Below are 57,671 nucleotides of genomic sequence, written 5' to 3'. Positions count from 1 at the left end.
ACCAAGTACCGTGGCGATCAATAGGGGTATCAAAGTCAAACATTATTTTCTTCCTTTAAATTAATGCATCAAGCTCATCTTTTACCGACAGAGCTTGCGGCCCGATAACAATTTGTGAAGCATAATATCATCATGACTGACAGGGGAAGTATCCATCACCAATATAATGGCTTTAACGGGTATTGTTAAATATTATTTAATAAATAGCACCATGGATTATCTGGGGAAATCGCCTATCGTCGATATAAATTTCAGAATAAAGTCTAACATTTACCCTTATTAGTTTAACAAGTTCATCACAATAATTTAAGCTGTCATTAACAACACCGGAATCATACATATATTAAATAGAGAACAGGCAGAACCGTAATATTAAAATTCTGCCAAAGGATAAGTACATTTAGTTAAGGCTATTTTTATATTTTTAATCAATATCATTTCCATCTCGTCACGGAAAATCTTTCCAACTTCTATTTACAATAGGACCAATAAAGGTACAGAGGTAAGAATTATTTTCTGATAGAATTCTCCTATCAATTCATTTGAGTAACAATATTAATAATTACATTTGATTTATAAAGTAAAAAATATAAACATCTGATAGTTCCAAAGTGATATTAATTATATATAACCAAGTAATGCAGCTTTAGCTATTGCCTGAAATTTGTTTCTACAGCCAAGTTTCTTAACAATATTCATTAGGTGAAAATCAACTGTACCTTTAGTGACACAGATGGTTGCTGCAATTTCACTTGATATCATCCCATCTGCGGTATACCTTAATATTTCTAATTCTCTATTTGAAAATGAAGTTTCATCTATATAGAACGATTGCAAATATTTTGTGTTTGATGTCAAATATCTGATTATCCTAATATATACCCCTAAAATTTCCCCACTGCATTTATACATTGTCTCGGTATCAATATGCCCATCTTTCCCCGCAACAGAAAATATTCCGTAAACACCTGAAAATGCAGGTAATCCAAATGTGATCCCAGAACGAAACCCATGTTTCTGATTCACATACCAAAGTTCTTGTCCATTAGATTCTGAAAAAAAATCTAAATCCCATACTTTTGAAAAAGAAGGTGGAACAGGCCGGAAATTTAGAACGGGATCGATCATCCAATACTTTTTTTCTATATAAATTTTTCTCCAAGATTCATGATAATTATCAAAAAAATACACTTCACGGTTAGATATAGGAAAGCGGGCCTTTAAGACAAGAGAGAACAAGCTAAACCCCGATATTTTATTAATAATTTCACAAATTTCAGCCACAAAATGAGCATCTACACCTAATTCATGAAATTTATAGGGTGAGGTATATGTTCTATAAATATTCATTCAATGTCCTCTTGAAAATTAAGAATATTGATAGTAAATCCCAGTATTAATTATAGTAGCAAAACCTCCATTTAATAAAGTAAATAATCATTTACTGTTATACAAAAGAAGGGTGTCTGGTAAGTCACAATGTACTATTCATAAACAAGATAAATTATATCAATATGATTGAAATTTTAGTGATCAGGCAATACTATATATAAAAATATAATATACTCATATGAAGAATATTAAACCACTTACAAAACAATATAAGCAACAATTCAACACATTAATCTTAAATTTTTATATTTTATTTTTCACAACAATAAGTTAGCTTAAATATTTAATTATATAAATCAACTCCTGATAAATATATCAGTAATTTTTCCGTATAAACTATGATTTATACCAGTGGATATTTCAGTCTTAATAGTTAATTATTAAAAAAAAAGGAAATCATTATAATAATAACTAGTAATCGAAATAGCTTTGCAATTTCTAATAGATAATTTAAGTATATAAAGAGGTATTATAATGAGTGAAGTAATTCAAGACCAAAACAATATTGTCACTGCCAGGAATTCTGTTATAGCCGATGTTACCTTTGTTATTGATGTTGATTCAATTGTTGAATTTATTAATAATAACCAAATTAAGAATTCTCTGGACTCTAAAGATCCAATAACGATCAAGGAATATGTATATATAGTGAGTTATACTCCCGCAGATGGAATGAGACTTAGTAGTTCATCTGGTGCCCGTATAACTGTTCCCGTTAATGCAAATATTAGATGGAGAGCTACAACTGTATCTAATAATTTCGACTATTCTATTATATTGTATAAGTTCCAAAAACTTAGTCTAGGAGAAGATGTCATCTCTCCTCCATCACAAATATGGTCACAGAACCCAACAGGTAAAAAAACACCAATGATTCCTTCGGGAGTTAATGCGGGAGAGGATGAACCTAAACCAATTTTTGTTGAATCTCGAGATAGTTATTTCCAAGCAACGGCTCATAAGCCAGGTGTAGAACGATATACATGGTTTTTTGCCGCTTATGATGGTATAAAGCTCCTGGGTTATTATCGATACGATCCATATATTGAAGTAACTAATAGCTAAGTATTTGTATACTTTCATTTCCTACTGGAAAATTATTAAAATAATTTTCCAGTATTTTGTTGTCTACTTTATCAACTTATCCAAACATATATAACAAACACCTAATCATATAATAACAAAACTTAATAATATTATCATTTTATAAAATAAAACTTCCAACAACATAAGTAAACCTTATTTCCAACCACCAATTCAACAATCTCCAAATAATGATTGTTTTCTCAATCAAAACGTTGCTCTTTCTATTATTCATTGATCTAACGAAAATCACTTATAAAAACTATTACATCAGAAATCATCATTTTACAAGCAAAATGATACTGAACTAAAATTTAGCTTATCATTACTTATTTGGCTTAACACTTCCTTTCTTTAAAAATCTTCCTAATGGCGTCATTCTATTACCCATCAAAATTACCACCAGTCACTCATTCCACTTAAGTTAATTCATTAATAAGCAATAAAATAAGTACTCTTATTAACTCATTATTATCCTAATAACCAATTAATTGAAATTTCTAATAGAAAATCGAGATGTAACAGAAACGCCACTCGTTAATCAGAGCATGATATAACCAGGAGTATGCTTTAATAACGAATAAGTTAGCCAATACGCATGCAATTACCTATCAGGCTAAAACCCTATATTTATGTTTTATGGAATAAAATATCATCCTTATCGGTGAATGTATGATAAAAATAATATCTATTTTAATATTGTGTACTATTTCCTTTCCAATAACCGCTTCACCAGCAGAGTTAAATGATAATCTGCCGATGACTGAGGCCAGGAGAACGTTGCAAGATAGTTCCCGGGAAATTAACCAACTGATAGAACAACGCCGATATCAGCAATTAAAACAGCAGGCTAACACTGTCCCTGAATCAACGCCTGCGCCGGTATTGCCAGAATCCAAGCAATGTCTGCGGTTAACAGGTGTTTATCTGAAAGGGATCTCGCTTCTTTCTGTTCGGGAGTTAAATACTCTCAGCGCTTTATCCCTGGAGTGTATCAGTAGTCATGATATCAACCGACTCAGCCATGAGCTGACGAAGTTGTATATCAGTAAAGGCTATGTCACCGCCCGTATTCAGTTTATTGCTCCCGATGCCGACGGAGAGTTAGGGATAAATGTTATTGAAGGGTTTATTGAGAAAATCGAGGGGGGCGATCGTTGGGTTAACAGCAGTATGTTATTCCCCGGTCTGGAGAAACAGCCTCTTAATATCACGCAACTTGATCAAGGTTTAGATCAGGCTAACCGGTTACAGTCCAATAAAACCACGCTGGATATTTTACCGGGGACAGTTAATGGCGGCTCAGTCGTTAAACTGTATAATCAGCACAGTAAACCTTGGTTGCTGAATATCATCACCGATAATTATGGGCAGAAAAGTACCGGAAAGTGGCTAACTCGCACCAATGCCAGTTTTGATAGTCCATTCGGCTTATCCGATTTTATCAGCCTAAATGCCAGTAGTACGTTGGATAGCCCAGCCAATCGCTACAGCCGCGCGGCTACTCTTCTCTATTCCGTACCCTACGGCGCAGCAACATTCAGTGGATTTGGCAGTTATTCCCAATATGCCACTCATCCCCATTTGCAAACCAAAACCGTAAAAATTTATGGGAATACTCAGCAAATAGGGATGCGTTCTGATTTTGCCTTCTATCGCAATCAGTCTCAGATTAATACCGTCAGCGGGCAGCTTATTTATAAGAATTACAGCAATTACTTCAATGACGCCAAGATCGGCGTCAGCAGCCAGACGCTGAGTGTGTTTGAACTCGGAGTCAATCATTTACACATAATCCCCACCGGTTTAATCACCCTAAATCTGAGTGTTGAGCAGGGTTTGCCTTGGTTTGGCGCTCAAACCGCCACAACTTATCTTGATAGGCAATTCACCAAAGGTAAGTTGATGGTCAACCTGCATCAACGTTTTATGCTGTTCAATTCATCTTACCAACTCAATCACCTGCTTTATGGGCAATACAACCGGCACGGCCTGCCCGGCGTTGAATGGCTGAATATTACTGATCGCAACGCAGTCCGGGGGTTCAGCAAAAACACACTATCCGGGGATAACGGCTGGTATCTTCAAAATACGTTGTCCCGCATCTTCCCAATTGCTAACAGTACGTTATCTGTACGTATCGGCATTGATGCCGGTCAGGTTAAAGGTTATCGCAGCCCTCAAGGCTGGCAAAGCAGTGCGGGATTCAGTTCTGGCGCCACGCTGAGATACCAGCACATGGTATTCGATATCGAAGCCAGCCGTGGAAAATTGCTTTCCAACAGTAACGCATCCGATGAACCCGTGCAGGTTCTGACCCGTTTTTCTTACACCTTTTGATGGTTTTTAGCAGTGCCCAACGTTGTACACAGTAATATAACTAAATATATAGAGACTCATGTATGAAAAATAAAAAATTCAGGTTATCCCCTACCGGCAAGCTTGCCGCTTCTATGGCAATCATCCTTATTTCCTGCTCCACCAGCTTTGCTAATGAAATCGTCGGTGGCGGCGATCAGGCACATCGTCCCGATATTTTATCTATCGAAGGTAAAGCAACTGTGGTGAATATCGTGACGCCCTCCTCTTCCGGGTTGTCACATAACCAATATCTGGATTATAACGTCGGCCAGTTGGGCGCCGTCCTGAATAACGCTCTGGAGGATGGAAAATCACAATTAGCAGGCCAGCTCACCGCTAATCCCAATTTAAACGGTCAAGCCGCTAACCTGATTCTCAATGAGGTTATCAGCAGGAACCCTTCCCTGTTATTAGGTCAACAGGAGGTGTTTGGTATCGCAGCAGATTATGTGCTGGCAAACCCAAATGGTATTACCTGTAATGGATGTGGTTTTATTAATACTAACCGCGCTGCCCTGGTCGTTGGTAATCCATTGGTAGAACAGGGTAATTTGCAAGGTTTCAGCACTTTTGATAATCAGAATAGTCTGAGAATTAAATCAGATGGCTTAATCGCCAACGCGGTTCTTGATCTTATTGCCCCTAAAATTGACAACCGGGGAACTGTCACCGCTCAAAAAGAGATTAATGCCATCAGTGGTGAAAATAAAACCTCCGCCACGGGAGAAGTGCTCGATTCTCAGCAAAAATTAACCGGGGTGTTGGATAGTTATTATCTCGGCAGTATGCAAGCCGGGCGCATCCATTTGCTTAATACCGCCAAAGGCAGCGGGGTAAATCTGCAAGGCTCTCTTACCGGGAATGACAAAATTATTGTTGATTCTCACGGTAACCTTAATTTAGAAGCCGCACACCTGCAAGGTGGCGATGTTGAGCTTCTGGGCAACAATATTCAGGTAAAAGGTAAAGTCAGCGAATCAAAATATAGCCGTGACGGTAGTCATAATTACCAAAGCTATTTCCGCAGTTCTTATACCAATGACAGTAAAAGCGGCCAGTCACTGGCCCGAACTAAACTGGAAGGCAAAAACATCTCATTGGTTGCCAAGAACAATAACCAGATGACGGCCACAGATATCGTGGGCGACGATGTTAATCTGAGTGGCGTCAGTCTGACTTTAGATGGGCAGCGATTAATTCAATCCACTAAAAATGTTGATAACCAGCGGGGTTATTCCTGGCGGCATGAGGTTACTCAGGAGAGTGAAAAACAACATCAGTCAGGAAATACGATAAAAGCCCGGCAGAATGTCACTTTAAACGCCATTGACGGTGATGTTAAGGTCTTTGGCAGCCAAATAGATGCCAAAGATAAACTGGCTATTACAGCCAAAAAAGATGTGCAGATTGCTGGTCTGATTGAAACAGAGAAAACATCAGAAAAAGGTTACAAGAAAAATCATACAGCTAAGTTGCAAACGGGAAGTTGGGAAGAGAGTAAACAGACTCAGCGCCTGATCGCCAGTGAATTGCAAGCAGGTGGTGATCTTGATATTAAGGCCGGAGCTCAAGCCGAACTGCTTGGAACCAAGGTTCATTCAGGTCAGAAACTGACACTGGAAGCCGGTAAACAACTGAAAATCAATGTTCAGAAAATTGCTGACAGCCGTGCTGTACGCGATGATAGGCAATACTGGGGCGGTATCGGCGGCGGCGGTAATAAAGACAACCGTGAGTTGAGAGAAACCAGTCATGCGTCAGAACTGACCGCCAATGGGCGTTTATTGCTGTCAGGTCAGGAGGGGATATCCATTACCGGCAGCAAAGTAAAAGCGGTTCAAGGTGCTTTTGTGCATGCTAACAGCGGCGAGTTAACCATCGACAACGCCGTCAGTCATCTCAATCAGAAAATTGATGAGCGAACGGGTACGGTATTCAACATTACCAACAGCTCACAAAGAACCAACAGCAATCAACAGAAATCTCATGGCAGCGAGTTAGTTTCTGAGGCTGATCTCAAATTACTCGGCGATGAAGATCTGAATGTGGTTGGCAGTCTGGTACAAAGTACCGGGGCCCTTAGCCTGAATACCTCCGGTAATATCAAGGTACTCTCTTATGGAGAACAGAAACAGGTTGATAAGCAAAACACCTCTCTGGATCTGCAAAGTCAGTTCCAGCAAAAGGGAGATAAGCAGTATCGCGCCGGCGTAGGTATTGCACATACCAGCAACGGCCAGAAAAATCAGACGACAACACAGCAAGCTTCTACGTTGAGTGGGGGGAGTATCACTATTGATACAGATAAAGACGTCACCCTCCGTGGTTCCAATCTGGTGACGACCAAAGGTGATGCTAAGATCACCGGCGCAAATGTTCATCTGTTAGCCGCGAATAATAAAAAATCTGAAGAGAAATCTCAGAGTAAAGAACATGTTGGTGTCTATCTTACCGGAGGAGTCGATAAAGTGGGCTCCGGTATTCATGGTGGCTATGAAGGTAATAACAATAATCATACCCGCACCACTGCCGTTGTTTCCGGTTCGCAGATCGCAGGTGATTTGAATATTAAAGCCAGTGGGGAATTGGTTCAGGAAGGTGCAAGCCATAAAGTCAATGGCGCTTATACTGCTGAGGCAGGCAAAGTCAGCAATCTGGCGGTATCCAATACTGAATCAAATTCCAACAGTAAATTACAGGTTGGCACGGATATTGGCGTCAATATAGATTATAGTGCTGTCACCCGTCCGGTTGAGAAAACAGTGAAAGAGCCCGTAAAATCAGCTCTGGATGGCACACTCGCCAAGAAAGGCACACCCAATCTGGGAGCGGATATTGCAGCCAACGGCAGTAGCATCCAGACAGCAAGTAAAAAGTCCGACGCTGTTGTGACATCTGTTCAGGCCAGCAATGTGGTTATTAAAACCAATGGCGAACTGTATGATCAGGGCACTCAATATCACGCCAGCCAAGGTAATGTCACGCTGAAAGCCGACAGCCATACCAGTGAAGCAGCACAAAATCACCACGAAAACAGCCACAGTGAAACCAGCGGCAATGCTGACCTACGTGTCTATACCACCACCGGCAAAGATATCTCTGCTAACGGTAAAGGCAAAGGCGGCACACAAAGCAGCCATATTTCCACAACCGAAGCAGTCACCAGCCAAATTACCGCAACAGATGACATTAATATCCATGTCGAGCGGGATGCCGAATATCAGGGTACATCCCTGAATGCCGGCGCCGGTAAAGCCAGTGTAGATGCTAAAGGTAATATCCGTTTTGATAACGCCATCAACAGCACGACGAAAACAGCGACCGGTTATAACGGTGAAGCATCAGCTAAAGGGGGAACCACCCCAGAAGGCAAGAATATTCATATCGGTCTTGGCGGCGGTTACAACACGGATAGCAAAAACAGCACCACAGCTAAGGTAAGCGAGATTGGCGGTAAGCAAGGCGTCAATCTGGATGCGGGCAATAACCTGACGCTAAAAGGCGCTGAAGTGACAGGTAAGCAGATCGATCTGAATGCCAAACAAGGAAATATTGAACTGGTATCTGCTCAGGATCGGATTAATAACGATAGTTGGGAATTAAACCTGAAAGGCAGTGGCGGTAATGCAAGCTCGGTTAAAAAAGCTGAGGATGACAGTACAACCACTACCACAAAACATAACTTTGGCGGGGAAGTCAAAGTGGGTGTTGATCGCCTGCAAGTAACAACCCAACATAATAGTCATATCAAGGGTGAAAATGTCGTCATCAATAGTGGCGGTGACACGACAGTAGACGGAGCACGAATAGATGCGGATCAGGTAAAAGGCAATATTGGCGGTGACTTGCGTGTTGAAAGCCGGAAAGATACTGAGCATGGGTTAAATGTCGGTGTTGATGCCGGTATTAATTACACGAAAGAATCCAAAGTTAAAAGTGATGATATCCCCAAAGATGAAGCAACTAAGGATAATGTACCTCAAGATGAAACCTCTAAAGACGATGTGTCGAAAGATGATCCATCGAAAAACACAACAGAAGAACCACAGCAGAAAGGATTACAAGAAAGACTAGCCTCTGCATTTAATAGCCTTAATAATATTAAAGGGATTAATGGTGTTACAGGTAAATTCAAAAGTAATGTCGATATTAAAGATCGGGAAACTGTCAGTGAACAATCGGTAATTTCCGGTAATCAGAGCGTTAATCTGGATGTAAAAGGAAATACACATCTGATTGGTGGTCAGATTGGTAGTGCACAAGGTAATGTCACTCTTAACACCCAAAATGTGGAACAACAATCTGTCACTGGTTATGACAATGGCAAAGGCGGCAGTTTAGTATTGCCTGATTCTGTTGGCGGAATTATTAAGGAAGTCCAGGACGGTGTACTGTCCGGTAAAATACCTTTGGTGAAAACCTATAGTAATGAAACTGAAAACGGTACAATTAATGGCGAAATAACTAACCGTAAATCTCATTAATTTGTTATTGGTTAATTTATTCATAAAAGATCCTTCAAATGAAGGATCTTTTTGTTACTGTTTATATCTGAGAAATCCAATCAGGCCCTACTGTAATAGCAGATATTGACATTGAAGATATAACCATAGGCATTAATATTATTCGGATAGTTAAATCATTATCGCCACTGCGCTATATTTGTTTCCTGATGTATAAACGCTGATTTATTATTTCAATGGTTGATATTATACCCATACCATCAATTAAGCGAGGCAGAATAGACTTTATCTACATAAGTCACAAAATATATAGTTTTGTTCTCTTAATGCAGTAAACCTATTTACTTTTTATTTTTTTTATGATTGGATAAAATTTAGTAAGTATCGATGGAGTATCCCATGAAAACTGTTGTGATTGTTGACCCCTATTCCAGCGGGCAATATCTCGCTGGTGAACTCTATTCACTAGGATTTTCAACTATTTGCATTAAAATCGGTGTAAATATACCGGCAGTTTATGCGGCCTCCTACAATAAAGATAACTTTATCAAAGAATTGTCTATATCGTTTTATTTCAGTAAGGGGCTGACTATTGATCTTAATACACATATGACCGCGTTTATGACCATTGCCATACTCGGGAATGTGGTGCCGTTATTTATGTTACAGAAAGGTATTGCTTTAATTTCTCCTGTGAAAGTTTCTTATATCTTATTATTGACGCCACTTTTTGTATTTGCTTTCCAGATATTTGATAGTCGTCTGGCACTCTCCATCTACTCACTTATCGCAATTATCAGCGTGGTAGTCATTTCATTTATCGGTTTAAAGATAGAGAAAAAGCAGGAAGAGAAAATGAAACAACAATTACAACAAGAGGAATAATCTATGACACAACTATCTAATTTAAAAACACCGTGGGAAATAGTACCCGTGGATGAAAATAATTTTTCCAGTCTATTGAAAATGGTGGCAGATTATCAAAGGTTCTATGGTGTCAGTGAACCTGATGAGAAAAAGAATAGACTATTCTTTTCTCAATTTATCCATAATAACGAAAAAGGCCGGCAATATCTTTGTTTGAATGAACAGGATAATGCTATAGGATTTTCGACAATTTATTATATTTTCTCCAGTGTTAATGCGGTTGAAAATGCATTATTAAATGATTTATATGTTATTCCAGATTATCGTGGGAGAGGAGTAGGAAAGAGCCTTATTTTACATGCACTACAATGGGCAAAACAGCAAGGGAAATTCTTTTCCCTAGACTGGACAACTCAGAAAAATAATATTACCGCTCAACAGTTATATGACAGCCTCTCGGATAGTAGAACCAGTTGGTATCATTATCAAATTGAATGTCGTTAATATTCTGCTTTTTCCGGGCAACATTTATATAATAGAGGTTACTTATGAACCTTTCTGTTTTTGAAAACATAGAATCTGAGGTCAGAAGTTATTGCCGGAATTTTCCCTCTATTTTTTCGCGAGGTAAAAATGCCTTACTATTTGATAAACAGGGTAATGAATATTTAGACTTTCTTGCCGGAGCGGGATCTGTCAATTATGGACATAATGATCCCTCCATGATTGAAGCGGCAATACATTATTTAAGTGAAAATGGCATCCTTCAGGGGCTGGATATGCATACTGAAGCCAAGGAAACCTTTCTTACTACTTTACACGAATATATTCTGGCGCCACGCCATCTGCGATATAAAGTTCAGTTTACCGGACCGACAGGAACCAATGCTATTGAAGCCGCACTGAAACTGGCACGTAAGGTCACTGGACGACACACTATCGCCTGTTTTTCTGGCGGTTACCACGGCATGTCTTTAGGCTCGCTTTCCATCACAGCAAATCCTGCCAAGCGGCAATCTACTGGTCTGCAAATACCGGGGATATTACGACTGCCTTACGATCAATTTTCCGTCACAGATGTTGGTCAGCAATTAAGTTTCATTAGAGATATGTTGTGTAAGCCTGGCAATGGTATTGATCTGCCCGCCGCATTCATCCTGGAATGTGTTCAAGGTGAAGGAGGACTCAACTGCGCCTCCGTAGCCTGGCTACAAGGGCTTACCACATTGGCCCGGGAAATTGGATCTCTGCTTATCATTGATGATATCCAGGCTGGCTGTGGCCGGACAGGAAACTTTTTCAGCTTTGAAGAGGCTGGCATTACTCCGGATATCGTCTGCATTTCAAAATCGATCAGCGGTTCTGGATTACCCATGTCAATCAACCTTATCTCTCCAGATCTCGATAAATGGTACCCAGGTGAACACAACGGCACCTTCCGGGGCAATAATCTCGCCATGACCACTGCAACCGTAGCTCTGAAGAAATACTGGGGAGACGCGAGCTTTTCGCAGCAGATAAAGAGAAAAGAGCAGTTTCTGAAAACTATTTTCCAGTCCGAACTACAAGATCTGGACACACCATTCTCCATTGTAGGCAAGGGATTGATGGTAGGAATTAAATTTACCGCTTCAGTTCTGGCTAAAAAAATTAGTCGCTCTCTTTTCGAAAGAAAACTTCTGATTGAAACCTGTGGACCACAAAACGAGGTCGTTAAGTGTATGCCGCCTTTAACCATCGAAGATGAAAGGTTACAAGAAGGGGCAGAGCGAATCATTGCGGCTACACGAAATATTATTCAGTCATTAAGGCATGCTGAAACAACGTTACCCATCAAGAAGGTGAGCCTGTGAGTAATATTATTGAAGAATTCGATGTGATCGGCATAGGGTTTGGGCCGGGTAATATTTCCCTTGCCGTGTCATTAGAAGAAAAACAAACCACAGATTCGGTGTTATTTCTGGAAAGTAACACCGCACCGGACTGGCAACCTGAAATGCTACTGGCTGGCTCGGATATACAGCACAACCCGTTGCGCGACTTTGTCACGCCGCGTAACCCCATCAGTCCCTACGGCTTTCTTAGCTATCTGAAAAGTGAAAACCGCTTGTTTGAGTATCTCAATCTCGGGTTGGAGTTTGCTTTAAGGAAAGATTATGCGCGCTATGTACGCTGGGTAGCACGTCATTTTGATCGCTGGGTGAGCTATGGAGAGACAGCCATCACCATTACGCTGGACAGTACCTTTTCCGATCGATACCGGATTGAAACCAGCCTCGGAAGAAGCTTGCGTGCGAAAGTGGTTTCTTTCGGGCCAGGAAGGACACCCTATATTCCACCACAATTCGAGCAATGTCACTCATCGAGGATCGTTCATTTTACCCGCGTGACTTCAGCACTGTCGCAATGGCAAGTAGAAAGTCATTTAACATCTGTTGCAGTGATTGGTAATAGCCAAAGTGCCATAGAATTAATATTGGATCTTTCCTCCCGTTATCCACATCTGCGAATACATAATATTTTCCGAGGCTACTCTTATCAGCTCAAAGATGTCAGCCCTTTTACTGAACATATCTATTTTCCTGAGTTTGTTGATGAGTTTTATCAGCTCAATATTGAGCAGCAAAAAGCGCTCACTCGAGAATTGTGGCGCAGTAATTACAGCTCCGCAGATCACGATGTGATCAAAATGCTTTATGTAAAACTTTACGAACAGAAGCTGGACGGGCGAGAACATATTGCGCTGCACAATATGACCGATATTTCCCAGGTTACAGAGAATAAATCGGGCATAGAAATTTATTATAAAAATAAAATCTCTGGCAGAGTCAGGAAATTACAAGTTGATGGCGTCATTCTTGCCACCGGCTTCAAAAATATGGGCAGTGAGGAAAATCAGGAGCGTAATCATCCACTACTTTCCAATGTAGCTGACCATTTTAAGCGCCGGGAAGATGGATCCCTGCATGTGGCGCGGGATTATTGTTTAGAAAGCAATGATAAACCGTTATCGCCTTTTTTTCTTAACGGCTTATGTGAATCAACTCATGGTTTTGGTGACGCAGGTTCATTCAGTTTGCTTTCAATTCGCTCCTGGTTAATAGCAGAGAAAATCGAGCATTTTCTGACAACCAGGTACAGAAACCACAGCATGGGTGAATAATATGTCAGAAGTCACTAACCGCAAAATTGAAACCCTGATCCGCCGTAAAGCAGATATCCAGTATACCGATGAATATAACTGCAAACTCCGGCGGTTATTTCCCTGGAAAGGAAAAGTTAACACACAACGACCACTGACTGAATTTGGCTGTATCTGGGTAATGATTGAACCCGGTAAAGATGTTGATCGGCATTCACATGACGAAGAAGAGACATTTATTGTTATCAGTGGTGAAGCTGAGTTATTCATCGACGGGGAGACGGCCATCATATCCTATGGCGATGTGGTTTATTTGCCGCGTTTTTCAGAACATCAGTTACGCAACCATTCAGAAAAGATCCCATTTGTGATGTTAGATATTTACTGGGATATGGGCGGTAGCTCTGATTCCGTTTTTTAAATGGTGATCAAATTAAGGCAGCCAAAATGACGCCAACCGGTTTTATTATCACATTACCGCCTCCAACACCTAACGGCGGGCTACATGTTGGGCACATAAGTGGTCCGTTTCTGGCAGGTGATGTATTTGCCCGGGCAGCACGTTTGCAAGGCCAGCACAGCTTTGTGACCTGTTACAGCGATATTAATCAATCTTATGTACGCGTGACGGCGGAACGTCAGCAACGCGATCCGGAAGCGCTGTATCGTTACTGGACTGATGATATTATTAAAACACTTAAACTCTATCATATTGATGTAGCTGATTATTTTTTACCGGAAGAGGAAGCCGTAACTTGGGTGCGGAATCTTTTCCATCAGCTTTATCAGCGTGGTGTTTTAGTTAAAAAATACTTTCCATTCTTTTACAGTGAGAAAGAACAAATCTGGCACGATGAAGCGGGTATTTCAGGTTACTGTCCCGTCTGTTTAGCCGCCTGTAAATGTGGCATCTGTGAAGCCTGTGGTAATTTGACGAATGCTGAAACCATTATTAAGCCGCGTGTGACAAACAGCGGGGCAACCGAGGTGACGATTCGCCACTCAGAGGTATTAGTACTCGAACTGGAGCGTTTCCGCCAGCCGATTACGCAATTCTATCAGCAAAACAAGCGATTTCGTCAGCGTTACCAATGGCTTACAGAAGATGCTCTGTCTAAGATTCTGCCGGATTTTCCGGTCACTATGCCGGGAAATTGGGGTATCTCTATGACCCATGCTGATTTCCCTGGTCAGGTGATCAATGCCTGGCCGGAAGTTATGGCGGAGTTGTTGTACAGTTATCAACGGGCTATTGAGCGGGATCCACAGTTAAATGATGTTCCTGTACCCGTTAATTTCTTTGGTTTTGATAACTCCTATTTTTACGCAGTGGTACATGTCGCCATGCTGTCGCAAATCGATAACGGACGTTGGCTGCCTTGGGCAACGATGATTAATGAGTTCTATAATCTCGATCACGCCAAGTTCTCTACCAGCAACAATCATCTCGTGTGGGCATCTGACTTGGCGCAACGTTGTAGTGTGGATGCCATTCGCTTTTATGCAGCGTTTAATACCCCCGGTTTTGAAAAAGCTAACTTTAATGAAGCGGATATGATGAGAGTGCTTGAGAACTCGCTGGAAAAAAGTTGGCTAAGCATTACCGCAGCATGGAATCAAAAAGTGGCAACCTGCGTTACGCCATTACCGCCGCTGTCAGCAACATGGCGCCAAATTGGTGAATCTGCCCGTCAGCGGATTTTAGCCAGCTATACCCTAGAACGTTTTCATTTGCGACAAGCCGCGGAAGACTTATTACATCTGATGAAATTTATTGAGATGACATTATCTCAATATCATGATGCAGAGTCATTACGGGGGGTTGGCTGGTTACTGCAATGTTTCTCGCAAGCTGCCTGGCCTTTAATGCCACAGAGCAGTGAAAAATTATTCCATCGGTTAACGGCAATAGACCAGATGACGCTGAATACGACAGACTTCCTTCATCTGTGCGATTTACCTTCGTCATTTTTTTCTACCTGTATCAGTAGCAAAGAGGTTAAAAGTGTATGACTTCCAAAACTTGCCTGATGACCTTTTCCATACTTCGTTCTCCATATGGCGATATACAGGTTCAGGAGTTTGACGATCGCACCCCCGATGTTTTTCTTGAAGCAGAAAAGTCGAAAGGCTTTATCGACCGGGCCAAACCGGTGGAAGATATTGTCTGGATGACAAACTACCAGAAAGACTGGGGATTATGGCGTTACACCCTATGCATTTACCTTCAAGCAGCCGTTTGATGCTCAGAATGAGCCTTACGTATTATGCAGCGGAGTGAACCAGGAAAACAGAGATGTTACCAGAATGGATTAACCGTACCGACTGTCTTCATGGTGACCATCATTGCCACCAGCTTTCACTCAGTGAAAGTGATGGTCCCAATCAACAGGATTTATTGATGGCAGCCCGGCTAGCGGTCAGCGACGCCGGGATAACTGTCAGGCTGCGTTACTTCGATGATGGGCGTGAGGCCAAGCAAGCGGAAAAGGCGGCACGGGAAGCCATTTCGGCTGGCAGTCATGCGGTAGTGGGACATTTCAGCAGTATTACCGCATTAGCGGCCAGCCCTCTCTATGAAGCCAGCGAACTGCCTTTTATCGCGCCTGGAAGTTCCCATCCTGATTTATGTCGCCAGAAGCGAAATACGCTGCGTTTTTTTGGCCGTGATGATGAACAGTTACGGTGTCTTATCGCAGGCTGCTCCGTTGACGAACGGGTGTTGATCCTGGCGCAACAGCATAATTATGGAGAACGTCTTGCCGATCAGCTGAATGTCGCGCTGGCGACTATGAATATCACGGCTAACGTTTATCTGTCTGCTTCGCCTGCTATCGGTGATGAAAAGATAATACAGTTGGCTTTACAAAGTGGTGTCGTCTATCTGTTGGGCAGTCAAGAGTTTTCCTTTGGGTTAATGCAGCGATATGCCTTTTCTCCGGTGGCAAAAGTCATTTTGTCGGATGATGCATATGGCCCAGCAATACGACAGTTGACACATCCAAATATTGCCGTGCCTTTTCTCATTAATTATGGCGGAAATATGCTGGATCATACTCAATCTCAGCTACTTAGCAGGGCTTTCGCGCTATCGGGGAGACAACCGGGAGCTTATTTCTTTACGAGTTATCTGGCTATTCGGGCGCTATGTGACAGCTGGCGACACAATCCACATCTGCAAGGAGAAGCATTAATAGCGCATTTGCGTCAGCAACGCTGGCAAACCCCTTATGGTGAATTGACCCTTTCGCCACAAGGGGAGTTACAGGGACTAAAATGGGGACTGATTTCAAAGAACGATCTGCCTATTTTGAATACCGGGAGCAATGCAAGATGAGTGTAGTATCCGATACAAATATTCCTGACGATATTTTACATATCAATGAGTCTGAAACAGCGACTTTCCTTCCTGGCCTGCCACAGCCTTTTGCCGTGCTGTTTGAAAGGGGGCAGCTCTCCGTTGAACTCTTTTCTCCTGTCGGAGTGGATACTCAAACACCGCATGACAGGGACGAAATTTATATCGTCAGTTCCGGTCATGGTGTTTTCCGTCGGGGTGAAACCTATGTCAATTTCTCGGCTGGAGATTTTCTATTTGTTCCCGCTTATGTTAATCATCGCTTTGAATCGTTCAGCAGCGATTTCAGAACATGGGTGATTTTTTTTGGCCCTCTTGGGGGCAACAGTATCCAAAACAGGGGGTAAGACATGGCTTCACAATGGGACCTCATTATCGTTGGGGGAGGACTGGCTGGTAGTGCATTGGCATCCTGGTGCAGTCAATTACCACTCAAAATTTTGCTGCTGGAAGCGACAGTGCCCGGCGCCGGAGGAGCAACAGCACATTCACGGGGGATCATACGCGTCTATGATCCACTGTATGCTCTGATGACAAAGAGTATCCAAGGCATTAAGGTATGGAGCGAGATCGCAGTAAAGCATCCCGATGTCTTTACCCGCTGTGGCCTGGTTTACCTGCTAAAAGCCGAACATCAGGCACTGGCTCGTGAGCGGATTGCCGAGTTTTCTTCCGATGAGTACCCTATTCATATGCTAAGTGAAGCCGAATCTGCCTGCCGCTTTCCTGCTCTACAACATCACTGCTTTTCCAACGGGCGCATTACGTTGTGGGAGCCGCTTGGCGGGTATGTTAATCCTCGTCAAGCGGCGCATATTTTCGTCGATAAAGCGCGTTTTCATGGTGTAGAAATTCTCGAAGGCTCACCCGTTAAAGCGGTGCGGGAAGTGCCGGGCGGAGTTGAAGTGATCACCGGAGTAGGTACAAGACTTCCGGCCAGGCTGGCAGTAATTGCAACCGGAGCTCACACGCCGCAACTGTACCCGGAGAGCCAGATCTTCAGTCGAACTATTCCACTCAGTTGTCTACAAAGCATGCAATTCGATGCACCGGAGCAGTGTGTTATTGACGAAAATTCAGGAGGCTACCTGCGCCCTGAATCTTCCTCTTTTTTCTTTGTGGGTGGAGCGACGCAGTATGATGCATCAGATCCCGACCAACTGCACTGGCAGCCAGAACAGGCGAATGCACGTCATCACCAGTTAGCAAATCAACTCCTTCTCTGTCAGAGCACCGTCGTAGACGGGCGAAATGGATATGATGGCTACACCGCCAACTATCTGCCAGAAATACAGTGCCTGCCTGATCGCGATATTGCAATCTTCAGCGGTTTCTCCGGAAGAGGCGCCAAATATATTCCCTGGGCTGCACGTGAATTCAGCCAACAGTTAGCTGAACGCCTATGCATTTAGTCCCGTTGCATTAAGAACAATTCAGGTAAATCAGTAAATTAACGTCTATCCGTTATCTGTACCTCCATGACAAATCTGGCCTGCAAAACCCCAGCTTTGAAAAAGTCTTCATTTAACATTTGAATACTTAATTACCTGAGTATATTCAATTGTTAATAATTATCTTAAAGTGGCATGATGAGATCGCTCATATTTATTCAAGGTAATTGTTGAGGCTATTCATGCCAAAGGATGTAAAAAGACAGGAAATAACAGAACATCAGCCGGAAAGGTTATCCAGAACACCTTTGGAGAAAGGCATTCATCACGGTAAAAAAGCGATTTCTCTGACCGTCAGGGTAGGAGATTATATCCGTAATATTCCTATCATTGCTCACTTTATCCGGGCAACGCTACGCTTTAATGATCGAATGGGTAATCAGTTTGGAGCGGCAATAACCTATTTTTCGTTTTTATCGCTTATCCCCATTCTGATGCTCTCTTTCGCCATTGCGGGTTTTATTCTGGCTTCTAATCCTGATTTACTGGCAAAGCTAATCAATGGTATTGCAAACAGTATTAGTGATGCGACACTTGCCAATACGCTGAAAAATAGTGTTGATACTGCAATTAAACAGCGTACTACCGTGGGATTAACCGGTTTGGCAATTGCTCTTTATTCCGGTGTGAACTGGGTAAGTAATTTACGCCAGGCGATTCTTGCCCAGTTTCACCCTGTCTGGGTACGGAATCAGGAAGAGAACGATAAAATCTATTTTAAATATATTCGTGATGCTATTTCTCTGATTGGGCTGTTATTAGCTCTGGTGATCACGCTGTCACTGACCTCTATCGCCGGCTCCGCTCAGGCAACCATCGTTAAGATATTAGGGTTAGATGGCATTGAGTGGCTGCGTCCATCCTGGTTCCTGATTGGCCTGGCAATTTCTATTTCAGCCAACTATCTGCTTTTCCTGTGGCTATTTTGGGTATTACCCCGCCACCAACCCGAACGCAAGGCATTGTTGAAAGGGACATTGATGGCAGCTATAGGTTTTGAAGTTATCAAATATATTATGACCATGACGCTGCCACGCCTCGCCAGCTCCCCTTCCGGCGCAGCTTTTGGCTCTGTTATCGGCCTGATGACATTTTTCTATCTCTTTGCCCGCTTAACGCTGTTCTGCGCTGCCTGGATAGCCACTGCGGATCCTCATCAAGATCAAAATACCGAATAAATGTGTCCTGGCAGAGCTAATCTGCCAATAATAACTGTTGAAAAGGAGCTGTTTATGCCGTTTGTAAATATCAGAATTACCCGTGAAGGTGCTACAGCAGAGCAAAAAAAGCAATTAATTGAAGGCGCTACCCAGTTACTGGTCGATGTATTGGGAAAAAATCCTGCAACCACCTTTGTTATTATTGATGAAGTCGAAACTGATAACTGGGGAATTGGCGGTAAGAATGTAACTGAACTCAGGGCCGAAGCTAAAAAGTAGTCTTCCGAGCATGATAAAGGGCGGTATTCCCGCCCTTTTTGCTGGCTTAAGAAGCCTCTTCTTCTGGCTTAGATACCGGCAGCTGTGCCGGAATATCAATCTTATGCGGCGCCAACAACATAATCTGATTAAAACTATGTCTTAGCTGGTTTACATCCATTTCAGCTTCTCCTTTCGGCTGAATCAGAATAAACGCGACTTCTTGTGAAAGGATCTGTTTCAGTTCATGGTTTAGCATTTCAGGTGTCAGGGAAGCTAAAAATGTTTGTCTCAGGCGTTGATACTGTTCAGGAGCAATATCCACAACATTACTTTGTTGGGACAAAAGACGCTGATTAATCAGAATATCCGTGCTGGTATGGGCATACATGGCAAACAACTGGCTGAGTTGGGCTTGTTTCTGCGCATACAGCTCATCAAACTGTGCCTTTGGCAACCCCTTATCACGTAGTGTGACCAATTCAGCAGCCAGATACTCCATCGCGGGTTTTAAATTACCTGCCGTCGTATTGAGATTCAGAGCACAACTCGCACGCTGATACTGAACTTTGCAATCCAGTCCCAATTTTAGCGCTTTATCATTTCTTCTCTCCAGCCCAAGTTGCAGGTAGCGATAAAGTGCCTCACGGGCAATATCACTGATCCAATAGCGGCTCAACACATGTGAATCATTCATCGGCTGCCAGTTGAGATCCCAAATCAAGGATAAGGTATCTTCTTTCTTTTTGTCACTGATAATCCCTATCGTATCCGGTTTCATGGGTAACAACGCCGCAATCGTTGCCGGAGTATGGCGCTTACCCTTCAATGATGAAAACGACTGATTGATATTTTCCAGTAAAGTACGGCTCTCCACGTTTCCCGCGATATACAGCGTCATCATGTCAGGGGTATACCACTGCCGGTAAAATTGCTTAAGTTTATCTAAATCGACAGGTTGAGCAGTGGCCTGTGCCGGATCATGCCCCAACAACGTTGAACCTTGCAAACGTCTGCGCCACACCGGGTCTTGTATATCCTGAGGATAGGTCGCTACCGATGTACCCGCCATTTTCATAGCATGTTGTAATGTCTCTGGTGTAAATACCGTTTTGCCCGCCGCGTCAGCCAGCCAACTCAACGCACTTTTTAACAGTTCAGGACGATTATGCGGCAAACTCAGGCTATAAAGCGTGAAATCATATGAAACAATAGCAGGAGGCAGCGGATATTTAGGATCGACGGCACTGTCCCATAGTTGTTCCAGTTTAGCGGAAGACAAACTTTTGCTGCTGAATAACGCGATTTTCGGAATCAACCAGGTATAACCCGTTTGCTGAGTTTTTTCCGCCAGCGAACCTGTTTTCACTACAAGGCGCAACTGTATTCTGTCGTTAGGACGCTGTGGCGTCTGCAAAATTTGCCAGTTAAAACCATTTTCCAGTTTGCCTTGTTTCCAGGCAGGGTCAGGTTGCAGAGCTTCTGCCTGTACCTGGCCCGCAATGGCCAGCATTATCCCACCAATAAAATAACGAATTTTCGTACCCTGCATGTGAACCCCTATAGATGTCTATCCTTGGTTTTAGCCTTCGGCGGTTTAACCAGTGATGACAGAATATGTTCCCTTCGACCAATAACAACGGTAGAAAAAGCAAAAACCTGAGTTTTAGCAGGTGAAATCCTGTCAGAATTATAACTGAGGGTTAGACCTCAAACCGCCCCGGATGGTTTCATGATGACGGAGGTTTATGTTTATCAAATTGACGATTATATCCCCTGATCAGCAAACCCAGTTCATCATCCTGGTGGCCTTTAGGGCAAGTCATTGGCTCTGGTGGTTGATCGTTATTAAGATCCCGTGCAACGTTACGCAATGGGTGCACAATAATCCGGTTGATACACCAGCTTATCGATACAGTCAGAATAAGCGCTAACAATAAATACGTTGTCAACATCAGCGCCAACGCATTAATAGCAAAACGATATATCCGATTAGAATCCACCTGTAAAATCAAATGTCCCAGCGGCTTAGCGTCTATTGGCGCTGAACCATAAGCATGGAGAGGAATACTCACCTCCACAGGGATCCCAAAAATACGCTTAGCCAATTCTGGAATTGGGCGATGGGTGGCAAAGCTCAATCGTATCACCCGGATATCCTCCGGTAACACCACATCTGCCCGCCCTAAAATACCCGCAGTACGTAGCCCTATCAGTAACTCTTTTGCCTTACCGAGATCGGAACTGAGCAGCGCTTCGGTTAAAGGCGCCTGTACCTGAACTGCCGCATTATTAAGCTGACTGATATAATCATCTTTACGCTGCTGTATAAGATGACACAATTGAATAGTAATAAAAATAGCAATGGTCACCAGCGTGACGCCGGTCACTGCGGCCATCTGTTTAATGGTTAACGAACGTTTGACGCGCAATTTCATTTTCACTCAAACCAATGCCTGTGAGATATCGCAGTTATAACATGTGATCAATGGAACTGAGTATACTTGATTTTATCGCTAACGATCCTGTTTCACTTATCCAAGTCGTTATTTTTCTGAAATAATTACCTTTAGTGGCTATCTGTGACGATGAGAGACAAAAACCAATATTTAAATGGTGATAATGGCTAATCCATTATCACCAAAGATGTTTTAATACATGATTGCCAAGTCATTACTCCACAGCAACATTTTCATCCTGATCAACAGCAAAACAAGCAATTAGTTGTTCACCATATTGATTTAATTTTGGCTGAAACTGAGTACAGGCGTTAAATGCCCGACGACAACGAGCCGCAAACGCACAACCGGGTGGTGGATTCATCGGGCTTGGCAATTCACCTGTCAATTTTATCCGTTCGCGGCGTAATTCCGGATTCAGCCTTGGCGTTGCTGATAACAGCGCCTGTGTATACGGATGACGTGGATTACTGAAGATCATCTCCTTGCTGCCTTTTTCCACACAGCGACCAAGGTACATCACCATCACCTCATCAGCGATATGCTCAACCACAGACAAATCATGGGAAATAAACACATAAGACAGCCCCAAATCCTGCTGCAAATCCATCATCAGGTTCAACACCTGTGCCCGCACCGAGACATCCAGCGCAGAAACCGGCTCATCCGCAATCAACACATCCGGGTCCAACATCAAACCACGGGCAATTGCGATTCGCTGACGTTGACCACCAGAGAACATATGCGGGTAACGGCTGTAGTGTTCGGTTTTCAACCCTACTTTCGCCATCATCTGCAACACTTTCTCTTTACGTTCATGCGCATTCAGTTTGGTATTGATCAGCAGAGGTTCCTCCAGGATTTGCCCAACTTTCTTACGCGGGTTGAGCGAACCATAAGGATTTTGGAACACAATTTGGATTTTCTGGCGGCGCAGCTTTTCAGCGTCTTTATTTGGTACCAGCAGATCCTGCCCCTGATAATAAAGTTCACCGTCAGTTGGCTTTTCTATCATTGTCAGTAATCGCCCCAATGTGGATTTACCACACCCCGATTCACCCACAACTGCCAACGTTTTGCCTTTCTCCAGTTCAAAAGAGATACCATCCAGCGCTTTTACAGTACGGGCAGGTGAAAATAATCCCCCTTTGATTGGGTAATATTTTTTCAGTTCTGTCGCTTTTAATAACGGCGCCGTTGATGTTTCCCGCGCCTGATAAATATGTTCACTCATATTGTCGGCCTCCCCGCGTCATCCAGCGGTGTATGGCATTTCACCTGACGTTCCCCTACCGTTCTTAATTCCGGCTCCATCTGACAGCAATGGTCATTAGCATATGGACAACGCGGATGCAGCAGGCAACCAATAGGCCGGTCATATTTCCCCGGCACAACGCCCGGTAAAGAGGCAAGACGGGATTTATCCGTGGCAAATTCAGGTAATGCCCTGAGCAGCGCCTGAGTATACGGATGGCGTGGCGCACGGAAGATTTCTGATGCCTTACCGGATTCCACAACCTGCCCGGCATACATCACGATAATATGATGGGCAGCTTCTGCGACTAATGCCAAGTCATGGGTGATTAAGACCAGCGCCATATTTTCCTGTTGTTGCAGCTCCAGCAACAGTTCAATAACCTGCGCTTGAATGGTGACATCCAAAGCCGTTGTCGGTTCATCAGCAATAAGCAATTTTGGCCGGCAAGCAATTGCCATTGCGATCATCACCCGTTGGCTCATACCGCCGGATAACTGATGCGGATAAATATCCAGACGCGACGCAGGATCAGGAATACCAACCAATGTCAGCAGATCGATCGCCCGCTGGCGGCGGGTGCGACGGTTGCCGCCCTGATGCACTTTCAGCGCCTCCATAATCTGATACCCAACGGTATAACAGGGATTTAGGCTGGTCATCGGATCCTGGAAGATCATTGCCACTTCCGCGCCAACTAGTTGGCGGCGCTCTTTCTCCGAGATTTTGGTCAGATCACGCTGACTAAATTCCAGTTTGTCGGCCATCACCCGGCCCGGATAATCAATCAATCCCATGACGGCCAATGAACTGACTGATTTACCAGAACCGGACTCTCCGACAATCCCGACAACCTGCCCCTGCTCAACACGGTAGCTGATGCGATCAACAGCGCGGAATGGCGCATCTTCTTCACCGAAGTGAACCGATAATTTTTCTACATTTAACAATGCCATTTCTCTACCTCGCTACTGCTTGAGTTTAGGATCAAGTGCATCACGCAAACCATCACCCATCAGGTTAAACGCCAACACTGTCAGCAGAATTGCCAACCCTGGGAAAGTCACCACCCACCAGGCACTTTGTGCAAACTGCAATACATCAGACAGCATTGTTCCCCATTCCGGCGTGGGTGGCTGTGCCCCCATCCCCAGAAAACCCAAAGCAGCCATATCGAGAATGGCATTGGAAAAGCCTAAAGAAGCCTGCACAATCAACGGCGCCAGGCAATTAGGCAGAATATTGATAAACATCTGACGCATGGAACCCGCCCCTGCTACTTGTGAAGCCGTGACATAATCACGGTTAACCTCCACCAGTACCGCAGCACGGGTTAAACGGATGTAATGGGGCAGAGCCACAAAGGTCAGCGCCAGAGAAGCATTGACAATTGACGGCCCAAATATCGCCACTAGCACCAACGCTAACAACAGGCTTGGCAATGCCAGCATAATATCCACGATACGCATGATGATAATATCCACCACGCCACCGAAATAACCGGCCAACACCCCCAATATAACCCCCATTAACAGGGATAACACCACAACCAAGCACCCCACCAGCAGTGAAAGCCGGGCGCCATACATCAGACGCGAAAGTAAATCACGACCGACATCATCAGTACCAAGAATAAACTGCCAGCTTCCCCCTTCCTGCCATACCGGCGGAGTCAGCAAAGAATCACGGAACTGCTCCGCCGCACCATGCGGCGCGAGAACCCCCGCTAATAAGGCAATCAACAACATCAGCACAATATAAACCAGGCCGGCAACCGCCCCCTTATTGCGCTTAAAGTAATACCAGAACTCCTGCATCGGCGTCATAATCTTAGGCGCATTATTTGCAGGCTCAGTCACTTGAGACATAATACGCTCCCTATTTCTTATGACGGATACGCGGGTTAACAACACCGTACAGCAAATCAACCACTAGGTTAACCAAGATAATCATGATCGCCACCAGCAATACCCCTCCCTGAACCACCGGATAATCCCGACGTTGAAGGGCATCGATCAGCCAGCGTCCAAGCCCCGGCCAAGAGAAGATGGTTTCAGTCAGAATAGCCCCCGCCAGCATGATACCCACCTGCAAGCCGATAACGGTCACGACCGGCAGCAGCGCATTGCGCAACGCATGAACCACAATCACACGGATGCGGCTCAAGCCTTTAGCGCGGGCGGTACGGATATAATCTTCACCCAATACTTCCAACATAGAAGAGCGGGTCATGCGGACAATCACCGCTAGAGGAATCGTTCCCAAGACAATGGCAGGTAAGATCATATGCATCACGGCATCTTTGAAATCACCTTCTTCACCCCAGAATAGGGTGTCGATCAGCATAAAGCCCGTCAGCGGATAGCTATCATCAAGGAAAACACTGTCGCTTATCCTCCCGGATACTGGAGTCAGATCCAACTGGACAGAAACCAGCATGATCAACATGATCCCCCACCAGAAGATCGGCATAGAATATCCGGTTAGGGAAAGGCCTATCGCAGTATGATCAAAAACCGATCCACGCTTGACTGCCGCCAGTACCCCAACTGGAATACCGACCGCAATAGCAAACATCATGGCGCATATCCCCAGCTCCAAGGTTGCCTGGAAACGGGGAACAAATTCTTCCCACACAGAGATACGGCTTTTCAGGGAGATACCAAGATCACCATGTAATACACCGTTTACATAATGAAAATATTGCTGCCAGAGTGGCTTATCCAGCCCCATTTCAGCCATTAGTTGAGCATGGCGCTCAGCAGATATTCCACGTTCCCCAGCCATAATAGTCACCGGGTCTCCGGGGATCATATGGACAAAAGCAAAAGTCAGCAAAGTAATGCCAATAAACGTTGGAATCACTAATCCCAGACGTCGGAGTATGAACTGCAACATATCCCGAACTCTCTTTTTTAAATGCCGGTTACAGCTCTCAGGCCGCTTGGCTTGATAAGGGGGAGGACTTTACCCCTTTTCGCTCACAACTCAATGAACTTCCTGCCTCTACTTGTTTGTCAGCCTTTCCCCGGCGATAACTGATAGCCGGGGAGAAGTCGCCACCTCCGTTAAAAAATCAGGAAGATGGCCTATCAAACCGAGTAGTAAAAACAAGATTATTCAAGAGATACATTGTTAAAAATATGTCTGCCCAAAGGATCAACGACATAACCTTTCACCTCTTTACGTACTGGTTCATAAACCGTGGAATGAGCGATAATCAGCGCCGGAACCTGTTCGTGCATTACAGCCTGAGCCTGTTTATAAAGCTCAACGCGTTTAGCATGCTCAGAAGCGACCCGTGCTGGCTGAATGACATCTTCAAACGGCTTGTAACACCATTTAGAGTAATTGGAACCTTGTTCTTTGGCTGCGCAGCTAAACAACGTTGCGAAGAAGTTATCTGGGTCGCCATTGTCCCCCGTCCAACCCATCATCACAATCTGATGCTCGCCATCTTTAGCCCGTTTTAGATATTCACCCCATTCATAACTGACAATTTTGGCCTTAACACCAATTTTCGCCCAGTCAGCTTGAACCATTTCAGCCATGCGGCGAGCATTCGGGTTATAAGGTCGTTGTACTGGCATTGCCCATAAATCGATAGCAAAACCGTCGCTCATCCCTGCATCTTTCAGTAACTGCTTCGCTTTTTCCGGATCGTACTGGTAATCTTTAAGAGCATTGTCGTAACTCCACATCGTTGGTGGAATCAGATTTTTGGCTTTCTGACCCGCGCCCTGATAAACCGCATCAATGATAGCGTCTTTATTGACAGCCATTGCCAACGCCTGGCGAACTTTGACGTTATCCAGTGGCTTTTTGGTGACGTTGAAAGCAACATAACCGACATTCATACCCGGCTGTTCCATCAAGACGATATCTTTATCCTTCTTCATGCGAGCAATATCCGCTGGATTTGGATATGGCATGATCTGACATTCATTTTTCTGTAATTTTGCATAACGAACGGATGCATCAGGCGTAATAGAGAAAACTAGCCGGTCAACTTTGGCTTTATCTTCCCAGTATTCTTTGAAGGCTTTATACAGAATGCGAGAATCTTTCTGATATTGCAGCAACTGGAACGGGCCTGTACCAATTGGATTCAGATCGACTTTCTCCGGCGTACCGGCTTTCATCATCTTATCTGCATATTCGGCTGACAGAATAGAGGCAAAATCCATTCCTAAGTCAGCCAGGAATGGCGCTTCCGGGCGGTTCAGTTCAATTCGGACAGTATAATCGTCTACTTTTTCAACCTTATTGATCATCTCACCCATACCCATACCAATAAAATACTCATAGCTGCCGCCTGACACCTTGTGGTATGGGTGATTTGCATCTTTTTGCCGCATGAAAGAGTAGATCACATCATCAGCATTGAATTCTCGGCTTGGTTTGAACTCTTTGTTATCGTGCCACTTAACGCCTTTGCGCAGATGAAAAGTGTAAACTTTACCGTCATCACTAACATCCCATTTTTCAGCCAGACTCGGGATAATTTCCGTTTTACCTGTTTTGAAATCAACCAAACGGTTATACAGTGGCCTTGAACTGGCATCATAAGTTGTACCCGCCGTGAACAGTTGTGGGTTAAATCCTTCTGGTGAGCCTTCAGAGCAGTAAACCAATGTTTTTGCCTGAACGCTGGCGGTTACGGCCAATGCAACTAAGCTGACCCCTAGCTTCAATAACTTCGCTCTTTTAGAGAAAGTTGTCATTTTCTTGCACTCCATTTGTGATGTTGTTATGTACAGCCAGAATCTGCACTTCCTGTCAGAAACTGCGCTGTTTAGGTTTTGTTTATTATTTTCAGCTTATCAATTAAACAACTGTTGTCTCTTGCGTCAATAAGATCTCAACAAATGTCATAAACAACAGGAAAACACAAAAGAAACTAATAATTAACATAGTTAGCACAAAAATATGACAATGCGCACATTTTATAGACAAAAAGACCATAAAGAGCTCATAGATGCAGGATTAACCACTGTTAACCTGTGCGCAAAATTTGTGGTTGTTTGATTAATTAGTAAACGATTATTTCAGAGAAAATGATGATAACTGGCATAAAATGCTGTGTGTCGAATAAAATCGACACCTGAAAAATAAGTCAAATAAGTATAACATTAATAATATAAATAAATACAAAAACCTGTTACTCGTTTATCTACTTTTCATCGCTTCTGGTTTCATTAATAATTAACTAGTAAATTAATGACCGTTGCCATTATCAGGTCGCTATTAATTCCAGGCTGGCTAAAGACATCTTTAATTATTTAAATCTCATCTCCTTCATCAACATAAAAAACAGCTTCATAGAAAGAAAGTAATTTTTTCATCATCGTAAATACTGGTATTAGTAATTGACTTAGTGTTAGTGGTGAGTGTTTCTAGTAACCAAACAACAAGATAAGTAATGCAATAGCAGAATAGCAAGACAAAAACTAAAATGATAATTTAGAGGGTATAAGCCGGACTCCCAGGAATTTCTAGCACTCTAATTCCACGTCAGCCACAAATGAATCCATAACGATGAGCTTGTCATCACTCTGTAAGGTGCAGTCCCCGCTGAATAGAATTTGCTGCCAAGTCTATGGCGACATCTTTTGATCAACATCAACGCCTTAGCGCTGCCTTTCACTTTTTACTCTGTCAGCAGCTGCAACAGTATTGTTAAGTTGTAGGTAAACAATCCCATTAGCAACCAGCCGCGCACACTGATTACTGTTGTAAAATTCAATTTTTGTGATTCAAATCAACATTAATCAAACAATTACTTAATGATTCATTAACACTTAAGGGGTAGCCTATATAAGCAACACTTCTAAATCTGGATACTACTACAATTATTTTTTGGATGGACTTCGCTCAAAAAATAAGAGTGGTTGGTAAGTAACATGACCGAAAGAGTCGTGTTCATCAATGAACATACTCGCAAGGTACAAAGTTTAACGCTGGAAATAAACAGCTTATTAGCAGGGAATTTATAAAGAGTAACATGAAAGATATTTCTGAAATCAATAATGAGATTTTTAAAGCAGCCTCAGTACAAGAACTGATGTCTCAGTTCCCGCATATTACTGAGTCAATATCATCTGAAAGTGAATACGATAAATTAGGGAAAGTTCAGTTCCTTCCACTCAACCGTTTAAATTCTTCGGCCGAGCGTAGCAAATGTCTTCAAGTTATTTCTGAAGTCATTGAGTCTGGTTGCTTTACCAGCGGACCATTCATTGCTGAAATTGAAAACTATCTTTGTAGTTTTTATAAAGCAGATACATGTATTGCCTCCAACAGCGGAACGGACGCGTTGAAGATAGCCCTGAAGGCAGCAGGCGTTAGCACGGGTGATGAGGTCATCTTACCACTGAATTCTTTTGCCGCTACGGAGAATTCCGTGATGGCCATCGGAGCCAAACCGGTTTTCGCAAATATTGATGAATCTTATAACATGGTACCGGGTGAAATTAACCGCCTGAAAACGCCTCGTACGAAAGCCATCCTTCCTGTCTGCCTTTACGGCTCAACAAAGAATCTGCGTGAGATCTACCATGAGTCTAAGCAACAGGACGTGCCGGTGATCGTCGATGCTGCCCAGTGCTTCGGAGTAAAATCCGTAATCGACCACTGCGATTTAATGATTCTCAGTTTTAACCCATTCAAGAATATTGGTTCCTTTGGAAAATCCGGTGCAGTTTTGACCCGCTCATCCAAACTTGCAAGTCTCGCAAGGCAATACTCGTATCACGGATTTGCCGAAGGGAAAAAGAATATTAAGGCACAGGACTGGGGGTTAAACAGTCGCATGGACAATATGCAGGCGGCAACGCTCAAGGTGAAATTAACGCACTTTGAAAAAAATTCAGCCAAACGCTGTTTCCTGGCGGCAAGATATATATTGTCCCTGCGCCATCTGGAAGCAGAATTAAAATTACCCACAGAAACTCTCGAGAATACATGGCATCTTTTCCCATTGTACCTCAAGCGTAAAAAACGGGGCGAACTACTGCAATTTGTCAAGGTAAGAAACGTGGAACTGGATATTTATTATCCGGTCCTGTCGCATTGTGGGTCGCATGAATTTGCCGTTCATTATCCTAACCATGAACAGTTTATCCCATCTGAACACATCCATTGTAGGCTAATCCATTTACCCCTGCATAACCATATGTCTTTGCAGGAACAGGATATTGTTATCGAGGTACTGCATGCATTTTTCCGTTCATAAACTTCCAATTGAGTTTCCACTTCCCCCTTCGATTAAGGCTGTTGTCTGCTGCGATCTGGATGAAACCTACATCCCTTTCTCCGATGAAAATAAATCGCTAGGAGGCGTAGCCCAACTTGAAGATTTTTTAGCTGCTGAAGGTGAAAAAAAAGGGATATTGCTTGGTTGGATAACCGGAACTAACCTGAGTTCCGCATTACGTAAGGCTAATGGTTACATCTCACGTAGCCCGAATTTTCTCTGCTGCAGCCTAGGCACCGAATTTTATTGGATCAAAGAGGGGAAACTGGTTGCATCTGCCTCTTGGGCAGAAAGAATAAGGCGTTCAGGTTATTGCCGGGATAATGTTGATGAAATTGTAAAGGCCATACGCGAGCACGGCATTTCACTTGAAAAGCAGCCCGATGATTACCAAGGCCAGTACAAGATAAGTTTCTATTATCAGATCCGGGCAGAAATGCAGCGTGATTTTGATTGGATCGATGCCCTAACCAGCAAGTATCAGATTCGCGTGCTATTCACCAAATGTAATCCTGCCGCTGGAGATCCGGCCGACTGCTACGACGTCGAATTTATTCCCCGTTGTTGCGGCAAAGATGAAGCTGTTTCCTTTTTGATGGAAGAAACATGCCTACCAAAAGAGAAAGTTTTCGCTTTCGGTGACAGTGCCAACGATTTTCCGATGTTCGCACGCGCAGGGCAAGGCTATTTGGTAGCCAATGCCGATCGCGACGCCATAAAAAAGCATGGCAACAGCTTGGATAAACCATACTGCCACGGAATTCTCAGCATAATAGAAAGGATTTGATAATGATCATCGGTATTATTGGTTGCGGTGGAGTTGCACAGGCGCACGTGCACGCCCTCTCACAGATTGAATCAGTAACAGAGCTGGCATTTTATGACATCAATGATTACAACATGTGCCAGCTCAGCGAGTTGACCACGCGACCTGTTAAATTTTGCACAACTCTAGCGGAGCTCGCACAGAAAAGCGACGGTTTCATTATCTGTACGCCGAATAACCTGCATGTAAGCCTTGCCGAAGAAGTCCTGAAGCATAAGCAAATCCCATTTGTTTGCGAAAAACCTCTGTCAACCCATTTGGCTTCTGCCCGCCGCCTGGCAGAGTTGGCACCATGCAACAGTATCGTATCTTTCAACTATCGCTATAACCGGATCATCCAAAACTTGGTTCAGGTAAAAAATGACCGAGAACTTGGTAAACTTCATTTTTTCTCTGCTGAGTTTAATAAAAACTCGGCCCTGACTCGTAACCACCTGACCTGGAGGGATTCTGCTCAACAGAGTAAAAGCAGCGGTGCGTTGGGGGATTTATCCTGCCATTTGCTGGATCTGTTTTGCTTGCTCAGTGATGACACCATTAATACCAACAATCTCAGGATTGCCAAAGGCACTCGCGTAGGCACCAAAGATGATGGCTTGGTAGAGGTCGATGACAATGGTTACATCTTTGGCCATGCCTGCGGTGGTGCTTATTTCCGCATCAAAGCCAGTAAGTCAGATGAAGCAGATAAACTGGGATTGCATTTCAATCTCGTCTTTGATAGAGGTGAAATTCGCTATTCGACCCAGAACAAAAATCGCCTTTTCTTGACACTATTTAACCAAATTGGTGTGGAGGATGTAACTTTTTCCGACGCCAAAATATTGTCCGATCCGCCTCGCGAACTCCCCTACTGGTCGGACTCTTTCTACCATCTTTTACAAGACTGGTGCCTTGCATTGAAAGGCAAGCCACATACAGTATCGTTACCTACGCTTTCTGCTGGCTTACACATTCAAGAAATAATGGAAGCATTCTGAGGAATCATATGGATACCACTCTGTTCATTGGCCTTTTCGCGGCCTTTTTCACAACGTTTGCATTTGCTCCGCAGAGCATTAAAACGTTACGCACTCGTAATACGGAAGGCATTTCCGTGGTTATGTATGTCATGTTTCTTATTGGTGTGATCTCCTGGATCGCTTACGGCTTTCAGAAGTCTGACGTAACAGTGCTTGCTGCTAATCTGATCACGCTAATTCTCGCCACGCCTGTGCTAGTTATGACGCTTACTAATCGCAGAAGGAACCGCTGATGAAAATTGCAATTATCGGAGCTGGCCCCGCAGGTCTGATCACGGCACGTAATGCTATCAAAGACGGTTTCGACGTAGTGCTTTTAGAAAAGCTTTCACGCGTAGGCGGGATCTGGAATCCTGACAGCGGTGGGGCTTACCATAATGCCCGTATGCAGAACTCGCGCTACACGTTTCACTTCTCCAGCATTGCCAGCGAAAACAGCGATGATTTCCCTTCCGTGGCGCAAGTAGGTGACTATCTTGAGCGCATGACTATTAGTGAAGGTATAATGGATGTAGTACGCCTGAACACTACTGTGACTGACCTGACGCGAACGGATAGCGGCTGGTCGGTCACCAGCCAGCACGAAAATGAATACCAACATGAGTCGTTTGATAAGGTCATTATCGCTACTGGTGAGCTCTGGCAGCCCCAATCATTGACCGTGCCGGGCATTGCACATTTTTCCGGTTCCGTTGTCACCTCTAGAGACTACCAACAACCAGAAGTGTTCGCAGGGAAAAAGATACTGGTCGTCGGCGGTGGTGTGAGTGGGGCCGACATTGCCTCAGATTTGGTTCCCTTTGCCAGTTCTGTCACCCTTTCAGTGAGAAAATTGGGACTGTTTTTGCCGCGGTATTTTTCGGCAGGCCCGAATGACATGATGCATTCCTATCTGGGCCGCTATCTACTGAATCAGTTGCCTTATGAGAAATATATCACTTATCTGGATAACATTCTGCCTGAATACATGCAAATGTATCGTTCGTCCGGCATTTTGCCTTCGATAACGAACAATAATGCCGTGCACGTAAACGAGAAGATCATCCCAAATATTGCCTCAGGGCTAATCACGGTCAAGCCACCATTAGAAAGGTTCCTCGAAAATGGACTGGCAGAGTTTGTAGACGCATCTAAAGCTGAATATGACGTGATCATCTCGTGCACCGGGTATGAAATGCCTGACTATTCGTTTGTGCCGAAACTTGACCGTTCGCGCCTATATGAGCATTTTTTCTGGGCGAATGACCCATCACTGAGTGTTATCAATCCACCGGTAGACACCGCTGGATTCGGTGCAGCCTTTCCGTATTTCGATATCATCAGTCAGTGGGTTCTGGGCGTGTTTGCTGGCAAGATTCAGCTTCCGTCCACAGAAATAATGGCAAAATGGTGTGATGAACATATGCATTCACTGCAAGTGAAAAGGTTCTATGACAGTTGGCTGGAAACAATCCGTATTGGTGTGCATTGTGGTGTATTGCCCAGCCCGGAAAAAGATTTCAGGTGTTATTGGAATCTCATCACCAGCATAGCCAAGCCAGAATACCTCGTATCTGCGCCCAAGACCCCAGATCCAGGAATAATGGACGGTCTGCTCTATGTTGAAGAAGCTAAGGTAAAAGTATTGGCAGGACTACCTGAAAATGTGCTCAGTCAACTTCTGGCGCAGAAGGAAATAACCGTGGAAGAATATCATGCAGCGATGAACGTGGCGGATGATGAAATCATTTATGCCGAATTGCCCTATTCACAAGTTTATCTGTAAGGCTATAAGCTTGTTAAAAACAGGTACGTTAAAGTACTTTTACAATGTTCTGATCAGCCGGGCTGGGTTGCCAACATAAATCCCTTTCACCGTCACGGGCTTCACCACCACACTCCCAGCACCAATCACAGACCCGCTGCATATTGAATTGGTTAGTATCGTTGCACCGCTGCCAATAATGACATTTTCACCAAGGCTGATTTTAATCCAATTTTCCGGATCTGGATCCGGCGTACCACGCCCGAACAAATCATTGGCAAATGTGACATTGTGCCCAATAAAACAGTTAGCTCCCAGAGACACATTCTCACAAATAAACGTATGTGACTGTATACGACTGCCGCGCCCAATCACACATCTTCTCTGAATCTCAACAAAAGGACCGACAAATACATCGTCATGAAGCTCACACTCATAAATATTCGCTGGCACCATAATTCTGACGTTATCTCCGGTAGTTACATCCCGTATGTCACAATTGATAATTTTCATAATCTATCCTCAGTTTATATCTGGTCACCGTTTAAAAATAGTAAATGGCTTAACTTCGGGCGGTGTTTATACAAAGTTAATTTAGGCTTATTAGCTGTAATCACCCGCATTCCATCGATAAAAAAGAACCAATTTGAAGTATAAGCCAAAAACCTAGTTTTTTGTCGCCCCTTCCTTGATTGGGTAAATAAACTACTCAAGTACGAACTAGTAATTTTGTTCCATCTGGTCGTAGTTCCACCCTTTGTCGGGAGATGTCGGTACAGCGTTTGCCGCGTAATTATCGAGTTCCTGACACAAGTCACCCACTCTAGTTTCAGGTTGACTCATTACAGCCACCACCATACACAATTTAACCGGAGTCATCTTGTATAGGCACCCACCAGAGCAAGATCGCGAACATTGAAATCAGAAAAAGTCATATCATGAGCGCCGTATCATTGGCTACCCATTTTCCGAATGCAAGCGTAATTACCAGAATCGGAACCTTATTTGGTGCATCGCTAAGTACAGCCACTGTCGCCGTACTTTACAGCATTACTCCAAGTCGTGAGGATTTTTCCCTAATTTTACTTGGGCTCCTATTTATTACTTTCTGTTGTACAATTCCAGCCCTCAAACTACGGCGTTAATCCCAGTATATAGTACGGGTACATAATTCTGTGCCCGATTTTTAGATGGAATACCTGACACCTTGATGTTCAATGCATATGGCGCCGTTACGAATCAGCCGAAGAAAACACTTAGCACTGTTGGGAGAACAACTGTGGATTAAATCCTTTTCTTACACTCCATTTGTGATGTTGTTATGTACAGCCAGAATCTGCACTTCCTGTCAGAAACTGCGCTGTTTAGGTTTTGTTTATTATTTTCAGCTTATCAATTAAACAACTGTTGTCTCTTGCGTCAATAAGATCTCAACAAATGTCATAAACAACAGGAAAACACAAAGGAAACTAATAATTAACATAGTTAGCACAAAAATATGACAATGCGCACATTTTATAGACAAAAAGACCATAAAGATCTCATAGATGCAGGATTAACCACTGTTAACCTGTGCGCAAAATTTGTGGTTGTTTGATTAATTAGTAAACGATTATTTCAGAGAAAATGATGATAACTGGCATAAAATGCTGTGTACCGAATAAAGTCGATACCTGAAAAATAAGTTAAATAAGTATAACATTAATAATATAAATAAATACAAAAACCTGTTACTCGTTTATCTACTTTTCATCGCTTCTGGTTTCATTAATAATTAACTAGTAAATTAATGACCGTTGCCATTATCAGGTCGCTATTAATACTAGATAGGTTTCAAATATTCACCTCACCCCTCAATTCTGCTAATTTCTGTGTAATCTTGCTGGATAATATCTTTATCATGGTGTACTAAATAAACCGTTCCAAATTGGCTAAAGGAATCTTTAGTTATTTCGATTTCATCACATAAAAAATAACTTCATAGAAAGAGGATAATGCTCTTAATTCCGCTATAAAATTATTATCGGTAAATAAACCAAGACGGTGATTAATTAAATATATATTATATACCCAAGAAACTTCAAGATGCAGTTTTTAGCACCTGAAAATGGTCGTTAATTCTAGACATCAGCGAGTCCGCTATATCCGGTAGCGTTGTAGTGAAAAATTTGAAGACGTTGTCTCGAAATTCATGTTTATCCGCGAAATAACGGTTATTTCGAACCTGTTCATTCATGACCTTCCATAATCGCTCTATCGGGTTTAAATTTGGGCTGTATGGCGGAAGGTAATGTAATTCAATATTGCTAACATAAGCCCACTCCTTCACGAGATGAGCTTTGTTGTAACCCGCCCCATCCACAATAAGGTGAATTTTTTGATGATAGTCAGGATAAGACTTTCTTATTTCATTGAAAAAACAGCAAATGTTGTAGTCATTGATGGTTTGATATTCCTGGAACACCGTACGACCAATGGCATTCAGGTTGAGCGCGCCCAATATATTCAGGCGAGTCCGGCTTCCTGTTGTTTTGACTGTTTTTTTCTCGCCTTTTCGCATCCAGCCATAACCGAGTTTGGTGCCTTGAGTCGGGTGAACAGCGTCAAGAAAAAGGATCGGTTCGTCTTTCGCTGTGACTTTAAGATTCTCATCATATTCAATAAATTGTCGCTGTTTTTCTGCGTCGAATTTATGAGGGATGCCACAAGGTTTTTTATAAGAAAAACCCTGACGGTGTAGCCATTTATTCATGCCGGGAATGCTAAAGGTAATATTCCAGAGCTGAGCAACATAGGCCACGATTTCATGGGTGTGATGGAAAAGATGTTGAGATAAGTGATTGATTAAAAAATCAGTTTGTTCTTGAGAAAGCAAACTATCAGACCCCCCATTATCAGATTTAAGTTTACCTTGATTAAGGTAATCGCTGATATGATGGTTAACGGTCGTTTCATGAAGACGCAGGGCCTGAGCGATCATCACTGAACTCCAGCCTTCAGAGGCCAGCAGAACCGCTTTGATGCGATCACACTCCCTCTTATCACGGCAGGTGTGATGGAGATGTTCAAGTTCGGCTTTTTGTTCATCGGTAATGAATATTTTCATAGCGAGGATAATGATCTCCATTTCGGATAAAATCAAGCATCTTCAATGATTACGGGTATATTACCTTCTTTTTCTAGAGCATGAACTATATAAAAAAATATCCTATCTTTATGGCTACTAATAGGATTTTGATATTCACACTTCGAAAACACTCGATTATCGTTTATTCTAAATTTATCAACTTTGAGTAAAACAATGTTACCTACATCACTTAATTTCACAGTTACATTCCATTTAATATTTATAGAAGATAATATTCATACACTATTCTTGTGTTTTTTCAAATAAGTCATTTAATGAATGAGATATATTTCTCAAATAAACAAACTAAGGCTTATTTATCCTAAAATGAATGTTATAAATATAACATTAAATACCATTGATAGTAATTAAATGTTATTTTTACACCATGATATCATTAGTATATACGTAACTTTTACACAGGAATTATTGGCATAAAACATTCAACAAACCTCAAGTTAAATAGCAGAATTTATATAAAATTTTTTAATTATTTGTTCTTTTAAGTATTGAATTTATTTACCAAAACCCATAATTTTACGGACGAAAAATAGTTACAGGCTCTTGCCATTGATCTATACCCTATGGATTTCAAGATGCATCGCGACGGTAAAGGAGAGAATCCCCGGGAGCATAGCTAACGATGTGACCGGGTGAGAGAGTGCAGCCAACAAAGAAGCAACTTGAAAGATGACGGGTATATACCCAAATAAAGTCGCTACGTGACTAATATGGCGAAGCATATTGATATAAAGTTAAAAATACAGCATTAAACGTTGTTGGCCGAGCAACCCTCTTATTAGAAAATGCAATCTTGTCCCCAAGGGGGGCGATGCTTTTTTATATCTGATTTTCTTCTCACTTTTTCAACAGCAACCTGAATCGGTAAAAACTCATTTATCATCAATTCATTTATCGGCTCGAAATGTAATTTATCTAATTCTGACTTTCGATAGTTTTTGACATTTTTACGAGATTAAGTTAGATCAAATGTATGTATAAATATTTTAATGGCGATGTAATGAATCTATATAAAAATTAAAAAATTTATACCAAGATTATGTGGGATTACATTAAAAAATGGAAAGTCAATCGAAATGTTATCTACTGAAAAAAAATGCTTAAAAGAAACGAACAATCAAATATTATCAGCCCATTCAACATTGCTGCACGAGAATTCACCATCATTTACTGTCCAAGGTGAAACCTCTCGTTGTGACCAAATTATTCAAAAAGGTGATCACGCGCTAATAGGGATAAGCCCCTTTAACTCACGTTTTTCAAAGGACTATGTTGTTGATCTTATTCAGTGGTCAAGTAGTTATTTCCGACAAGTCGACATATTGTTACCTTGTGAACGTGAAGCTTCACGCCTTTTAGTCGCGAGTGGAACTGAGAGTACTAAGGCTATTAAAAAGACACAACGCGAAATTAAATGCCATTTACGTAATCTTGATTCTGTTATTTCAATAGCGACATTAAAAAATAAGCAAATCAGAGTCATTCAATTTAGCGACTTTGCACAAAACCATGATTACCAATCTCTTAAAACGCAAGTTGAAAACGCTTTCAATGAATCAGAGCTTTTCAGAAAAATCTGCCTTGATATGTCTTTTCAAGCCGTAAAAGGGCGATTAAAAGGGACTGGACAATGTTTTGATCAAATTGACCTACAATTGGTCTATAAAGCACTGCCATATATTTTCGCTGAAATTCCCTTTTACCTTGATACCCCTCGATTACTTGGAGTAAAATATTCTACACTGCTCTATCATCGCCCTTGGCCTATAGGAAAAGGATTATTTAGCAGTAATTATCCTATACAAATAGGAGATAAACAAAGTTATGGAATCGTCACTAAAATATAAAAAGTATGAAGAGATAGCCGCCGTGTTTAAAATTAATACGTGCTTAGTATTTAATATCATTAGAAAGGAAGCAAAATAATGGCTAAATTAAGTTATTTCAACATTAACGATCCCAAATTTATAAAAAATCCTTACGATTTTTACGACATTTTGCATCAACAAGATTTAGTATATTTTGAACAATCCCAAAATAGCTACTTTATCGGCAAATATGAGGATGTTGACGCTATTTTAAAATCCTCAATTTTCAATACGCGGCCATTAACTGAACGCGCGGAACCTGTTATGGGAAATCGAGTTCTTATTCAAATGGAAGGTGAAGAACACGCATGTAAACGAAAACTCATGATGCAAGGGCTTTCAAGAAATCATTTTAGTCTTTATTACGAACCCATGATTCGGAAGATTACTGAAGATCTTTTACAACCTTATATAGAAAAAGGAAATATAGATATTGTTAATGACTTCGGCCGAGATTACACCGTATTAGTTACATTAGGTATTCTTGGACTTCCAAGTGATAACTATCGTGATATAGCTGAATGGCACAAGGGTATCGCCAATTTTATTACCCAGTTTGACCAAACAGAACCAGAAAAAATACACAGTCTTGAATGTAGTCAGAAATTGATTAACTTACTAAATCCTATAGTAGATCAGAGACGATGTAATCCAAGTGGGGACTTTATATCTATACTTTGCGGCAGCAATGGGCAAGATACAGGGATGTCTACAAGTGAAATTACAGCATTGTGCTTAAATATTCTATTAGCGGCTATAGAACCTGCCGACAAGATATTAGCAATGATGCTCAATCACTTGATATCTAATCCAAGTACACTTGATGCAGTAGTTAAAGATCGCGCTTTAGTTCGAGATGCATTTGAAGAAACTTTGCGTCTGACATCACCCGTACAACTCATTCCAAGAGAAACAGAGGAAGACGTCACTATCTCCGGTATCGATATACCTAAAGGCACTGTAATATTTTGTATGATTGGCGCAGCTAATCGCGATCCATCAATTTTTCACAAACCAAATGAATTTGATCTATATCGACGAAAGAATACAACTTCACACCAAAAAGCAAATCGAAAGAGACATTTAGCTTTTGGTGCAGGTACACATGCTTGTATTGCGGCTGCATTTTCACTTTGTCAGTTAGAAGTTTCATCCAATATTATTTTGGATCGCCTGCACAATTTACGTTTCGCTGATAACTATCATTATCAAGAAACAGGGGTGTATACACGAGGACCTTCCAAACTCCTTTTGAGTTTTGATCCAAAAATATCTTCTACTTCAGGGAATGATAGCCCTGCTCTGAAAATTACTGTGGGAACGATGGAATAGGAACATAAAGTTCATACTGTGGTGTAACGAGAAATACTGTTTAAAGGGATGCCGGAAGTGGGTATCCCTTGAAACAATCAGGAAATATCTTATATATTGACACCTTGATGCTCAATGCATATGATGACGTTATGAACAAATCTAAAAAAACCCCTACGACTGCTGGGAGAACAGCAGTGGACTACACTGATCGAATGTATTGGAATGGCATCATTAAGATGAGTTTATCCAAGTTTTTTATTCTCAGTGTCCTACAACAACGGCCTATGCATGGCTACGAAATTGCCCGTGAAGTTGAGTGTTCAACCCAAGGCTGCTGTGCACCCACTGAAGGTACAATTTATCCAGTGCTACGCGAATTTGAGCAAGGTGGGTATGTAACCGTGCACAACGAAACAGTTGCAGGTCGTGGACGTAAAGTCTACACATTAACAGATAAAGGGCGTGAAGCCTTCGCTGTCGCTGTAGAAGCTTGGATGGAAGTCGTTGCACATATCAATCGTCAGTAATGACGGTTTTTTTTAACTATATACATTACTCATCTATGCATTGATCAGGAATATATAATGAATCTAAACTCTCTTGCTGAAACACTTAAATTTTTTACCATCATAAGTACCGAGTTGATCGTTCTGTTTTTAGTTGTGAGTTTCATTGTCGCAATGATGCAGGAGTACATACCAGCCAGCACAGTACAGCGCCTGCTTACCGGGCGTAGTTTGCGTGGCAATCTCGTTGGCGCAGGATTAGGGGCAGTAACACCATTTTGCTCCTGCTCAACCATTCCAGTTACCGTCAGTCTGCTCAATGCAGGTGCACCATTTGGTGCCACTATGTCTTTCCTTGTCTCTTCACCAATACTCAATCCAGTTATTCTGGGTTTGCTAGTGACATTGCTTGGTTGGAAATTCACACTATTTTATGGCGCTTCTGCTTTTATTCTCTCTGTCGCAGTGGGGGCAATCTGGCAGTTCTTTGGTTTAGAACGAGATGTCAAAAAAGTGCGTGTAGTCGGTGATAACCACTCTCTGGGAGTAACGGATTTAAAGTCTCGCCTCTACCGCGCCAGTCATGCTGCATTCAGTCTGTTTAAAACCTCCCTGCCCTATTTACTTATCGGTGCAGGTATCGGTTCCTTAATCTACGGTGTAGTACCGGGAGAATGGATTGCCAATATTGCCGGAGCCGATAATCCATTCACCATTCCCGTTGCAGCAGCTGTAGGCATCCCACTCTATATTCGTGCAGAAACATTGATCCCTATCGGTTTAGCATTGCAATCTCAAGGGATGAGTATAGGCGCTGTCGCAGCACTGATTATTGCTGGCGCAGGGGCGAGCATTCCAGAAGTTATTCTGCTCAATACCATTTTCCGTCCCCGTTTAGTGGCAGTTTTTGTCCTGACCATTTTCTGTGTTGCGATCGGGGTAGGGTATATCGCTAATCTATTATTTGCCTGAAAGGAGACCATTATGTCTGAGAAGAAAGGGTTTATTGCCCGTTTATTCGGTAAACAGGAAACTTCCGCATGTTGTGCAATGCGGATTGAAGAGGTGACTGAGGAAACTCAAGATATTTCAAAGGAAAAAAACTCTGATTGCTGTAAGAAAAATACCAAAGGTGCTAAAGAAGAAAACCAAGCACCCAAGAATGTTTAGTTTAAGGAAGAAAAAGATGAACGAACAATTGCTTAAACAACGGATTAAAGACATACAACACTATTATGGCGAAACACTGTCCAACAAACAGGATCTCGCTACGAATATATGTTCTATGAACGCCCCTCCAGACAGAATCAAAGAAATTCTTAAGCTTATCCATCCTGATGTACAGATGCGTTTTTACGGTTGCGGTGCCCCTTTCCCTCCCTTACTGGAAGGAACCACAGTGCTGGATTTAGGATGTGGTAGTGGGCAGGATTGCTTTATTCTGTCTCATCTCGTAGGCGCTGAGGGTAAAGTCATTGGTATTGATGCAACAGCAGCACAAATCAAGTTTGCCCAGAGCTTTGTCGACTATCATCGTCAGATCTTTGGCTACCCATCCACCAATGTTCATTTTCAACAAGGGCATATCGAATCACTAGAGGAACTAGATTTACCACCTGCCAGTATCGACGTTATCGTCTCAAACTGTGTCATCAATCTGTCTATATCTAAGGCAAATGTGCTGGCTGGTATGGCTCGCTTACTCAAGCCTGGCGGCGAAATCTACTTTTCTGATATTTTTTCAGATAGAAGACTGGACCAATCACTGAAAGATGATCCACAAGTTGTTGGTGAATGTATCGGTGACGTTCTGTATTTTGAGGATTTTATACGGCTAGCAAGAACAACCGGCTTTAATGATGTCCGTATAACCCATAGCCATTTAAAGTCCATAAACAATAAAGAGATCGAAACAAAGCTAGGCGGTGCAAAACTGTATTCAATGACGCTGAAGCTGTTCAAATTAGATTTGGAAGACCGTTGTGAGGATTATGGTCAAATTGCCATTTACAAAGGCAATTTACCGGATGCACCGGATCTGTTTGTGCTTGATCGAGAACATATTTTTGAGACAGGCAGAGCGGTCCCCGTATGCCGCAATACCGCCGATATGATCACCAAAAGTCGTTACCATACACTTTTTGATTTAATGGGTGACGGGAAGAAACACTATGGCCTTTTCAACAGTGGAAAGTCGAAGCAATTTGATGCTGATACTAAAGTTATGCAAACCGATGCCCCAAACAACTGTGGCTGTTGAATGAATGCTACCGAATAGCAAAAAGCCTTACAGCAACAACTGTAAGGCTTTCCTAATTTCTTTAAGTTCGCGGAGCTACTTGAACATCCCCAAACTATTATCTGGTCGGCGAGAGAGGATTCGAACCTCCGACCCACTGGTCCCAAACCAGTTGCGCTACCAAGCTGCGCTACTCGCCGAAAACGAGCCGCATCTTACTGCGCTCGTTGTAGGCCGTCAATACCTTTTCGATAATCATAGGTTAGTTGCTGATAAAAACAGCGTGAATGCCGTTATGCCGCACTTTCTCACGGATTTCACAGAAATACGTCAATTAGGTAAAAAATAATGTTGTAGATAAATCTGGACTTTCTTTTTCGTGACTAAGTTATTTTAACCTGCTACCCAGTACCCCTAGAAAGGTTTATTCATCAAATAAGTCAGAATGTCTTCCTGTTCATTCAAAACTAACGACATCACCAACTACTTTGTAAATCAACAATCAATCAGGCTCAATGTGAGCATCACGAAATTCCTTCCATCCACCACGAGCACTCTTAGCCAAAATTTCGGCAGTCAATTTATTAGAGGTGTTAAGTTCCAGCCATTGCATCTCACAACAGCCGGAATTGACTATTTCAGGTTATTATTGCAGTAACGAAATATCCGCAACTTTCAGGAATAACTCACGCAATTCACTTAACAAGGTTAAGCGATTCACGCGCACCTGCTGGTCTTCATCCATCACCATGACATTGTCAAAGAAAGCATCGACAATTTCACGCAGGGAGGCTAACTCAACCAGTGCTTCCTGATAGCATCCTTCAGCAAACAAAGGCGCCAGCTTATCTTGTAAGACCACTAAATGCGTCGCCAGTTTCACCTCTTCAGGCGCTTTCAGCACAGAAGCACTGACTTTCTCATTCAGTGTCTCTTCAGACTTCGCCAGAATGTTAGAAACGCGCTTATTCGCGGCTGCCAGCGCTGTCGCTTCGTCCAATGTACGGAAATGAGTGACGGCTTTAACGCGGGCATCGAAATCAGCGGGTTGGGTTGGACGACGGGCCAGCACAGCTTGAATGGTATCAATGCTGTAACCCTGCTCCTGATACCAGGCACGGAAACGGCCAAGCATAAACTCCACTACTTCATCGATGACTTTGGTATTCGTCAGCTTGTCACCATACAGACGAACCGCTTCTTCTGTCAGTGCCTGCAAATCCAGCGGCAGTTTTTTCTCAACGATAATACGCAAAGCACCCAGCGCAGCACGACGCAGCGCAAACGGGTCTTTATCGCCTTTTGGATGCTGACCAATGCCAAAAATACCCGCCAGAGTATCCATTTTGTCCGCAATGGCTAACGCACAAGAAACGCCGGAAGAAGGCAATTCATCACCGGCAAAACGCGGTTGATACTGCTCATTCAGTGCCAGAGCAACCTCTTCCGCTTCACCGTCATAGCGGGCGTAATGCATCCCCATCACACCCTGCGTATCGGTGAACTCAAATACCATGTTGGTCATCAGGTCACATTTAGACAACAGGCCCGCACGGGTAGCATGATTAACATCAGCGCCGATCTGCTCTGCAATCCAGCCAGCCAGCGCCTGAATACGATCCGTTTTATCACGCAAAGTACCAAGCTGTTTCTGGAATAGAACCGTTTCTAACCGAGGTAGATTATCTTCCAGACGCTGTTTACGATCCGTCTTAAAGAAGAATTCTGCGTCAGCCAAGCGTGGACGAACCACCTTTTCGTTACCAGAAATAATTTGTTGCGGATCAGAAGAATCAATGTTGGTGACAAAAATAAAGTTCGCCATCAACTTGCCGGCATTGTCATAAACCGGGAAGTATTTCTGGTCCCCTTTCATGGTATAAACCAACGCTTCTGCTGGCACTTCGAGGAATTTCTCTTCAAATTTCGCCGTCAGCACAACCGGCCATTCAACCAGTGAAGTGACTTCTTCCAACAGGCTATCACTAATATCCGCAATGCCGCCCAGTTGAACAGCGGCTTGTTCCACATCCTGTTTGATGAGTGCCTTACGGGTTTCATAATCTGCGATCACTTTACCGCGTTGCTGCAAAATCGCAGGATACTGTTCCGCGTTCTCAATCGTGAATTCAGGCTCACCCATAAAACGATGACCACGAATGACACGCGCGGATTTGATGCCCAGAATGTCACCTTCAATCAGTTCATTACCTAACAACATCGCAACGGTATGCACCGGGCGAACAAACTGAGTCTCTTTATCGCTCCAACGCATTAATTTAGGTATCGGCAATTTACTCAGAGCATGGCTGACCATATCCGCCAGCAGCTCTTTTACACTGCGGCCCTTAACCAGCGCACGATACAGTAACCATTCGCCTTTATCTGTCACCAACCGTTCAGCCTGAGAAGCCGTAATACCGCAACCACGGGCCCAACCTTCAGCCGCTTTTGTCGGTTTACCTTCCGCATCAAATGCCTGAGCAATCGCCGGACCACGTTTTTCCACTTCACGGTCAGCCTGCGCTTCATCCAGATTGACTATTTTCAGCGCCAGGCGGCGCGGAGAGGCAAACCAGTTCACTTCACCATGAGCCAAATTAGCGTTATCCAGTTCTGCCGCAAAATTAGCTGCAAATGCTTCAGCCAGTGAACGAAGAGCCTTCGGCGGCAACTCTTCTGTGCCGATTTCCACCAGGAAAGTCTGTTGAGTCATGACAGCCTCTTAGTTCTGATTCTTTTTACACATAGGAAAGCCCAATGCCTCACGGGAGGCATAATAAGCTTCTGCAACAGCTTTGGTCAGGGTGCGGATACGCAGGATATAGCGCTGACGTTCAGTCACCGAGATAGCTTTACGGGCATCCAGTAAGTTGAATGTATGACCCGCTTTGAGAATACGTTCATAAGCTGGCAGAGGTAGCGGTGTTTCCAGCGCCAATAAATCCTGAGCTTCTTTTTCATATTGTTCGAAACAGGTAAACAGGAAATCGACATCCGCATATTCAAAGTTATAAGTAGATTGTTCTACTTCATTTTGATGATAAATGTCGCCATAAGTGGTTTTACCCAGCGGACCATCGCTCCAAACCAGATCATAAACACTGTCCACGCCCTGGATATACATTGCCAGACGCTCAAGACCATAAGTGATTTCACCAGTGACTGGTTTACATTCAAGGCCACCTACTTGCTGGAAGTAAGTGAATTGAGTCACTTCCATGCCGTTAAGCCACACTTCCCAGCCCAAGCCCCAAGCGCCCAATGTCGGGTTTTCCCAGTTATCTTCAACAAAACGGATATCGTGAACCGTCGGGTCCAACCCCAACTCTTTCAGAGAACCCAGATATAATTCCTGAATATTGTCTGGCGACGGCTTAATAATGACCTGAAACTGATAGTAATGTTGTAAGCGATTCGGGTTTTCACCATATCGGCCATCCGTTGGACGACGGGAAGGTTGCACATAAGCCGCAGCAATTGGCTCCGGGCCAAGTGCACGCAGGCAAGTTATTGGATGAGAAGTACCAGCGCCGACTTCCATGTCCAATGATTGGACAATGGTGCAGCCCTGGCGCGCCCAATAATCCTGTAATGTCAGGATCAGCCCCTGAAAGGTCTTGGTATCAAACTTTTGCATGTTGGATCCGCACGCGATACATATGAATTTGAAAGGAAGTTGGTCAGTATACCCTTTGACCTTAAGATATACAGCCCTGAATTCGCTCTCAATTCCGCCCTGAAATAAAAAAATCTTAATCTAGCTATTTTACTTGTATGTATATACAGTTAAAGTACAGTCAATTATTAACCATCAACATCGGGAATCATCATCATCATGGAACTAACACGTTGTAATTGGGTAACCTCTGATCCTGAATATCTGGCTTACCATGATAATGAATGGGGAAAACCACAAAAAGATAGCCAGAAGCTGTTTGAAATGATTTGTCTAGAAGGCCAGCAATCCGGGCTGTCATGGCTGACTATCCTGAAAAAACGCGAAGGCTATCATCGATGCTTTCATCAGTTTGATCCGGTAAAAATTGCCGTCATGGATGAAAATGATGTGGCACGGCTGATGCTCAATCCCGCTATTGTCCGCAATCGCGCCAAAATTAACGCCATTATCAACAATGCGCGGGCATATCTTAAAATGCAACAACAGGGTGAGGTATTCAGCACCTTTATCTGGCGTTTTGTTGATAACAAACCGATTATTAATCAGTGGAAAACCATCACAGAGGTGCCGGTAACAACAGATCTCTCAGATGAGTTATCACAAGCACTGAAAAAAAGAGGGTTCAAATTTATCGGCAGTACCACTTGCTATGCATTTATGCAGGCGACAGGCTTAGTCAATGACCATATAACTGACTGTTTATGTAGAAAATAAATTCAGTGAATTACAATAGTCCCAAGATTAACACCAAGAATAAAACTGGATATTGACCAAACATTTAGCTCTTTATTTTAAATGTTAAATTAAATGCCATATTAAATAATTAATAGTCATAATTTTCCAGATTGCACCCCGATAATGCGAAGGGTATGGTGTTATTTCTTCTAATCTAAATAACACACCGACAACGAATACGGCTATGATTTTTTCTCAATTCGGTAACAAGTTTACACAAGACGCAGGTATAACCCGCCTGATGAATGACCTTAATCAAGGGCTGAGGACTCCCGGCGCAATTATGCTGGGCGGTGGTAATCCGGCACATATCCCAGAAATGGATGACTATTTTCAGCAATTACTGACTGAGATGGCCGCAAGCGGCCATCTTACGGAAACACTATGCAACTATGATGGTCCTCAGGGTAAAGATACGCTAATTCGGGCATTGGCAGAGATGTTGCGCGAAAAACTTGGCTGGGAAATTAGCACACAAAATATAGCCCTGACCAATGGCAGCCAGAGCGCATTTTTCTATCTGTTTAACCTGCTGGCCGGGCGCAGTGAAGATGGATCTACCCGTAAAGTACTATTTCCACTGGCGCCGGAATATATTGGCTATTCCGACTCAGGGCTGGATGAAGGCTTATTTGTTGCCAATAAACCCAATATTGAATTATTGCCGGCAGGTCAGTTCAAATACCGTGTTGATTTTGATCATCTCAATATTACCGACGATATTGGCCTGATCTGTGTTTCTCGCCCAACTAACCCAACAGGCAACGTCATCACTGACGAAGAATTGCAACGGCTGGATTATCTCGCTCAACAGCACCAAATTCCGCTGCTAATTGATAATGCTTACGGCGTACCCTTCCCAGGCATTATTTTCAGCGAAGCCACGCCATTGTGGAATCCCAATATTATTCTGTGCATGAGCTTATCCAAATTAGGGCTGCCCGGCTCCCGCTGCGGGATTATTATTGCTAACGATAAAATCATCAATGCCGTCAGTAACATGAACGGCATCATCAGCCTTGCACCAGGCGGCGTTGGGCCAGCAATGGCGCTGGAAATGATCCGACGCAATGACCTTCTTCGCCTGTCACAGGAAGTCATCCGCCCGTTCTATCAACAACGGGTTCAGGACGTCATTCATATTATCCGTCGTTATCTGCCGGCAGAACTTTGTCTGATCCATAAACCAGAGGGCGCCATTTTTCTGTGGCTGTGGTTTAAAAACCTGCCGATAACAACAGAAACGCTTTACCACAGGCTGAAAAAGCGCGGTGTGCTGATGGTCCCAGGCCACTATTTCTTCCCAGGGCTCGAGCAAAACTGGCCACATGCTCACGAATGTATGCGCATGAACTATGTTCCTGATCCAGAAAGTATCGAAAAAGGGATTGCGATTCTGGCGGAAGAGATTGAACTGGCACATCAGAAAGTCGCCTGAAACCAGCAATAAAAAAGCTCCTGCATGAAAATGCGGGAGCCAAATGACAACGAGGACTTTTACATGATTATTATCAGAATTTGTAGAGTGCTTGGTGCAAAGAAGAGAAAGAAACATTCCTTGTCTGTTCCCTCTCCTTCAGCAGTATCTATTTAATCAAAAAACTCTCAATCTAATAGCTTGAATAGGCCGGTTTTTGTGCGTTTACTGATGGCTAATGCAAGAGTGCATTATGCATTAATGAGACTTTCAGCTGATATGCCAAATTGCTTATTCAATTTCCGAATCATTGGTAGTGTTAGATTGCGCTTACCGTTTAATATTTCATAAACACGATTAACCCGACCTATTGCTGGTTCAAGATCTTTCGCTGTGAGGCCCATCTGATCCATACGGAATTTTATAGCCTCAATAGGGTTTGGCGGGTCAATCGGGAAGTGTTCAGTCTCGTAAGCCTCAATCAGCAAAACCATAACTTCCATATAATCAAACTCGGGAGATCCAATTTCAGGCTGATTATCAAACAATGGAGAAACGGCTTTTAAAGCTTCCTTATAATCCTGTTCTGTTCTGATAGGTTTAATATTCATAGCTTACTCCGGCTCAATTGTGTTGGCGTCTATCGCATCATATTGCTGATGTGTTCCAACAAATTTCACATACAACCAGCCAATCGGATAAAAAATAGAAACAATTAAGCGATAGTCGTTACCTTTGATATTAAATACCACGCGATTATTTTTTAGAATACTCGCGTTGCGGTATTGCGATTTAATCTCCCCCGGGGTTTTCCAACTGGCTTTTTTAGCTTCATCAACCCAGGCTCTAAGTGGTTGCTCGGCGTTGGGGTATGATTCCCAAAACGCTTTCAGTGTCGAAACAGAGATTATCTTCATGTGGAATATGATAGTCCCAATACGAGGCTTAAGGCAAGAAAAAGTCCCATTATGGGATAAATCTCTTAGCAAGAAGAACCTACCAGAAAACCACTCGTTCCATATTACTATATTTGGGCGTTAATCCCGCAGTACATGTTGACGGCGGCACGGCGATACTGTCACATAATACCTGCCTAGCCTTCTGACAGCACTTTTAGGTCTTTCACCTATAAAGCCCAAAAAAGAACCGCCAATACCTAACCTATTACTCACTGATTCTGTCAGAAACTGAACCGTCGTTATGTGGTTTAACCCACAAATTATAAGGGATTGTTGTAATATAGGGAAAGAGAGGACTTCTTGAAATAATATGACGGATATATAAAAACCAAATCAATTTTATACTTAAAAAGCATTTAAGATATAGACCACTTAAATCATTATGATGATTTGTATCATTCCTTAATTAATCAGAAGCACAGGAAAAAGTAGTGTTACATAAAAAATTCACTACTTTTTGGTATCAGTGCTATGGTCAATGTTGCGTGGCGTGATTATAGTGATAGCATAAAGGCTCTTAGCTAAGGAATTTAGGGGAATAAAAACTACCCAACAAACCAACGCAAGAGCGAAATATTCCGGCTGTTTGACCATACGAGATCAATAGAACCAATGAAGAGTAATAAATTAATTCTATTTTGCGTCACATTAGGATGGCTGTTAACCAGCGGGTGCACGAGCATTATGACCCATTCAGGGCCTAGCCTTGGTTATTATTCCGGCGCAAAAACGAATATTGAAATGCTGAAAGATAACGACACTGGCTGGGTAATGAAGCCACTATTAGCAATTGATCTGCCTTTTTCTGCCCTGCTGGATACCATTTTATTACCTTATGACTATATAAAATCTGATGAGGATCAATCAGCAAGTTCACCAAAAGAACGAATTGAAAAAATAAAAAACACACAACACCAGACCAAAACCAACTAATAATTCGTTCCGGTTTATTTATTGCCACCAGTAAATAGCAAACTGGCGGCAAATATATTTATTTTATTCCTGTTTCCACCAGGAAAATTTGCATATAACCATCAACTTCACGCATAAATGCAATATAATGGCTATCCGGTGAAATCACAACCGCATCCGCAGAAGGCGCCTGTTCAGTACGCTCAGTCAGTCGCTGCATCTGCCCATTTTGCACATCACACAACATCACGCTGTTATCGCAAATAAAAGCAACAAACCGACCGCGGCCCTCCCAACTAAAAGCAGATTGAATACCACAATTTCCCCTCGTTATTTGACGAGGTTCTCCACCATTTGGCGATATTGTCCACAATTGCACAGTGCCATTGTCATCTTTCATCAGGAAACCAATCTGTTCACCATCCGGTGAAGCACGCAACCAATGACGTGGGTTATTCACTACCCCCGGCCAGCGTTTGTGACAGGTAAATGTCAGACGACGCTGCATTACACCGGCAGGCGGCGCCGGTAACGTTGTTTCTGTACCTTGCAACGGTTTTTCCCCTGCTATTGCATAATCAGCATCCTGTTCAGGCAGATCAACGACATAGACTTCCGGTACTTTTTCTCCTGTTGCAGAAATGGTATCGCCAATAAATGCCAACGCCCAACGCTGCCGGTTGCCATCAGCCCTATGATATCCAGCCTGACCTATCCAACACTCTTCATAGGCGCGATTAATATCATCACTACCCGGCTCCGGATGAGAAGTTGTACTACTGACTAGAACGGAGAAATGACTGCCATCATATTCACGGGGATGCTGTTTAGAGGATTCAACCGATTTTAAGGGCACAGCAACTGCGATATTACGCAAATCCAACACGGGATCAAGCTTATGCATAACATGGTCGTTATAAGTAAAACTCAGACGGCTACCATCCGGGCTGAATACATGAACGTGACTTCCTCCACGCAACGCTCCCGGTGTATAGGGCGCAGTAATATCCATTGCATCCAGAGTGACAGCCTTTCCGGGTGACTCTTCACTGACAATCACCCCTCGCCGGTGATGGAAACCATAATGCCATTGCTCATCCGGGCATTCAGGCCCATGAATAAAAGCATACCGGACAGGTTCTGTTGGGCTGACTGTCACTACGCCAACATGAGCACCCTCTGTTGCCTGATAGATAATATCTATTTTGCCACTTTTCACATGAATTTTTTCTATCGTTAAACCGGTAAAAGAGGCGCCATGAGGACGAACATCATAAGCTAACCATTGGCTATCTGGCGTCCAAACATTGATATTGGTAAGCTGGTGGCTGCGATTGTCAAACGTGATTTGCCGTTCCTGAAAGAGCACTTTATTATCCTTATGTCAGGCTTTCGAATAACTATTACTAATCCAAAATGGATAAAGCGAAAAAATTTCAGTCGAGACTTTACCATTTCGACATTACTCTTACCTTTTTTACGCTGCGCACATCAAATAATCTATGTTACTGAGTGTCCTTTATATCATTGGTATTACTGCTGAAGCCATGACTGGGGCTTTAGCCGCAGGCCGCCGCAAAATGGATATGTTCGGCGTAATTATTATTGCTTCAGTCACGGCCATTGGCGGTGGTTCCGTTCGGGACATACTGCTTGGGCATTACCCTCTCGGCTGGGTCAAACATCCTGAATATATCGTAACCGTCGCCTGTGCCGCAGTGATCACCACCTGGGTTGCACCGATGATGAAGCATTTGCGCCGCCTGTTTCTGATCCTTGATGCCATTGGCCTGATTGTCTTCTCCATTCTTGGCGCACAGATTGCACTGGATATGAACTATGGCCCGATAATTGCTTCCATTGCCGCAGTTATCACCGGTGTTTTCGGTGGCGTACTGCGCGATATGCTGTGTAATACCATTCCATTGGTTTTCCAGAAAGAGATCTATGCGGGTGTCTCCTTTACCGCAGCCTGGTTATACATTGGTTTACAACACACGCCTCTACCACAAAACGGCATTATTCTGATTACCTTGATCGCAGGTCTGACAGCAAGACTGATTGCTATCCGCTACCGCCTTGGATTACCGGTCTTTAATTATGAGCACTCCGATCACTGAACCATACCAACGGGGTTAACCACGACCCCGTTTTCCCGGTCAAAACCCGTTATCCCTGCTACTGACAGTTTATCTGCAACCATTTTAATCTGCGCGTCATTGATAAAATCAGACAATTTTTTCAATTGCCCAGCAGTGAGCTGTTGTTTTAACTGTGCTCCGGCTAATTTCTGCTCCAGTTGCTGCCAGCGATCAACATCGTCAGACAGCTTAGCCATATAAGGCACCCCAATACCTTTCATCCAATAAGAAAAAGGCTGATTTTTTGCCTTGCTGAATTGTGAATAAAGAGCCTGTGCTCGTTTATCTCCGATTCCCGGTAAGGCCGCCATTTGTTGAACTGAAAGTGTTAACCAACCGGTTAAATCAGTGACTAATTTTTGTTCAGTCAAAATTGTCCAACTACCGCTACTGACACCTGTCATGTGCAGATTTTCACCAAGCCATTTCAGTCGTGCATTAAACTGTTGTTCACAACCCGCCATTAACGTCAGACAACTCAGCGCATGATAACGCTGCTTATCCGGCGGCTGAATATCCTGACGCTCTTTAATCCGCCACGCCACTTGATCTAATTTCGGGATACCATGACCGGCTAGTGTAAGAGTCACCCGATCCCCCGGCAACACATCCAACTGTTGCCAACGACGGACTGAACCAATATTGACTCGGCTGACTTGTCGGTCATCCAGTTTTACCTTATCCAGCCCAAGCACAACTGAGATTTTGCCCGTCCTGCCAATGGTAAAATTGACTTCCCTGACGTGTGTAACCTGATGGCGTAAAGGGTGTTTCCATGCCACAGCCCAACTGTTAGATCCAGACCGCCACTGATTTCCTTTAGGTTCAATTTCCTGTTTCAGCACGATACCGTCTGTAGCGAAAGGCATGGGTTGTTCAAAATAGTGCATCCGCAGTTTCTGTACCTGTTCTGGGTTCTCTATTTTATGGCTATAGCGAAGCACCAATGGAAAGCCCATATTCGCCAGTTTCTGCAATTTACTTTCCATATCTACAGGGCCATCCGGCCAGCTCCAGATAAACAAACCTACTTGCTTTAATTCTGGCGAATGCTCCTTGCGCATCATCAAACCCGCAACACGATTACGGGCGCCATCACTGCCGGATAATTGTTGTCTATGCCCCTCTTTATGCAGAAAAAGCTCTCCTTGCAACACCATATAAGGCGGTGCATTTTCTATATTCTGCTGAATACCGGGAATATGTCGGCTTTTCGCTGTCCAATCTATGCCTTCAGAACCATTACCTCGGCTGATTAATGAAACTAATTTTCCTTTCTGGTAAACCACTGTTACCGCCACGCCATCAATCTTTGGCTGTAACCAGACAGGTAATCTGCCCTGCAACCATCGGTTAATTTCCCGTTCGTCTTTTAGTTTACTTAATCCAGTATGAGCAACTGGATGAACCAGCTTATTATCGGGAAAAACTGCCACAGGAAAATCCGAATGAGGCGCTTGTTTCAGGCAGAGTTGCCAATGAATTAGCTCCGCCATTAATTGATCATAAACTTCATCATCGATCTCGCTGATCCCTTTCTGACGATAGAGTTGATCCCATTGAGCCATCTGTTGCATCAGACTTTTTGTTTCACGTTGTAATTTGTCTTGCGACCATGCAGGGCAATCTTTCTCTGTATCCAATGTCTCAGCCGCAACTATCGGCGCACTGAAAATAATGAACAGGATTAATATCAATAAATTAAGCATCCGTTGCTCCCTGGCTATCCATGCATAACGGCAAAATAGAGGATAAAGAGAGGCTGTCCAAGGCTGAAATAATAACTTTGCGAAGCGGTTCGAAGGAATAACTTCCTGAAATCCCAAGGTAACGAACTTTTTATATACTGCATAGAGCGGATATCACGGTGAAAATCTGATTCATTTAACTATTTGTTGCATTGCAATTAATAATTAAATTCTAAGTCTTTCAAGAAGCAGGATACTTGATTGTTTTTCCGTTACCCATCATACTTATGCGCATACTTTTGCGCATAGGAGTAAACACCATGAATACCGTTACCTCTCCCCGTAACAGCACCAAAAGAAGCACCAACGTGTACCTGACAGCTTCACTGGTCGATAAAGCCCGTAGTATGGACATGAATCTCTCAGCAACACTAGATATCCTTCTGGCGCAGACTATAAAAGCTAAACAGGATGAGAGAGAGAAAGAGAAAGAAGATATGCAGGCTATGAACATATTCATGGCGAAAGCTGGAATGCTTACAGACGATGAATTTTTCGGGAGCCTGTAATGCCACAGCAATTTGATGTGTATCGTAATCCATCGGCCAAAACAAACAGGCTTTGGCCGTTTTACCTTATTATCCAGAATGATTATTTTGATGATTTAACAACAAGGATTATTGTTCCTCTAGTATCTAAAAATGACATTAGCCTCAACCAGAAAAGAATCACCCCTCAGGTGGTCATTAATAATAATAGTTATTATATATTTACACCGGCAATAACGTTTCTGGATGCAAAAAAAATCAACAAATCAGATTTTGTATGCAACGTAGCCTCATCCAGAAATGAAATTATCTCAGCCCTCGATGCCATCATAACGAACACCTGAACCCGCAAAGAGAAGAAAGATAACCAGAACCGTCAGACCCCTTCGTGCGGAGAATGTAAAAAATACCCGCTCAATCAGGGCAATTTTTCTCTGTATTCAATGTTTCAGCCGCAATTATCAATGTACTGAAAATAATGAACAGGATTAATATCAATAAATTAAGCATCCGTTGCTCCTTGGCTATCCATGCATAACAGCAAAATAGAGGATAAAGAGAGGCTGTCCAAGGCTGAGATAATAACTTTGCGAAGCAGTTCGAAGGAATAACTTTCTGAAATCCCAAGGTAACAAACTTTTTTATATACTGCGTAGAGTGGATATCACAGTGAAAACCTAATTCATTTAACTATTTATTGCATTGCAATTAATAATTAAATGCATATGCTACTCTAAATATACCCTATGGATTTCAAGATGGATCGCGGCGGCAAGGGAGCGAATCCCCGGGAGCATAGATAACTCTGTGACCGGGGTGAGTGAATGCAGCCAACAAAAAGGCAACTTGAAAGATAACGGGTATACTTGCATATAAATAACTCAGGAGAGCATTTATGGTCACAGAAACAATCGATCATTCCACACTAAATCGGCTGGTTGAAGCCGGCGCTGTTAACTCGGTACATGTGGTAGGCCATAACGATGGATGGACTCTGATGGTGAAATATGGCGCGGTAGAGCGTCCTCTGATTGCCCAGCGCAGTCGCCAAGTACGCCTGTTTAAACGACTGGAAACCCTTGTCACTTATCTTAAAGACATAGGCATTGCACAGTTCAATGTAGATGCAGCCAATTATAATCTGGGTACACCAACGAAAACGGCCCGTCCAGACCGTGCAGAAGCCCTGAAACGGGCGCATAAGGCTGCTGCCTATGATGCATGGTTCCGTCAGCAAGTTCAGGCAGCTATCGATGATCCCCACCCCAGTGTTCCTCATGAGGAAGTTAAAGCACGGTTTGCAGCCAAAAAAGCGGCCCTACGTAAGGAGATATAATGGAGCTGGAATGGAAGCCAATGGCTTTGGCTGATCGTGAGGCTATTATGGAATATATCGCGCTGGATAATCCGCTGGCTGCAATTGAACTGGATAATGAATTTGAAGTAACGGCAGAAATGGCCTGCCAACATCCCAATATGTATAAACCTGGTAGGGTAAAAGGGACACGGGAGGCTGTCGTTCATCCCCATTACGTGATGATCTACCAGGTTCGGAGAAACCTTTTACAGGTACTCAGAGTGTTACATACCGCCCGGCAATGGCCCTAGCTATTCACGGTGATAAAATTTTTCTTACCTTGTTTCTGATATATACCCTATGGATTTCAAGATGCATCGAGACGGCAAGGGAGCGAATCCCCGGGAGCATAGATAACTCTGTGACCGGGGTGAGCGAGTGCAGCCAACAAAGAGGCAACTTGAAAGATAACGGGTATATCCATCTAGCTGCGAGCTGGCGCTAGAACGATCATAGCGCCTGAATATGTCATCATGTAAAAAATACCCGCTCAATCCGGGCAATTTTTCTCTGTATTCAATGTCTCAGCCGCAATTATCAATGTACTGAAAATAATGAACAGAATTAATATCAATAAATTAAGCATCCGTTGCGCCCTGGCTATCCATGCATATCAACAATCTCCGCCACCAGTGGTTTTCATCGAAAACAGATTCTTGACAACTTACAAACTTATCATATAAGATAAGATTAAGGGCAATGTTGAATATGAACTGGAACATTGAACTCTATGATGGCGTCGAGGATGCAATCCTCAATATGCCACCCAGAATTCAGGCTCGCATGCTAAGTCAATGGGAAAAGGTCTATTCGAGATTCGCGCCAAAGCGCAAGAAGGTCTAGGACGCGGATTGTTTTGCTATCTACAAGGTTCAAATATCATTGTCCTTCATGCGTTTATTAAGAAAAATCAGAAGATATGTGACTGCTCCCCGCCGTAAACGGCGAGTCTTCCCACTTCTCAGGCCGCAACCGTCTGTGTGACGGATTTACGCTGGCCTCCATGGGCAGAAACGACGAGTCCCGCCGTCTGTAATTCCAGTATGCCCTTGCGCCGGATG

The 57,671-nt window shown here is 43.0% G+C and carries 54 protein-coding genes, 1 tRNA gene and 1 pseudogene (1 of these 56 running past the window's edge); 35 read left to right on the top strand and 21 right to left on the bottom strand.

Going from position 1 to position 57,671, the window contains the following annotated elements:
- On the bottom strand, nt 1–43 hold the start of the coding sequence (locus ABR397_RS15395; protein WP_350306519.1) for a MalY/PatB family protein. The gene continues 1,130 nt to the left of window position 1, outside the view; 43 of the gene's 1,173 nt are visible here — the first part of the coding sequence; the start codon lies at nt 41–43; the stop codon falls past the left edge of the window.
- 578 nt (nt 44–621) lie between these two features.
- Nucleotides 622–1,350 (bottom strand): LuxR family transcriptional regulator, encoded by a 729-nt coding sequence (locus ABR397_RS15390; RefSeq protein ID WP_350306518.1) that lies wholly within the window; start codon nt 1,348–1,350, stop codon nt 622–624.
- Between the two features lie 516 nt (nt 1,351–1,866).
- On the opposite strand from ABR397_RS15390, the gene ABR397_RS15385 reads away from it, so the two are divergent.
- From ABR397_RS15385 to ABR397_RS15315, 15 genes are all read left to right on the top strand, one after another.
- Nucleotides 1,867–2,457 (top strand): AidA/PixA family protein, encoded by a 591-nt coding sequence (locus ABR397_RS15385; RefSeq protein WP_350306517.1) that lies wholly within the window; start codon nt 1,867–1,869, stop codon nt 2,455–2,457.
- Nucleotides 2,458–3,147: 690 nt separating this feature from the next.
- Nucleotides 3,148–4,815 carry a ShlB/FhaC/HecB family hemolysin secretion/activation protein gene (locus ABR397_RS15380; RefSeq protein WP_350306516.1) on the top strand — a complete coding sequence of 556 codons (1,668 nt, stop codon included), beginning with the start codon at nt 3,148–3,150 and terminating at the stop codon, nt 4,813–4,815.
- Between the two features lie 62 nt (nt 4,816–4,877).
- On the top strand, nt 4,878–9,320 hold the full coding sequence (locus ABR397_RS15375) for a hemagglutinin repeat-containing protein (protein ID WP_350306515.1): 4,443 nt from the start codon (nt 4,878–4,880) through the stop codon (nt 9,318–9,320).
- 378 nt (nt 9,321–9,698) lie between these two features.
- Entirely contained in the window at nt 9,699–10,184 is a 486-nt protein-coding gene (locus tag ABR397_RS15370) for a hypothetical protein (protein ID WP_350306514.1), read from the top strand.
- 3 nt (nt 10,185–10,187) lie between these two features.
- The gene (locus ABR397_RS15365; RefSeq protein ID WP_350306513.1) at nt 10,188–10,670 is read left to right on the top strand and encodes a GNAT family N-acetyltransferase; all 483 of its coding nucleotides are present in this window, start codon (nt 10,188–10,190) and stop codon (nt 10,668–10,670) included.
- 44 nt (nt 10,671–10,714) lie between these two features.
- Complete coding sequence (ectB, locus tag ABR397_RS15360) at nt 10,715–12,019, top strand: diaminobutyrate--2-oxoglutarate transaminase (RefSeq protein ID WP_350306512.1); 1,305 nt, start codon at nt 10,715–10,717, stop codon at nt 12,017–12,019.
- A complete protein-coding gene (locus ABR397_RS15355; RefSeq protein ID WP_350306511.1) occupies nt 12,016–13,329 on the top strand; it encodes a SidA/IucD/PvdA family monooxygenase in 1,314 nt (437 codons plus the stop codon). Before ectB ends, ABR397_RS15355 begins: the two co-directional genes overlap by 4 nt.
- 1 nt (nt 13,330) lies before the next feature.
- Nucleotides 13,331–13,729, top strand: coding sequence for a cupin domain-containing protein (locus tag ABR397_RS15350; RefSeq protein WP_350306510.1), 399 nt, complete (start codon nt 13,331–13,333; stop codon nt 13,727–13,729).
- Between the two features lie 26 nt (nt 13,730–13,755).
- Entirely contained in the window at nt 13,756–15,321 is a 1,566-nt protein-coding gene (locus ABR397_RS15345; protein WP_350306509.1) for a class I tRNA ligase family protein, read from the top strand.
- On the top strand, nt 15,318–15,551 hold the full coding sequence (locus ABR397_RS15340; RefSeq protein WP_350306508.1) for a hypothetical protein: 234 nt from the start codon (nt 15,318–15,320) through the stop codon (nt 15,549–15,551). The genes ABR397_RS15345 and ABR397_RS15340 overlap by 4 nt, the downstream gene beginning before the upstream one ends.
- A gap of 53 nt (nt 15,552–15,604) precedes the next feature.
- Nucleotides 15,605–16,645 (top strand): ABC transporter substrate-binding protein, encoded by a 1,041-nt coding sequence (locus tag ABR397_RS15335; RefSeq protein WP_350306507.1) that lies wholly within the window; start codon nt 15,605–15,607, stop codon nt 16,643–16,645.
- A complete protein-coding gene (locus ABR397_RS15330) occupies nt 16,642–17,013 on the top strand; it encodes a cupin domain-containing protein (protein ID WP_350306506.1) in 372 nt (123 codons plus the stop codon). Before ABR397_RS15335 ends, ABR397_RS15330 begins: the two co-directional genes overlap by 4 nt.
- Nucleotides 17,014–17,016: 3 nt before the next feature.
- Entirely contained in the window at nt 17,017–18,078 is a 1,062-nt protein-coding gene (locus tag ABR397_RS15325; RefSeq protein WP_350306505.1) for an NAD(P)/FAD-dependent oxidoreductase, read from the top strand.
- 221 nt (nt 18,079–18,299) lie between these two features.
- A complete protein-coding gene (gene yhjD, locus ABR397_RS15320) occupies nt 18,300–19,295 on the top strand; it encodes an inner membrane protein YhjD (protein ID WP_350306504.1) in 996 nt (331 codons plus the stop codon).
- Nucleotides 19,296–19,349: 54 nt separating this feature from the next.
- Nucleotides 19,350–19,556, top strand: coding sequence for a 2-hydroxymuconate tautomerase family protein (locus tag ABR397_RS15315; protein ID WP_036846083.1), 207 nt, complete (start codon nt 19,350–19,352; stop codon nt 19,554–19,556).
- Between the two features lie 46 nt (nt 19,557–19,602).
- Here the strand turns inward: ABR397_RS15315 and ABR397_RS15310 are convergent, their stop codons facing one another.
- From ABR397_RS15310 to dppA, 7 genes are all read right to left on the bottom strand, one after another.
- Nucleotides 19,603–21,087: a pitrilysin family protein gene (locus ABR397_RS15310; protein WP_350306503.1), complete on the bottom strand. Its 1,485-nt coding sequence runs from the start codon at nt 21,085–21,087 to the stop codon at nt 19,603–19,605.
- Between the two features lie 178 nt (nt 21,088–21,265).
- A complete protein-coding gene (locus ABR397_RS15305) occupies nt 21,266–21,973 on the bottom strand; it encodes a HAMP domain-containing protein (RefSeq protein ID WP_350306502.1) in 708 nt (235 codons plus the stop codon).
- 235 nt (nt 21,974–22,208) lie between these two features.
- On the bottom strand, nt 22,209–23,228 hold the full coding sequence (gene dppF, locus ABR397_RS15300) for a dipeptide ABC transporter ATP-binding subunit DppF (RefSeq protein WP_350306501.1): 1,020 nt from the start codon (nt 23,226–23,228) through the stop codon (nt 22,209–22,211).
- On the bottom strand, nt 23,225–24,205 hold the full coding sequence (dppD, locus tag ABR397_RS15295) for a dipeptide ABC transporter ATP-binding protein (protein WP_350306500.1): 981 nt from the start codon (nt 24,203–24,205) through the stop codon (nt 23,225–23,227). Before dppD ends, dppF begins: the two co-directional genes overlap by 4 nt.
- A 12-nt stretch (nt 24,206–24,217) precedes the next feature.
- Nucleotides 24,218–25,117, bottom strand: a complete 900-nt coding sequence (gene dppC, locus ABR397_RS15290) for a dipeptide ABC transporter permease DppC (protein ID WP_350306499.1) — start codon at nt 25,115–25,117, stop codon at nt 24,218–24,220.
- 10 nt (nt 25,118–25,127) lie between these two features.
- On the bottom strand, nt 25,128–26,147 hold the full coding sequence (gene dppB / locus ABR397_RS15285) for a dipeptide ABC transporter permease DppB (protein ID WP_350306498.1): 1,020 nt from the start codon (nt 26,145–26,147) through the stop codon (nt 25,128–25,130).
- 218 nt (nt 26,148–26,365) lie between these two features.
- Nucleotides 26,366–27,973 carry a dipeptide ABC transporter periplasmic-binding protein DppA gene (dppA, locus tag ABR397_RS15280; protein ID WP_350306497.1) on the bottom strand — a complete coding sequence of 536 codons (1,608 nt, stop codon included), beginning with the start codon at nt 27,971–27,973 and terminating at the stop codon, nt 26,366–26,368.
- A 1,280-nt stretch (nt 27,974–29,253) separates the two neighbouring features.
- On the opposite strand from dppA, the gene ABR397_RS15275 reads away from it, so the two are divergent.
- Genes ABR397_RS15275 through ABR397_RS15255 form a run of 5 tightly spaced genes read left to right on the top strand, consistent with a single transcriptional unit; the run spans nt 29,254 to nt 34,117 of the window.
- Nucleotides 29,254–30,483, top strand: coding sequence for a DegT/DnrJ/EryC1/StrS family aminotransferase (locus ABR397_RS15275; protein WP_350306496.1), 1,230 nt, complete (start codon nt 29,254–29,256; stop codon nt 30,481–30,483).
- Nucleotides 30,464–31,291 carry an HAD-IIB family hydrolase gene (locus tag ABR397_RS15270; protein WP_350306495.1) on the top strand — a complete coding sequence of 276 codons (828 nt, stop codon included), beginning with the start codon at nt 30,464–30,466 and terminating at the stop codon, nt 31,289–31,291. Before ABR397_RS15275 ends, ABR397_RS15270 begins: the two co-directional genes overlap by 20 nt.
- A gap of 2 nt (nt 31,292–31,293) precedes the next feature.
- Nucleotides 31,294–32,310, top strand: coding sequence for a Gfo/Idh/MocA family protein (locus ABR397_RS15265; RefSeq protein ID WP_350306494.1), 1,017 nt, complete (start codon nt 31,294–31,296; stop codon nt 32,308–32,310).
- Nucleotides 32,311–32,318: 8 nt separating this feature from the next.
- A complete protein-coding gene (locus ABR397_RS15260) occupies nt 32,319–32,585 on the top strand; it encodes a SemiSWEET family sugar transporter (protein ID WP_350306493.1) in 267 nt (88 codons plus the stop codon).
- On the top strand, nt 32,585–34,117 hold the full coding sequence (locus tag ABR397_RS15255) for a flavin-containing monooxygenase (RefSeq protein WP_350306492.1): 1,533 nt from the start codon (nt 32,585–32,587) through the stop codon (nt 34,115–34,117). Before ABR397_RS15260 ends, ABR397_RS15255 begins: the two co-directional genes overlap by 1 nt.
- Nucleotides 34,118–34,156: 39 nt before the next feature.
- On the opposite strand, the gene ABR397_RS15250 is transcribed toward ABR397_RS15255, so the two are convergent.
- The 4 genes from ABR397_RS15250 to ABR397_RS15235 form a co-directional block, all read right to left on the bottom strand.
- A complete protein-coding gene (locus ABR397_RS15250; protein ID WP_350306491.1) occupies nt 34,157–34,609 on the bottom strand; it encodes an acyltransferase in 453 nt (150 codons plus the stop codon).
- Between the two features lie 207 nt (nt 34,610–34,816).
- Nucleotides 34,817–34,975, bottom strand: a complete 159-nt coding sequence (locus ABR397_RS15245; RefSeq protein ID WP_350306490.1) for a hypothetical protein — start codon at nt 34,973–34,975, stop codon at nt 34,817–34,819.
- Nucleotides 34,976–36,176: 1,201 nt separating this feature from the next.
- On the bottom strand, nt 36,177–37,202 hold the full coding sequence (locus ABR397_RS15240; RefSeq protein WP_350306489.1) for an IS630-like element ISPlu19 family transposase: 1,026 nt from the start codon (nt 37,200–37,202) through the stop codon (nt 36,177–36,179).
- A gap of 32 nt (nt 37,203–37,234) precedes the next feature.
- Nucleotides 37,235–37,423: a hypothetical protein gene (locus ABR397_RS15235; RefSeq protein ID WP_350306488.1), complete on the bottom strand. Its 189-nt coding sequence runs from the start codon at nt 37,421–37,423 to the stop codon at nt 37,235–37,237.
- A gap of 897 nt (nt 37,424–38,320) precedes the next feature.
- On the opposite strand from ABR397_RS15235, the gene ABR397_RS15230 reads away from it, so the two are divergent.
- The 6 genes from ABR397_RS15230 (at nt 38,321) to ABR397_RS15205 (ending at nt 43,192) form a co-directional block, all read left to right on the top strand.
- Nucleotides 38,321–39,091, top strand: a complete 771-nt coding sequence (locus tag ABR397_RS15230) for a tRNA-dependent cyclodipeptide synthase (RefSeq protein WP_350306487.1) — start codon at nt 38,321–38,323, stop codon at nt 39,089–39,091.
- Between the two features lie 78 nt (nt 39,092–39,169).
- Nucleotides 39,170–40,444: a cytochrome P450, cyclodipeptide synthase-associated gene (locus ABR397_RS15225; protein WP_350306486.1), complete on the top strand. Its 1,275-nt coding sequence runs from the start codon at nt 39,170–39,172 to the stop codon at nt 40,442–40,444.
- 176 nt (nt 40,445–40,620) lie between these two features.
- Nucleotides 40,621–40,953 carry a PadR family transcriptional regulator gene (locus ABR397_RS15220; protein ID WP_350306485.1) on the top strand — a complete coding sequence of 111 codons (333 nt, stop codon included), beginning with the start codon at nt 40,621–40,623 and terminating at the stop codon, nt 40,951–40,953.
- Nucleotides 40,954–41,010: 57 nt separating this feature from the next.
- Complete coding sequence (locus tag ABR397_RS15215) at nt 41,011–41,904, top strand: permease (RefSeq protein WP_350306484.1); 894 nt, start codon at nt 41,011–41,013, stop codon at nt 41,902–41,904.
- 12 nt (nt 41,905–41,916) lie between these two features.
- Entirely contained in the window at nt 41,917–42,102 is a 186-nt protein-coding gene (locus tag ABR397_RS15210; protein ID WP_350306483.1) for a hypothetical protein, read from the top strand.
- 16 nt (nt 42,103–42,118) lie between these two features.
- Entirely contained in the window at nt 42,119–43,192 is a 1,074-nt protein-coding gene (locus tag ABR397_RS15205; RefSeq protein WP_350306482.1) for a methyltransferase domain-containing protein, read from the top strand.
- 102 nt (nt 43,193–43,294) lie between these two features.
- Here the strand turns inward: ABR397_RS15205 and ABR397_RS15200 are convergent.
- The 3 genes from ABR397_RS15200 to glyQ form a co-directional block, all read right to left on the bottom strand.
- Nucleotides 43,295–43,371: transfer RNA gene (locus tag ABR397_RS15200), tRNA-Pro, on the bottom strand.
- Nucleotides 43,372–43,817: 446 nt separating this feature from the next.
- The gene (glyS, locus tag ABR397_RS15195) at nt 43,818–45,887 is read right to left on the bottom strand and encodes a glycine--tRNA ligase subunit beta (protein ID WP_350306481.1); all 2,070 of its coding nucleotides are present in this window, start codon (nt 45,885–45,887) and stop codon (nt 43,818–43,820) included.
- A gap of 9 nt (nt 45,888–45,896) precedes the next feature.
- Nucleotides 45,897–46,811: a glycine--tRNA ligase subunit alpha gene (gene glyQ / locus ABR397_RS15190; RefSeq protein ID WP_350306480.1), complete on the bottom strand. Its 915-nt coding sequence runs from the start codon at nt 46,809–46,811 to the stop codon at nt 45,897–45,899.
- A 198-nt stretch (nt 46,812–47,009) separates the two neighbouring features.
- On the opposite strand from glyQ, the gene ABR397_RS15185 reads away from it, so the two are divergent.
- Both ABR397_RS15185 and ABR397_RS15180 read left to right on the top strand, forming a co-directional pair.
- Nucleotides 47,010–47,567, top strand: coding sequence for a DNA-3-methyladenine glycosylase I (locus tag ABR397_RS15185; protein WP_350306479.1), 558 nt, complete (start codon nt 47,010–47,012; stop codon nt 47,565–47,567).
- 205 nt (nt 47,568–47,772) lie between these two features.
- Nucleotides 47,773–49,026 carry a valine--pyruvate transaminase gene (locus ABR397_RS15180; protein WP_350306478.1) on the top strand — a complete coding sequence of 418 codons (1,254 nt, stop codon included), beginning with the start codon at nt 47,773–47,775 and terminating at the stop codon, nt 49,024–49,026.
- Nucleotides 49,027–49,256: 230 nt separating this feature from the next.
- Here the strand turns inward: ABR397_RS15180 and ABR397_RS15175 are convergent, their stop codons facing one another.
- Nucleotides 49,257–49,616 (bottom strand): helix-turn-helix domain-containing protein, encoded by a 360-nt coding sequence (locus ABR397_RS15175; protein WP_350306477.1) that lies wholly within the window; start codon nt 49,614–49,616, stop codon nt 49,257–49,259.
- Between the two features lie 3 nt (nt 49,617–49,619).
- The gene (locus tag ABR397_RS15170) at nt 49,620–49,922 is read right to left on the bottom strand and encodes a type II toxin-antitoxin system HigB family toxin (protein WP_350306476.1); all 303 of its coding nucleotides are present in this window, start codon (nt 49,920–49,922) and stop codon (nt 49,620–49,622) included.
- 654 nt (nt 49,923–50,576) lie between these two features.
- Between ABR397_RS15170 and ABR397_RS15165 the strand changes: the two genes are divergently transcribed.
- Complete coding sequence (locus tag ABR397_RS15165; RefSeq protein WP_350306475.1) at nt 50,577–50,897, top strand: YceK/YidQ family lipoprotein; 321 nt, start codon at nt 50,577–50,579, stop codon at nt 50,895–50,897.
- A 58-nt stretch (nt 50,898–50,955) separates the two neighbouring features.
- On the opposite strand, the gene ABR397_RS15160 is transcribed toward ABR397_RS15165, so the two are convergent.
- Nucleotides 50,956–52,245, bottom strand: coding sequence for a DUF3748 domain-containing protein (locus ABR397_RS15160; RefSeq protein ID WP_350306474.1), 1,290 nt, complete (start codon nt 52,243–52,245; stop codon nt 50,956–50,958).
- A 133-nt stretch (nt 52,246–52,378) separates the two neighbouring features.
- Here ABR397_RS15160 and ABR397_RS15155 point away from each other — a divergent pair, with 133 nt between their 5' ends.
- Nucleotides 52,379–52,996, top strand: coding sequence for a trimeric intracellular cation channel family protein (locus tag ABR397_RS15155; protein WP_350306473.1), 618 nt, complete (start codon nt 52,379–52,381; stop codon nt 52,994–52,996).
- Here ABR397_RS15155 and ligB read toward each other — a convergent pair.
- Nucleotides 52,990–54,726: an NAD-dependent DNA ligase LigB gene (ligB, locus tag ABR397_RS15150; protein ID WP_350306472.1), complete on the bottom strand. Its 1,737-nt coding sequence runs from the start codon at nt 54,724–54,726 to the stop codon at nt 52,990–52,992. The genes ABR397_RS15155 and ligB overlap by 7 nt on opposite strands.
- A 299-nt stretch (nt 54,727–55,025) precedes the next feature.
- Between ligB and ABR397_RS15145 the strand changes: the two genes are divergently transcribed.
- From ABR397_RS15145 to ABR397_RS15125, 5 genes are all read left to right on the top strand, one after another.
- Nucleotides 55,026–55,274, top strand: coding sequence for a type II toxin-antitoxin system CcdA family antitoxin (locus ABR397_RS15145; protein ID WP_350306471.1), 249 nt, complete (start codon nt 55,026–55,028; stop codon nt 55,272–55,274).
- Entirely contained in the window at nt 55,274–55,597 is a 324-nt protein-coding gene (locus tag ABR397_RS15140; protein ID WP_012776412.1) for a CcdB family protein, read from the top strand. The genes ABR397_RS15145 and ABR397_RS15140 overlap by 1 nt, the downstream gene beginning before the upstream one ends.
- Before the next feature lie 551 nt (nt 55,598–56,148).
- Nucleotides 56,149–56,589, top strand: coding sequence for a type II toxin-antitoxin system RelB family antitoxin (relB, locus tag ABR397_RS15135; RefSeq protein WP_054479526.1), 441 nt, complete (start codon nt 56,149–56,151; stop codon nt 56,587–56,589).
- Entirely contained in the window at nt 56,589–56,861 is a 273-nt protein-coding gene (locus ABR397_RS15130) for a type II toxin-antitoxin system RelE/ParE family toxin (RefSeq protein WP_350306470.1), read from the top strand. The genes relB and ABR397_RS15130 overlap by 1 nt, the downstream gene beginning before the upstream one ends.
- A gap of 543 nt (nt 56,862–57,404) precedes the next feature.
- Entirely contained in the window at nt 57,405–57,551 is a 147-nt protein-coding gene (locus ABR397_RS15125) for a type II toxin-antitoxin system RelE/ParE family toxin (RefSeq protein ID WP_350306469.1), read from the top strand.
- Nucleotides 57,552–57,571: 20 nt separating this feature from the next.
- Here ABR397_RS15125 and ABR397_RS15120 read toward each other — a convergent pair.
- Nucleotides 57,572–57,671 (bottom strand): annotated as a pseudogene (locus ABR397_RS15120) (RNA-guided endonuclease InsQ/TnpB family protein); the annotation flags it as partial.

Origin of the sequence: Photorhabdus viridis, assembly GCF_040256935.1 — a bacterium.
GTDB lineage: Bacteria > Pseudomonadota > Gammaproteobacteria > Enterobacterales > Enterobacteriaceae > Photorhabdus > Photorhabdus viridis.
This window is presented reverse-complemented; position numbering and strand designations above follow the sequence as displayed.

Bases quoted from the DNA above. Each gene is read 5' to 3' on its own strand.
- dppA (WP_350306497.1), bottom strand. From the start codon at position 27,973: ATGACAACTTTCTCTAAAAGAGCGAAGTTATTGAAGCTAGGGGTCAGC.
- ABR397_RS15275 (WP_350306496.1), top strand. From the start codon at position 29,254: ATGAAAGATATTTCTGAAATCAATAATGAGATTTTTAAAGCAGCCTCA.
- ABR397_RS15215 (WP_350306484.1), top strand. From the start codon at position 41,011: ATGAATCTAAACTCTCTTGCTGAAACACTTAAATTTTTTACCATCATA.
- ABR397_RS15325 (WP_350306505.1), top strand. From the start codon at position 17,017: ATGGCTTCACAATGGGACCTCATTATCGTTGGGGGAGGACTGGCTGGT.
- ABR397_RS15335 (WP_350306507.1), top strand. From the start codon at position 15,605: ATGTTACCAGAATGGATTAACCGTACCGACTGTCTTCATGGTGACCAT.
- ABR397_RS15255 (WP_350306492.1), top strand. From the start codon at position 32,585: ATGAAAATTGCAATTATCGGAGCTGGCCCCGCAGGTCTGATCACGGCA.
- ABR397_RS15270 (WP_350306495.1), top strand. From the start codon at position 30,464: ATGCATTTTTCCGTTCATAAACTTCCAATTGAGTTTCCACTTCCCCCT.
- dppF (WP_350306501.1), bottom strand. From the start codon at position 23,228: ATGAGTGAACATATTTATCAGGCGCGGGAAACATCAACGGCGCCGTTA.
- dppC (WP_350306499.1), bottom strand. From the start codon at position 25,117: ATGTCTCAAGTGACTGAGCCTGCAAATAATGCGCCTAAGATTATGACG.
- ABR397_RS15240 (WP_350306489.1), bottom strand. From the start codon at position 37,202: ATGAAAATATTCATTACCGATGAACAAAAAGCCGAACTTGAACATCTC.
- dppD (WP_350306500.1), bottom strand. From the start codon at position 24,205: ATGGCATTGTTAAATGTAGAAAAATTATCGGTTCACTTCGGTGAAGAA.
- ABR397_RS15205 (WP_350306482.1), top strand. From the start codon at position 42,119: ATGAACGAACAATTGCTTAAACAACGGATTAAAGACATACAACACTAT.
- ABR397_RS15260 (WP_350306493.1), top strand. From the start codon at position 32,319: ATGGATACCACTCTGTTCATTGGCCTTTTCGCGGCCTTTTTCACAACG.
- ABR397_RS15345 (WP_350306509.1), top strand. From the start codon at position 13,756: ATGACGCCAACCGGTTTTATTATCACATTACCGCCTCCAACACCTAAC.
- ectB (WP_350306512.1), top strand. From the start codon at position 10,715: ATGAACCTTTCTGTTTTTGAAAACATAGAATCTGAGGTCAGAAGTTAT.
- ABR397_RS15380 (WP_350306516.1), top strand. From the start codon at position 3,148: ATGATAAAAATAATATCTATTTTAATATTGTGTACTATTTCCTTTCCA.
- ABR397_RS15340 (WP_350306508.1), top strand. From the start codon at position 15,318: ATGACTTCCAAAACTTGCCTGATGACCTTTTCCATACTTCGTTCTCCA.
- yhjD (WP_350306504.1), top strand. From the start codon at position 18,300: ATGCCAAAGGATGTAAAAAGACAGGAAATAACAGAACATCAGCCGGAA.
- ABR397_RS15170 (WP_350306476.1), bottom strand. From the start codon at position 49,922: ATGAAGATAATCTCTGTTTCGACACTGAAAGCGTTTTGGGAATCATAC.
- ABR397_RS15210 (WP_350306483.1), top strand. From the start codon at position 41,917: ATGTCTGAGAAGAAAGGGTTTATTGCCCGTTTATTCGGTAAACAGGAA.
- ligB (WP_350306472.1), bottom strand. From the start codon at position 54,726: ATGCTTAATTTATTGATATTAATCCTGTTCATTATTTTCAGTGCGCCG.
- ABR397_RS15375 (WP_350306515.1), top strand. From the start codon at position 4,878: ATGAAAAATAAAAAATTCAGGTTATCCCCTACCGGCAAGCTTGCCGCT.
- ABR397_RS15125 (WP_350306469.1), top strand. From the start codon at position 57,405: ATGGGAAAAGGTCTATTCGAGATTCGCGCCAAAGCGCAAGAAGGTCTA.
- ABR397_RS15245 (WP_350306490.1), bottom strand. From the start codon at position 34,975: ATGACTCCGGTTAAATTGTGTATGGTGGTGGCTGTAATGAGTCAACCT.
- ABR397_RS15175 (WP_350306477.1), bottom strand. From the start codon at position 49,616: ATGAATATTAAACCTATCAGAACAGAACAGGATTATAAGGAAGCTTTA.
- glyS (WP_350306481.1), bottom strand. From the start codon at position 45,887: ATGACTCAACAGACTTTCCTGGTGGAAATCGGCACAGAAGAGTTGCCG.
- ABR397_RS15230 (WP_350306487.1), top strand. From the start codon at position 38,321: ATGTTATCTACTGAAAAAAAATGCTTAAAAGAAACGAACAATCAAATA.
- ABR397_RS15370 (WP_350306514.1), top strand. From the start codon at position 9,699: ATGAAAACTGTTGTGATTGTTGACCCCTATTCCAGCGGGCAATATCTC.
- ABR397_RS15305 (WP_350306502.1), bottom strand. From the start codon at position 21,973: ATGAAATTGCGCGTCAAACGTTCGTTAACCATTAAACAGATGGCCGCA.
- ABR397_RS15140 (WP_012776412.1), top strand. From the start codon at position 55,274: ATGCCACAGCAATTTGATGTGTATCGTAATCCATCGGCCAAAACAAAC.
- ABR397_RS15350 (WP_350306510.1), top strand. From the start codon at position 13,331: ATGTCAGAAGTCACTAACCGCAAAATTGAAACCCTGATCCGCCGTAAA.
- ABR397_RS15330 (WP_350306506.1), top strand. From the start codon at position 16,642: ATGAGTGTAGTATCCGATACAAATATTCCTGACGATATTTTACATATC.
- ABR397_RS15250 (WP_350306491.1), bottom strand. From the start codon at position 34,609: ATGAAAATTATCAATTGTGACATACGGGATGTAACTACCGGAGATAAC.
- ABR397_RS15130 (WP_350306470.1), top strand. From the start codon at position 56,589: ATGGAGCTGGAATGGAAGCCAATGGCTTTGGCTGATCGTGAGGCTATT.
- ABR397_RS15165 (WP_350306475.1), top strand. From the start codon at position 50,577: ATGAAGAGTAATAAATTAATTCTATTTTGCGTCACATTAGGATGGCTG.
- ABR397_RS15225 (WP_350306486.1), top strand. From the start codon at position 39,170: ATGGCTAAATTAAGTTATTTCAACATTAACGATCCCAAATTTATAAAA.
- glyQ (WP_350306480.1), bottom strand. From the start codon at position 46,811: ATGCAAAAGTTTGATACCAAGACCTTTCAGGGGCTGATCCTGACATTA.
- ABR397_RS15155 (WP_350306473.1), top strand. From the start codon at position 52,379: ATGTTACTGAGTGTCCTTTATATCATTGGTATTACTGCTGAAGCCATG.
- ABR397_RS15390 (WP_350306518.1), bottom strand. From the start codon at position 1,350: ATGAATATTTATAGAACATATACCTCACCCTATAAATTTCATGAATTA.
- relB (WP_054479526.1), top strand. From the start codon at position 56,149: ATGGTCACAGAAACAATCGATCATTCCACACTAAATCGGCTGGTTGAA.
- dppB (WP_350306498.1), bottom strand. From the start codon at position 26,147: ATGTTGCAGTTCATACTCCGACGTCTGGGATTAGTGATTCCAACGTTT.
- ABR397_RS15180 (WP_350306478.1), top strand. From the start codon at position 47,773: ATGATTTTTTCTCAATTCGGTAACAAGTTTACACAAGACGCAGGTATA.
- ABR397_RS15145 (WP_350306471.1), top strand. From the start codon at position 55,026: ATGAATACCGTTACCTCTCCCCGTAACAGCACCAAAAGAAGCACCAAC.
- ABR397_RS15315 (WP_036846083.1), top strand. From the start codon at position 19,350: ATGCCGTTTGTAAATATCAGAATTACCCGTGAAGGTGCTACAGCAGAG.
- ABR397_RS15265 (WP_350306494.1), top strand. From the start codon at position 31,294: ATGATCATCGGTATTATTGGTTGCGGTGGAGTTGCACAGGCGCACGTG.
- ABR397_RS15385 (WP_350306517.1), top strand. From the start codon at position 1,867: ATGAGTGAAGTAATTCAAGACCAAAACAATATTGTCACTGCCAGGAAT.
- ABR397_RS15185 (WP_350306479.1), top strand. From the start codon at position 47,010: ATGGAACTAACACGTTGTAATTGGGTAACCTCTGATCCTGAATATCTG.
- ABR397_RS15365 (WP_350306513.1), top strand. From the start codon at position 10,188: ATGACACAACTATCTAATTTAAAAACACCGTGGGAAATAGTACCCGTG.
- ABR397_RS15310 (WP_350306503.1), bottom strand. From the start codon at position 21,087: ATGCAGGGTACGAAAATTCGTTATTTTATTGGTGGGATAATGCTGGCC.